The following is a 56,388-nucleotide window of genomic DNA, read 5'->3' as shown; positions in this document are numbered from 1 at the left end:
GCGGAAGCATCGAGCACGTGCTTTCCGGCGGGTTCGGTCAGCGTCACCCCGTGCCGCTCGAGTCGTCGTCGACGCTCTGGTCGAACCAGGTAGGTGACATCCCGACCTGCTTCCGCCAGTCGAACCCCGACAGCTATTCCTGTTGCGCCGGCTCCCACGATCAAGATCTTCATCCGACTATCGTCGCGTGGACGGTATGCCACCTGACGCATAGAAGGCCGGAATCGAAACCTCGAAGACGAAGAGTCTCGACGAGGCACCGCAGAACTGAAAAACACGGATTCCCAGCGAAGCCCAGGGACACCTCACCTGAGGTTCAGAACGCCGTCGCACAGTGATTCCATGACCAGATCACGTGCCTTCGTCGTCCCCCTCGTCCGCACCGCCGCCGTCCTCGCCGGCGTCTCGCTCCTTGCGGGGTGCCAGGCCACCTCGGCAGCCGTGCCCGATCCGTCGTCCTCGGTCTCGACGGCGCGGAAGGGAAGCGCCGACGGCGGCTCGACGGGCGACCGCAGCGACTCGAAGACCGAGCAGAAGAACCTCGCCGCCGTGCTCAAGCTCTACACGGACGCCTTCCCCGACCCCGCCTCCTCGAAGGCGGTGGCCACGACCGACAAGCTGGTCGCGGCCGACGCCGTCGCGCACGGTTCCGGGCAGAAGTCCGGTCCGAGCGGGCTCCTGGCGGAGTTCACCGCCGACCGGACGCGGGTCCCCGGGGCGCAGGCGGTCGTCAAGCACACCGCGGCCGACGGCGACCTCGTCGCCGTGCACTACCAGGTCGCCTCCGACCCGGCCGACGAACGGACGGGCGAGGCCGCCGTCGACCTGTTCCGGGTGCGGGACGGCGCCGTCGTCGAGCGCTGGGCATTCGATCAGCCGATCGCGACCGGGACGCCCGCGAGCGGGAACACCAACACGATGTTCAGCGACCTCTACAGCCCGGCGAAGCCCGCGGTCGCGCCGTCGGAGAAACAGGAGGAGCAGAACCGGACGTTCGCGGTCAGCGCGTACAACACGCTTTTCCGCGACCAGGACGTCTCGATCCTCGACAAAGCGTTCGACCCCGCCTACCTCCAGCACAACCCGGTCGCACCGAACGGAACGGCGGCACTCAAGTCGTTCTTCTCGGGATCCGCGACCTTCCCGCCGCAGGAGTCGGTCATCTCCCTGAGCGACGGCGACCTCGTGTGGACGTTCTCGCAGAGCGTCGGCGCGAAGGCCGACGACCCCGTTCTGGCGGCGGACATCTTCCGCGTCGACGACAAGCTCATCCGCGAGCACTGGGACGTGGTGCCGACCGCCGGGTGAGTGCCTGGGGTCCTCGCTGCGCGCTGACTAGGCTCTGGGGATGACTCAGGACTTCGCAACGCTGAACGCCCACGCCATGGAGGTCGCCGCCGCTTACGACGATCTCAGCACGAAGCGGATCGGACGTCCGTGGACGAACCAGGAGGTCGCCCTCGGCTTCGTCGGCGACGTCGGTGACCTGGCCAAGATCGTGATGACGCTCGACGGGACGCGTCGCATCGACGGCATCGGACTCGAACAGCTCGAGCACGAACTGTGTGATGCCATCTGGTCGTGTCTCGTGCTCGCCGACCGGTTCGGCATCGACATCGGCGAGGCGTTCCCCCGTCAGATGCAGGACTTGGTGCGGCACGTTTCCGAGCTCCGGGCCGACGAAGAGAGCGCTGATTCCGCGACGCCCGCTGGCTAGAATCGCGGCATGAGCGACGACAGCACGGCCAGCACCGACGACGGCGAGTCATTCGGCGTCGAGCCCGGCACCTACCGGCATTTCAAGGGTGCACGGTACGAGGTCATCGGCGTCGGGCGCCACAGCGAGACCGAGGAGCCGTACGTCTTCTACCGGACGACCACGACCCCGCCGACGTCGTGGGTGCGACCGCTCGCGATGTTCGTCGAGCCCGTCTCGCGCGACGGCTACGAGGGACCGCGCTTCGCCCGCGTCGAGGACGACGCCGACTGACCGGTCATCATCGGGTGTGGACGGTCCCGATCATGCGGCCGATGCGCCGGGTTCGGGCGTCAGGATCATGCCGCCTGGCGTGTAGGAGGACTCGAGCAGGGCGCGCACCCACGCCTGGTTCACCGAGGGCTCCGGCTGCGCGAACCGGAACTGCAGCGGGACGTCGCTCGTGATCCAGAGACTCACCCGCCCGCCGCCGTCCACAGCCCCCTTCGTCCATTCGACGAAGAAGGACTCCCGACGACGCAGCTTGTTCCCGATCGCCGCCCTGAGGTGGGCGAGCACGCGGTCGTCGAAGTCGTAGTGACTTCCGGCACCGTAGATGAGAACGCCCATGCAGTGATTGTGCCGCATCGGCCCCGCCGCACCGCTCGGCGACGCCCCGCCGCTCCACGTAAACTCGTGGGATGCCGAGTCCGACCCCCGCACCCGCACCCTTCGCCCTTCGCCCGGCGCTCATCCCGGGCATCATGGGTGCGGTCGCGCTCATGCTCGGGCTCGCACTGCTCGAACTCGACGCCTTCACGATCGTGCTGTTCGTGGTGAGCATCCTCGCGCTCATCATGGCCGTGTTCGCCTGGCAGGCCAAGCAGCCGCTCTGGATGATCCCGACGCTGCTCGTCGCGATCGTGTGGAACCCGGTCCTCCCGCTCCCGTTCAGCGGCATCCCCTGGATCATCGCGCAGTTCCTCGGCGCGGTCGTGCTCGTCTCCGTCGGCATCCTGCTCGAGAACAAGCACGCCGCCCCGCCCGCCTGATCGGAAATGTTTCGGGAACGCCTGCGGGTCGTCCCGGCTCTGGCAAGCTTGCGCTCATGACGCTTGAACGCAACTGGGCCGGTACACACACCTTCGCAGCGCCGCGGATCGTGAACGCCACGTCGATCGACGAGGTCCGCGCACTCGTCGCGGAGGCCGCCAGGACGGGCACGCGTGTCCGCGCCCTCGGCACCCGACACTCGTTCACCGACCTCGCCGACTCCGACGGCACGCTCATCACCGTGCTCGACATCCCCGCCGACCCGGTGTTCGACGAGGCCGCCGGCTCGGTGACGATCGGAGCCGGGACGCGCTACGGGATCGCCGCCGCGTGGCTCGCCGAACAGGGCCTCGCATTCCACAACATGGGCTCGCTCCCGCACATCTCCATCGGCGGCGCGATCGCGACCGGCACCCATGGATCCGGCAACGACAACGGCATCCTGTCCTCAGCCGTCAGCGGTCTCGAGTACGTCGACGCCACGGGCGAACTCGTCCACGTCCGTCGCGGGGACCCCGGCTTCGACGGGCTTGTCGTCGGGCTCGGCGCGTACGGCATCGTGGTGCGCGTGACGGTCGACGTGCAGCCCGCCTACCGCGTGCGTCAGGACGTCTACCGCGACGTCCCATGGGACGCCGTCCTCGCCGACTTCGAGGGCGTCACCGGTGGCGCCTACAGCGTCAGCATCTTCACGAACTGGCTCGGCGACACCGTCGAGCAGATCTGGTGGAAGACCCGCCTGGTCGCCGGTGACGACGAGCTGCCGGTCGTCCCGGAGTCGTGGCTCGGGGTGCAGCGGGACTCCCTGACCGCCGGCAACCTCGTCGAGACGGACCCCGACAACCTCACGCTGCAGGGCGGTGTCCCCGGCGACTGGTGGGAACGGCTGCCGCACTTCCGGCTCGAGTCGACGCCGAGCAACGGCGACGAGATCCAGACCGAGTACTTCATCGACCGCGCCGACGGACCGGCCGCGATCACGGCCCTGCGCGCGCTCGGCGACCGCATCGCCCCGCTGCTGCTCGTGACCGAACTGCGCACGGCGGCGCCCGACAAGCTCTGGCTGAGCGGTGCGTACCACCGGGAGATGCTCGCCGTGCACTTCACCTGGCGCAACCTGCCCGAGGAGGTCCGGTCGGTGCTGCCCGCGATCGAGGACGCGCTCGCTCCCTTCGACGCTCGCCCGCACTGGGGCAAGCTCAACCTCCTGACGGCCGAGCGCATCGCCGAAGTCGTGCCGCGGCTCGCCGACGCACGGGATCTCTTCGAGGAGTTGGACCCGGCCGGCACCTTCTCGAACGCACACCTGGAGCGCATCGGGGTCCGTCTGCCCCGGTAGCGGGTGCCGGTGGCTCGGGTGCCAGCGCGGTGCGCTGGCGCGAGCGCGGAGGAACCGGCGTGGGCGCGGGGCACACGCGTGAGCGCGGGTCTTCGGAGACCCGCGCTCACGCGTCAGACCCGCGGTGACGTCAGCGCACCGCGCTGGCGCAACCCGGGAGGTCAGTCCTCGACTCGGATGCCGAACTGCTCGGCGAACATCGCGGCGAGCTCGCCGACCTGGAACGGGGTCATCGTCGCACCCCGAAGGTGCTCGATGCCCGCGATGCGACGCAGCTCGAGCGTCCGGAGGTCGACGTCGGTGAGCCTCGCCCGCGTGACATCGAGACTGTTGAGCGTGCAGTCGACGAACCGCACCCGGGTGGCCGTCGCATCGGCGAGGTCGAGTTCGTCGATCGTGCAGTCCTCGAACAGGACGTCCTGCAGGACGGCCCCGCGCAGGTTGACGAACCCGAGCTTGCACCCGGTGACCCGCACCGACTGCCAGTTCGCGTCGTAGCAGTCGGCGGAACCGACCCGTGACCCCTCCAGCTCGACGTCGCGCATCCGAATCCGCGGGGCGAGGAGGATGGGCGCGTCCCACCGCTCGAGCCGGGAGTCGAGGAACGACGCCGCCCGGAAGTCGGTCTGGTCGGCTCGAATGCCCGCGAGCAAGGACTCGGAGATCGTGATGCCCGAGAGGTCGCGGTGCGACAGGTCGAGGTCGGCGAACCGCAGGCCTTCGACACTGTCGTGCGCGTCGAGGGCGCGCTCGTCGCCGTCGGTCAATCCGATGAGACGGACGGGGTCGAGCCGTGGTGCTGTCGTTCCAGTGCGTTTCGCCATGCCGTGTTCTCCCGATGCCCGTGCGTGATGGGGTGATCCGGCCAGCCTAGGGGCGGCCGCCGACGGACTTCCGAGCCACCGCTCAGCTCGCTGTGAACCGACCGGGGAGGAACGGCAGGAGCGGAGCGCGGTAGACGAGCGACGTGTCGACGCCGGCGGTCAAGGTGGTCCGCGCTGCGCCGTACCGCCAGACCCGGTTGAACAGGAAGACCTCGAAGGAGACGTCCGTCCCGCCGACCTGCCAGCTCCCCGTGCCCCACTGCGCCGGCTGGCCGCGCCCGTCGAACACGACCGTCGGACGCTGGAAAGCGCCGTACCAGGGACGTCGGAGTGTCACTTCGACGCGATGCTGCGTCGGCGACGGGTCCTGGGTGACTTCGCTGCTCATCGGCCCAGCCTAGGGTGAGCGGCGGCGTTCCCGTGGTGCCGGTGCCGGCGGGACGAGCTTCGCCGCGATGACGTCGGTGTCGGCGATCACGACCGGTCCGCGCTTGGTCTCGACCGTGCAGCCCGTCACCGACCGCTCGACGAGCTCGCCGAGGGCGTCGGTCGCACCCGCCTCGGCGCCTTCGGGCAGTGCGAAGCGCACGACGACCCGCGAACCGAGCGGAGCGTCCCGGAGGAAGCGGACGGCCGCTGGACCGATCATCGCCGGGTCCTCGACCACGACCGCGAGTCGAAGCTCACCAGGAGCTCGGGCGGTAGTCCTTGAGGAAGACGCCGAACAGGTTCTCGCCGGCCTCGCCGCGGACGATCGGGTCGTACACCCGCGCTGCGCCGTCGACGAGGTCGAGCGGGGCGTGGAAGCCCTCCTCCGCCAGTCGCACCTTGGTCGGGTGCGGGCGCTCGTCGGTGATCCAGCCGGTGTCGACACTCGTCATGAGGATGCCGTCGGTCTCGAACATCTCCCGCGCGCTCGTCCGGGTGAGCATGTTCAGCGCGGCCTTCGCCATGTTCGTGTGCGGGTGGCCTGGACCCTTGTACCCGCGACCGAAGACGCCCTCCATCGCGGAGACGTTGACCACGTAGGTGCGCGGGAAGTCGGACGCCGCCATCGACGCACGCAGGCGGCTGATGAGGATGAACGGGGCGGTCGCGTTCGCCAGCTGGACCTCGAGCATCTCGATGGGTTCGACCTGGTCGACGTTCTGCACCCAGCTGTTGCTGTGGTCGACGTCGGGCACGAGTCCGCCTGCGTCGATCGCGGTGCCTGCCGCGAGGCGTTCGAGCGAGGACGACCCGGCCGTCATGGCGGCCTCGGTGAGGGCGTCGGCCTTGGCGGCAGCAGCGGCGAGGATCGGGTGCGCGGACACCGACGCCGCGAGCGACAGCGGGTGTGCGTCGTTCGTGTGGCCGAAGGTGACGAGCTCGGGCAGCGGGCCGTCGGGCAGCGGGGCGAGCTCCGCGTCGACGAGCGGCTGGTAGGCGCCCTTCGTGCGGCGGACCGTTTGCGCTGCGTTGTTGATGAGGATGTCGAGCGGGCCCTGTTCGGCGACGGAATCCGCGAGGGCGATGACCTGGGCCGGGTCGCGGAGGTCGATGCCGACGACGCGAAGCCGGTGCAGCCAGTCGGCGCTGTCGGGGAGCGCGCTGAAACGGCGGACGGCGTCGCGTGGGAACCGCGTCGTGATGGTGGTGTGGGCGCCGTCGCGCAGGAGTCGCAGCGCGATGTACATGCCGATCTTCGCGCGGCCGCCGGTGAGGAGGGCGCGCTTGCCGGTGAGGTCGGTGCGGGCGTCGCGCTTCGCGTGGCTCATCGCCGCGCACTGCGGGCAGAGCTGGTGGTAGAAGGCGTCGACCGTCGTGTACGGCTGCTTGCAGATGTAGCAGTTGCGCGGCACCAGCAGTTCGCCGGCGGTCGGAGCCGTCGTGGTGGTGGCGAGCGGGATGCCTCGCGTCTCGTCGTCGATGCGGTCGGGGGCGCCCGTCGCGGTGGCGGCGATCACGGCGCGGTCGGCGTCGGCGATCCGGGCCCGACGGTCGAGTCGGCGCTCCTTCTTGACCGCCTTGAACATCTTGGCGGTGGCACGGCGCACCTGCAGGTAGTCGGGGTGCTCCTCGTCCATCGTCGCCATGGTCTGGAGGACGCGCAGCGTGACCTCGAGATCGGTGGGATCGATGCCCGCGTCGTCGCCGGGAGCGTGGTTCGCAGGCTCGTCGTGGGGGAGAGAGGTCATTGCTTCATTCTACGAGCCGCCGGACGTGCCTCGGGCGGTGCTGTGGTCAGCGCGGGGCGCTGGACCGACCGCGACCCACAGGCGTGAGCGCGCCCCTCCGGAGGGGCGCGCTCACGTCGGAGACCCGCGCTCGCGTCAGCGCACCGCGCTGGCCCGAGGGAAGGGTGTCCGTCGTGCGTGAGAGCATGGGGCGATGACTCCCGAGCCCGCACCACTGGTCGACGTGGCCGACCTCGTCCGGCTCGTCGGGCGGGTGGCGTTCGACCGCGGCCGGGTCTACGCGAGGGACGGTCGGGTCACCGCTGCCGACTGGGACCCCGACAAGCGTCGGCTCCACGGGATCGTCGAAGGCTCCACCGACGTCCCGTACGCCTGCATCGTCGACCTCGGCGACGACACCGGCGGGTTCGCACGGATCGAAGGCAGCGCGTGCTCCTGCCCGCTCCGCGGTGACTGCAAGCACATCGTCGCCACCCTGCTGCACAGCAACGCGGCCCACCTCCGCGCCGAAGGCCGCTCCGACCGGTGGGTGGCCCCACAACGGCCGCCTTCGGGGAAGGAGGCGTCCTGGCGTTCCGACCGCCGTTGGACCGCGCCCATCAACGACCCCGCGCTCGACGAACCGGCCGAGCACCAGCCGATGTACGCCCTCGACGAGCTCGACGACCTCCCCGCCTCCTGGCGTCCGGAAGCGGAACGGCGAGCAGCGCGATGGACCCCGAGTCCGCAGACGCCGCCGGCGCCGCCCAGCTGGCGGAACCGACTCGACTCCCTCGCCGGCGATGCCGGTCGCGCCACGGCACCGACGGCCATGGGCCTGCAGTTCGAGGTCCGCGAGAGTATCCCGCGCACCGCCGAACGCTGGCGCGGACCGACCTCCCGCACGGCCGACGGCCCGCCCGAGTCCCGGCACCCCCGCCGGATCGCCGTCCGACCCGTCGTCAAGAAGGCCGGCGGCGGCTTCGTGAAGTCGACGATCTCGTGGACCTCGTTCACGCACCAGGGCCACCGGCTGTCGCTCGATCCGGCGCACCAGCAGTGGTTCACGCAGTTCCAGGCGCTCCTGCGCGCCACCCGTCCGCCGGCCGGTGCCTACGCCGGCGCCGGTGACTCCGACTGGCTCGTCCTCGACGACTTCGGCAGCCCCGTCCTCTGGCATCTGTTCGACGAGGCGGCCCAGCTCGGGATCGAACTCGTCGGCACGCGCAAGGGCACGGTCACCCTCGGCACCACAGCCGCCATCCGGCTGGACGCCGCGCACGACGACGAGGGCGTGGTCCTCCGATCCGTCGTGACGATCGACGGCACCGACGTCGAGGCGGCCACGAGCGGAGCCCTGGGCGACCACGGCCTCTACCACTACACGCTCGAACCCCAGCAGGCGATCGTGCTCGCACCACTCGCCGAACCGCTGACGGAAGAAGCCCGCGGACTCCTCGGACCGGGCGACCCCGTCGTCGTCCCCGAGGCCGAGGTGCCGGAGTTCCTCGAGCACTACGTCCCACGACTCCGCCGCAGCATCTCGCTGAGTTCGACGGACGGCACCGTGGCCCTGCCCGAGATCGTGCCACCGGTGCTCGTGCTCGCCGCCTCGTTCGAACCGAAGCAGACCCTGCGCCTCGCGTGGTTCTGGCAGTACGCCCCGGCGCAGCGCGTGCCGATCGGTGGCGGCACCCCGGCGCTCGCCGCAGGACGATCGCTCGTGTCGACGGTGCCGCACGGCGTGCCGACCGACACCGCCACCGGAGCTGCCGCTGCGGAGGTCCTCCGCGACGAACGCTCGGAGCGGGCCATCCTCGACCGGGTCGGTGCCGCCATCGCCGCTGCAGCGGAGCCGGAACGCCGTGCACTCGCCGCGGGCTCGTTCGACGAGCTCACGACTCCGGGCATCTGGCCGCCCAGGCCGCAGGTCCTGACGGAGTTCGACGCGGCACTCGTCACCGAGCGCACCCTCCCCGTCCTCGAATCGCTCGACGACGTCCTCGTCGAGGTGTCCGGTGACCGCCCCGAGTACCGGGAGCTCACGGGCACGCCCCACATCTCGGTCACCACGGTGGAGACGGAGCAGCGCGACTGGTTCGACCTCGGGATCGTCATCCACATCGGCGAGTACAGCGTCCCCTTCGAGCCCCTCTTCAAGGCCCTCTCGAAGGGGCGCACGAAGCTGCTCAGGGTCGACCACACCTACCTCTCGCTCGAGCACCCCGCCTTCGACCGCCTGCGCGAGCTGCTCACCGAGGCGGCCGCGCTCAAGGAGTGGGAGACGAAGCCGAACATCAGTCGCTACCAGGCGAGCCTCTGGGCCGACTTCGAAGACCTCGCCGACGAGACCGAGCAGGCCGTCTCCTGGCGCGAGGCTGCAGCCGGACTCAACGCGATCGAAGCGGTCCCCGACACCGCGCTGCCGTCGGGACTCCACGCCGACCTCCGGCCCTACCAGGTCGAGGGCTTCCGCTGGCTCGCGTTCCTCTGGCAGCACGGACTCGGTGGCATCCTGGCCGACGACATGGGCCTCGGCAAGACGCTGCAGACGCTCGCCCTCGTCGCCCACGCGCGCGAGACCACCGGGACCACGGCACCACCGTTCCTCGTGGTCGCCCCGACGTCGGTGGTCTCCAACTGGGTCGCCGAGGCCACGCGCTTCGTGCCAGACCTCGTCGTCCGCAGCATCGCGACCACGCAGGCGAAGGGCAGCGCGTCGATCGCGGACCTCGCGGCGGGCGCCGACATCGTGGTCACGAGCTATGCGCTCTTCCGGCTCGACGCACCGGCGTACCAGGCGGTCGAGTGGTCGGGGCTCATCCTCGACGAGGCGCAGTTCGTGAAGAACCACCGCGCCAAGCTGCACGAGTGCGCGGTCGATCTCCGGGCACCGTTCAAGCTCGCGATCACCGGCACGCCCATCGAGAACACCCTCATGGAGCTGTGGTCGCTGCTGTCGATCGTCGCGCCGGGGCTGTTCGCCTCGGCGCCGCGCTTCACCGAGCACTACGTCAAGCCGATCGGCAAGGGTCTCGACTCGAGTCGGCTGCAGACCCTGCGCCGACGCATCCGTCCGCTGCTCATGCGGCGCACCAAGGAGATGGTCGCGCCCGAACTGCCGCCGAAGCAGGAACAGGTGCTGCGCATCGAGCTCGCGCCGGCCCACCGCAAGCTCTACGACCTCGTCCTCCAGCGCGAACGGCAGAAGCTCCTCGGACTCGTCGACGACCTCGACCGCAACCGGTTCATCGTGTTCCGCTCACTCACCCTGCTGCGCATGCTGAGCCTCGACGCGAGTCTCATCGATGCCGAGGAGCACGCGGGCATCCCCTCCAGCAAGCTCGACGCACTCCTCGAGCAGCTCGACGACGTCGTCGCCGAGGGCCACCGGGCGCTCATCTTCAGCCAGTTCACGAGCTTCCTCGGCACCGCCGCGCGTCGGCTGGAGGAGCAGGGCATCGCGTACGAGTACCTCGACGGGTCCACCCGTCGTCGGGGTGAGGTCATCGACCGATTCCGCACCGGTGACGCGCCCGTCTTCCTCATCAGCCTGAAGGCCGGCGGGTTCGGCCTCAACCTCACCGAGGCGGACTACGTCTTCCTGCTCGACCCGTGGTGGAACCCGGCCGCGGAGGCGCAGGCCATCGACCGCACGCACCGCATCGGCCAGACGGAGAACGTCATGGTCTACCGGCTCGTCGCCGCCGACACGATCGAGGAGAAGGTGATGGCGCTCCAGGCGAAGAAGTCGGAGCTCTTCGCCGCGGTCCTCGACGACGACGCGGTGTTCAGTCAGGCGCTCACCGCGGAGGACATCCGGGGCCTGCTCGAATAGCTTCCCGGCACCCACGACAGCCGTCGGGGTGGGGCCGGCCGAGCGACCGATAGCCTGATCGCTATGGAACTCGGGGTGTATGCGGTCGTCGGCATCGCGGTGATCGTCGCCGTCGCGGCCTTCTCCCGCAAGCTCGGCGTCGCCGCACCGATCATCCTCGTGATCGTCGGTGTCGGGCTCTCGTACCTCCCGGGCGTCCCGGAGATCGAGGTCGAGCCGGAACTCGTGCTCGACGTCGTCCTGCCGCCCATCCTCTACGCCGCGGCGATCAGCGTCCCGATCATGGACTTCCGCCGCAACCTCGCCACCATCACGAGTCTGTCGGTCGTGCTCGTCATCGTCACCGCGTTCGGTGCCGGGTTCCTCCTCTTCAGCCTGCTACCCGACCTCAACCTCGCCGCCGCCATCGCCCTCGGCGCGATCATCAGCCCGCCCGACGCGGTCGCGGCCACCTCCATCGGACGCCGTCTCGGCCTCCCGCCCCGCCTCCTGACCGTGCTCGAGGGCGAGGGGCTCGTGAACGACGCGACCGCGCTCGTGCTCCTCCGATCGGCGAGCGCTGCGGCGGCCGGCGGCATGCTCACTCCGTGGGCGACGGTCGGCGACTTCGTCTACGCGGTCGTCCTGGCGATCATCGTCGGCTTCATCGCCGGGTACGTCACCGTCTGGCTGCGGTCGAAGCTCAACGACTCCGTCCTCGACACCGCGATCTCCATCGCCGTCCCGTTCGTGGCGTTCATGCCGACCGAGGCGCTCGGTGGGTCCGGCGTGCTGGCCGTCGTCATCGCCGGCCTGTACACGGGCCACGCGAGTTCGGCCGCGTTCTCGGCGCAGGCGCGGATCAGCGACCGCATCAACTGGCGGACCATCCAGTTCCTGCTCGAGAACGCCGTGTTCCTCCTCATCGGACTCGAAATCCGCACCCTCATCGGTGCCGTCGACGCTGAGATCCTGTCCGTCGAGGAGTCCATCGGGATCGGTCTCGTCGCGACGGCCGCGCTCATCGCACTGCGGTTCCTGTGGGTGGGGCCGCTGGTGCTCGGGCTCCGTGCACGAGAACGCTGGGCTGAGCGGCAGACCCTGCAACGGTGGCTGTCGATGGGGTACTCGGAACGGTTCCCGAGACAGAACCGCCGATGGCACCGGCGGCGGGAGCGCGCCTACGAGCGGCAGCGCGCCGACCTCGAACAGTTGCGGCTGGAGCAGATCGACTGGCGAGGTGGCGTCATCCTCAGCTGGTCGGGCATGCGCGGCGTCGTGACGCTCGCCGCCGCACAGTCACTGCCACAGAGCACCCCGTACCGCGAACAGCTCGTCCTCATCGCCTTCACGGTCGCCGTCGTGACGCTCGTCGTCCAGGGCGGCACGCTGCCGTGGCTCATCAGGCTGCTCAAGGTGCAGGGGATCGATGAGTCCGAGGACCGCCGACAGCTCGCGACCCTCCTCGACGAGATCAGCTACGCGGGCATCAGCGTGCTGGAGGATCCGGCGTCGGCGGTCGGCATCGAGGAGGAGATCGACCCCGATCTGCTCGAACGTGTCAGACAGTCGACGTTCCTGCGGGCGGAAGCCGCCTGGGAACGCTCGCGCGAGTCGGTCTCGCCCAGTGAGACGCACGCCGAGACGCCGCACCGGCTCTACCGCCAGCTGCGCCTCGCCGTCGTGCAGGCCGAGCGCGAGCGGCTCCTCGACGCCCGGGCGCGCGGTGCGTACCCGTCGCGCATCCTCGCCGAGGCGCAGACGATGCTCGACATCGAGGAGACGCGCCTGCGTCCGCCTCGTGCCGACCACTGATCGAGTGGGACCCGCCGGTTCACAACTCAGGAGCGGCTCGGCGCGTCGGCCATCCGCATGGGCGGGATGACGAGGCACGCCGGGGGCGTCCTGAGTTGTGAACGGTGGGCGCGCGGTTGGCCGATGTCCACAACTCAGGAGCGGTCCGGCGCGTCGGCCATCCGCATGGGTGGGACGACGCGGCGCGCCGGGGGGCGTCCTGAGTTGTGGACCGGGTGCCGTCAGCTGTGCGGGCCGGGGTTGGTGATGTTCGCGACGCGCTCCGCCTCGCGCTCGGCCGCAGCGTCGCGTTCGGTCTCCGAACCGGGGTTCGTGATGTCGGCCTCGCCGCTCGCCGCGGGGTCGTCCGCGTCGACGCTCGGGCCGGGGTTCGTCGTGGACGCCACGCGCTCGGCCGCCGCGTCGTCGAAGGCCTCGTCGTGTGGGCCCGGGTTGTTGATGTCGGCGTTCTGGTCACTCATGGGGTGCTCCTTCCGAGATCCGCCTGGGCGGTCTCCGTCTCGCGCATCGTCGCGCTGATCCGCTCTCACGGTAGGTCCGTGGGCGGGTGGCTGCAAGGGGTGGCGCCGGCCGATCAGTCGCGAGCGGCGAAGGCGTCGACCCCGGTGAGTTCGGCGGAGAGCGCCCAGAGTCGGGCCGCCTCCTCAGGATCGGTCGCGTGGTCGGCGACACCGGAGGCCGGGGAGACCGCTGTCTCGGCCGGGCCGGCGATGTCGCAGTCCTCGCAGAACACCCCGCCGAGGCCGTCGAGCGACGGCGAGGTCGCGGCCCACACCTCGGTTGCGGCACCCTGCTCGGGCGACTTGAACCCCGAGACGAGGAGGTTGCCGTCGGCGTCGACCCAGCCGAGGGCCATCATCTCCTCGCGAGGCAGGTGCCGCTGGAGCGGCGTGAGGATGCCACCGGGGTGGACGGAGAACGCACGGACGCCCTCTTCGGCACCGAGCGTGTCGAGCTGGAGGGCGAAGAGCGCGTTGGCGGTCTTCGCCTGCCCGTAGGCCTCCCACTTGTCGTACCCGTGCTCGAACTGGACGTCGTCCCAGCGGATCCCCGAGCGCTTGTGGCCGCTGGAGGACAACGCGACGACCCGCGAGGAACCGCCCTTGACGATGGCGGGCCAGAGGCGGTTGACGAGGGCGAAGTGGCCGAGGTGGTTCGTCGCGAACTGGAGTTCCCAGCCGGGACCGACACGCGTCTCGGGAGCCGCCATGACACCGGCGTTCGTGATGACCAGGTCGATGCCCCGACCCGTGGCGAGGAAGCGGTCGGCGAACGCCTCGACGCTCGCGAGGTCGGCCAGGTCGAGTTCGTCGACCTCCACGCCGTCGATGCCGGCGAGCTCCTCGCGAGCGGTCTCCGGTCGCCGTGCGGGCACGATGACGTGGGCACCCGCGCCGACCAGGGCACGGACGGCCTCGCGGCCGATACCGGAGTAGCCGCCGGTGACGATGGCGAGCTTGCCGGTGAGGTCGATGCCCTCGAGCACCTCCGCCGCGGTGCTCGAGTGGCCGAAGCCGGAACCGATGGGGTGCTGCGGGGTGCGCGTGCGATTGATCATGCCCTCACGCTACGACTCCGGGGAGGGCGGCGGAACCGGAAGGACCTGGGAAGATGTGCAGCCCTCGTCAGCCCGTGGTCGTCGTCGCCCGCACCACCTGGTCTCAGCGGGTGGACAGCACGCGCACGGATGGAAGCGGGTGGCCGTGGAGCAGCGCGCGGACCTCCTGGAGGCGGCGACGCACGCCCCACATCGTGACCTTCTTGAGCGACTCGGAGACGATGCCGCCGCTCATCTTCGACTCGCCCGACACCCGCTCGGTGAAGACGATGGGCGTCTCCACGACCCGGAGCCCGCGCTGCAGCGCCCGCCAGAGGAGGTCGACCTGGAAGCAGTACCCCTGCGACGCGACGTCGGCGAGGTCGATGCGGCGCAGTGCCTCGCTGCGGAACGCGCGGAACCCGCCGGTCGCGTCGGCGACACCGATCCCCAGGGCGAGTCGCGTGTAGAGGTTGCCGCCGCGACTCAGCGCGAGCCGGTGCGCGGGCCAGTTCTCGACGACGCCACCCGGGACCCAGCGCGAGCCGAGCGCGAGGTCGTGATCGTCGAGGAGTGCGATCAGGCGGGGCAGGTCCTCGGGGTGGTGGGAGCCGTCCGCGTCCATCTCGACGATGACCTCGTAGCCGCGCGCGAGCGCCCAGGCGAAGCCCGCGAGGTACGCCCCGCCAAGCCCGTCCTTCACGGCCCGGTGGAACACGTGCACCTGCGGGTGCTGCGCGGCGAGCTGCTCGGCGAGGAACCCGGTGCCGTCGGGGGAGGAGTCGTCCACGACGAGGATGTCGACCCCGGCGACGGCGAGCGTGCGGTTCACGATCGGCTGCAGGTTGTCGAGTTCGTTGTAGGTGGGGATGACGACGAGTGAGCGGTTCACGTCGGTTCCTTTCGGGTCGTTGGGAGTGGTTCGGAGCGGGGCGGCCCCTCGACAGGAGCGAGGGGTGGGGAGCGGCGAGGAGCAGCGCTACGGGGTCGTGCCGACGAGCGAGGCGAAGACCACGTAGTTGTTCGCGTAGGTGTTCGCGGCGTCGTCGAAGGGGCCGTTGCAGGTGATGAGCCGGAGCTGCGCGTCGGGTGTCGGTCCGTAGACCTCCTCGGTGGGGAAGGTCTTCTTCTCGACGTCGATGGCGCGGTCCACGGCGTAGGTGGCGGTCGAGCCGTCGGACATCGTGACCGTCACCTGGTCGCCCGCCACGAGCTGCTTGAGGTGGACGAACACCGCCTCGCGGAGGGTCGTGTCGAGGTGACCGGCGATGACCGCGGGCCCCACCTGGCCGGGCAGGACGCCGGCGCGGTACCACCCGGCGTCCTCCCACTCGACGGGCGGCAGGAGAACACCGGACGCATCGCGCTCGAGCGGTTCGACCGCCGCGTCGACCCCGATCGACGGGATCTGCACCCGGGCCACACTCAGCGCGCTGACATCGGCGGCCGGCGCCTGGGCGACCGGGTCCTGCTTCGCACCGGCGGCGCCACGGTCGGTCGCCTCCGAGGAGGTGATGGGCCCGTCGGCGGCGTTCGGCGAGGTCGGCGTCTGCCCGGCGTGCGTCGTGGCGCAGCCTGAGAGGGTGAGTGCCGTGAGGAGTGCTCCGGCGGCGGCGAGCGTGCCGATCCGGCGGCTGTGTGCGCGGATCATGAGGTGGCTCCTTCGGTGAGCGGCGGGCACCCGTCCAGCTCACCGGTCGTGAGCATCATGGGCGCGAGGGCTGCCCAGGCGGCGCCGAAGTAGCTCGGCACCTCCTGCGCGAGTTCGTCGGCGGCTCGGAGGTCGTCCGCCGACTCCGGCAGGTTGCCCACGGCGGCGCGCGCGGCTGCTCGGGCCTGGAGGGCGAGCGGGTGCACATCCGAGGTCAGGGGTGATCCGCCGAGATCGGTCTCCGCCCGCAGCTCCTTCGACCGCGCGAGGGTCGAAGCGAGGCGGGCGGCCATCGCCCGGTCGGCGGTGTCGCAGGACTCGGCGTAGCGGATCGGGAGTCGGGCCGCGTCGTAGCCGTAGCGGACGCTCTGCCCGGTCCCTGCCGCGCCGGGCATGGCGTCGACGGTGCCGTCGGCGTGCACCTGGGCCCAGTCGGGCGGGAGCGGGCTCTCGTCGAGCAGGGTGGTCGTGACCGCTGCGGAACCCGCCTGCAGTTCGGCCCACCGCGGGTCACCCGTCGCCGCACCCAGTACCGAGAAGGCGACGGGAGAGGCATAGGACGGGTTGTACGCGTAGGGCTCGGTCGCTGCGGCCCAGACGCCGGGCAGCAGGATCCGGCCCGCGGCGGTCTCGGCGGTCATGCGGTCCGCGATCACACCGGCAAGCGTGACGCCGGCCTCGGTGAACCGCGGCTCGTCGAAGCGGGTACCGGCGATGACGAGCGCGCGGGCGGCGTCGAGGTCCGCATCGCTGGCGGGTTCTTCGTCGACGACCTCGCCATCGCGCCACTGCCAGGCGAGCAGCCCGTCGGGGCGCTGCAGGTGCTGCTCGGTCCAATCCCAGATCTCGGTGAAGGACTGCTCGTCCCCGACCCCGGCCGCGACGAGCAGTCCGTAGGCCTGCCCTTCGCTGACCGTGTCGTCACCCTGGTCCCGGCGCACGACGCGGCCGTCGTCGACCCAGTCGGCGAGGAACGCGTCTGCGGCCTCGGTGGTGGTCCGTTCCGTGACCGTCGAGGTCGGGCCAGGCTGACCGTCGGTGTCGGCGGAGCCGGGTGACGCCGCGGTCGGGCCCTGGAGGAGGTTCGCCGGGAACCCGGTAGCCAGGGAGGCGATCACGGCGGTCGCGGTGACCGCGGCGACCGCGGTCGCGGCGATACCGATCGTCTTCTTGGCGCTCATGGTCAGCTCGCCGCCGTCCCGAGGTCGCGCACGAGGCGGGCGAGCTTCGCGTCGAGGTCGTCGAGGACGCCCCGCAGCGTCGACGACTCCTTGGCGAGTCCACCGCCACCGGTCTCCACCGGACCCTCGGGAGCGTCGCCGGCCGCTGAGCTGTCGAGGACGGGCATGAGCGTGACGCCACCTGCGGCGTTGTCGAGCACGAAGAGCGTGCTCACGGTGCCCGGCGCGAGGTTCACGGAGGCTTCGGCCGCCTGCTTGCCGCCGGTCAGTTCGAGATCCCACGGGCCGGCGGGGACGCTCGCGTAGTCGGTCGCCGTCCCGGTGGTGGCGCCCTTCGCGATGGGCATGCCGGTCGAGGTGCTGACGTCGACGCTCTTCACATCGGTCGACGCCTGGATCAGCCGGATGCGCGCCGCACCCTCGGTCGGACCGGTGAGGTCGTCCTCGAACACCTTCGTCTGCAGGTCCTTGTTGGGACCGTAGGCCGCGACGGTGGCCGCTTCCCCCGCCGTGATGGTCACGTTGGTGCTGATGACCGGCTTCGTGCTGTCGGGAGCCCCGGCGGGCACCATCGACACCACGTAGGTGCCGGCGGCCAGGTCGGTGTAAGGGGAGACCTGGCCGTAGGCGACGTCGTCGAGTTCGAACACGGTCGCGCCGCCGGAGAGTGCCGACAGCTTCACGTCGACGGTCTTGGTGTCGGCCGAGAGGTGGCCGACGCGGATCCAGCCGGAGCCTGCGGCATCGGTGGTGGCGGCGCTCGCGGCGGTGGTGCCGAAGCCGATGAGTGCTGCCGTCGCGACGGCGGCGAGGCCGCTGAGGGCGAGTCGCCTCGTGGTGGTGGTTCGCATGGTGGAACTCCTGTTCTTCGGGTGGTTCGGGGGTTCGGGTAGCCCGGGCCTCCGGCTCGAGCCGGTGCTCGGGAAGGTGGTCAGCGGACGACGTCGGGTTCGACGACCGAGTAGGTGACCCGCACGCCGGCTGCCGTCTGCTCGACGCGGTCGGCTGCGTAGTCGCCCTGGATCGAGCGGATGGAGTCGGCCAGACGGCTGTCGCCCGCCTCGGTGCCGGTGCGGAGCACCATCGTCCGGCGCACGTCGCCCGTCTCGCCGTCGAGCACCGGGGTGCTTTCGAGCCGGACCGGCGTCGTAGCGAGCACCTGTCCGAGGGCGAGCAGGGCGCGGGAGTCGAGCTGGCCGTCGCTGAGGGTCTGTGCGGCCTCCGCCGAGACGCTGAGCGAGGGGTTCAGCAGGAGCTGCGCACCGAGCGCCGCCCGAGCCGCCGTGCGTCCGGCAGCCTGCTCGGCGGCCGCGTCGAGACCGTCGGCGTCGATGCGGCGGACCTCGACGGCTTGCGTCCCGGAGCCGAAGGTCGCGACGAGCTCGGAGTTGTCGATCGCACCCTTGACCTCGGGGAAGGTGGTCGGGAAGGTCCGCATCGAGTCGGTCGTGACGATGTAGTCGGCGTCGCGCCAGCCGTTGGGCGACTGAGCCTGGACGGCGGAGTCGGTGTCCATCTTGTAGTACCAGATGACGTTGTCGCGGTCGAAGCCGCTCTCGACGAGGTCGACCCACATCGCGTCGTCGACGATCACGCGGGACTCCTTCGGCACATTGGTCTGGACCCACTGCTGGGCCTGCCGGACCGGCTTGTCGAGGTCGGCGAGGAGGAAGCCGCGGAGCTGGGTCGCCGTGTTCGGGACGGCGACGACGGCTGCCGCGAGCACGGCGGCGACCCAGACCGCTCCGGCCGCACGTCCGCCGAGGAGACGACGGCGCGGCGCACCGGCCTCGACGGTCGAGCGGCGACGGAACTGTCGGATGGCCGCGCCGGTCACACCCATGATGAGGATCGTCATGAACGGCAGCAGCATGATGACGTAGGGCACCGGCAGGTACCCGCCCGGGCGCAGCATGAAGAGGCCGAGGAAGACGGTCATCGCGGCGATGACACGCAGCCGCGAGATGAAGAGTCCGGCGACGGCGGCCACCGCGCCGGTGACGAGGAGTGCCGCGTCCAACTGCCACCACATGCCGAGGGTCTTCGCCGACAGGCTCTCCGGGTCGAACAGCGACCCGCTCGCGACACGGGATCCGAGTTGGAAGAAGACGCCGCCGAGGAGGCTCACCCGGTCAGGGCCGGGGATGAGTTCGCCCTTGATGGCGGCGAAGAGTACGTAGGTGAAGCCGATGACGACGACGATGGTCGCGGCGACCGGCAGCGTGTACCGGCGGGTCTCCTTCCGAGCCGCGCGCCACATGGTCCAGGCGAGGAAGGGCAGGGCGAGCAGGAAGGTCTCCTTGCTCAGCACGGCGATGCCGAACGCGGCGGCGGAACCTGCGAAGCCGACGAGCTGGTGCTTGCGGCTCGTCGCGAGAATGAAGGCACCGAGGAGCCAGGGCACCGCGACGTTGTCGAGGTAGACGGTGCGGTGGAACTGGACCGCGAGCGGCGAGATCGCGAACACGAGTGCGGCGACGGCGGCCATGGCCCGGCTGAGGTGCAGGCGGCGGGCGAGGACCCACACGAGCACGACGGCGATGAGCGTCGCGACCAGCATGGCCTCACGTGCCGCGACCACGGCGATGTCGTAGCGGTCGAACGCGCCGGTCAGCCCCGTGTAAGCCGCGATCTGCAGCCAGCCGAGCGGCGGGTGGTCGTACCAGTAGGTGTAGTGGGCGAGTTCGCCGAGCTTCAGGACACTCCACGCCTGGGCGGTGTAGGTGCCCTCGTCGTCGATGCGCTGCGGGGAGCCGCCCAGGTTCATCGCCTGCACGACGGCGGCGATGGCGAGCACGGGCAGGAGGAAGGCCAGGGTGCGACCGTGGCGCGAGAGCCAGCGGCGCACGACGCCGGGGCCTCGCTTCGTCGGTGGCCCTGAGGCGAGCCAGCCGAGGCGGTCGCTCTCCAGGTGGAGCTCTGGTCGGCCGGGGGCGGCCGGTCGTTCGAGGATGCCGGTCATCGGGTTGCTCCGTTCTGGAGGACGAGCTCGGGTGCGCGGTCGGGCAGGTCGACGGAGGCGGGAGCGGCCTCGGTGGCCTCGGCGACCTCCTCGCTGCGGTGGGCACCGGTGTGCTCCGTCTTCTCCCAGGAGTGGTCGCCCTTCCACTCGCGGAAGACGGAACGGACGGCGGCCAGGCCGAGGAAGATCTGGTACGGGAAGGTGCCGAGGATCAGCCGGGCGTAGTCGCGGAGGCGGACCTTCTGGCCGTAGAGGCGCCCGAACTCACCGAGCCCGGAGGCCTCCACCGCGAGGGTGACGATCGTCGGCGCGAGCGGGATGAAGGTGAGGAGCGCGATCGGCGCGGGGACCTTTGCGAACAGCACCAGGAGGACCGAGACGGGGATGAGGAGGCCGGTCGCCGCCTGGAGGAACGGCATCGACAGCAGGTAGCGGGCGAACATGCGCTGACGGAACGTCGGCAGCTTGCGCCACTCGCCCTTCTTCAGGACCTGCAGGAACCCCTGGTTCCAGCGCGTGCGCTGCTTGTAGAGCGACTGCAGGGTGCCTGGCGTCTCCTCGCGGGTGACGACCTCCGGGCTGTAGGCCACGACGACCGTCGCACCGGCGCTCGAGAGTCGGACGCCGAGCTCGCAGTCCTCGGCGAGGCAGCCGTCGTCCCAGCCCTCCGACCAGTCGAGCCAGGTCTTCTTCACGAACACCGTGTTGCCGCCGAGCGGGATGAAGCGGGAGTCCGCATGGAAGTGCAGGCGCGACCGGAACCAGAAGTAGTACTCGAGCACGTTCCGGAGCGACCACCAGCTCGACTGGAAGTTCATGAGCTGCACGCCGCCCTGGACGACGTCGGCGCCGCTCTCGGTGAAGCGGGAGTCGACGAGCGTGAGCAGGCGTGGATGCACCTCGTCCTCGGCGTCGAACACGCCCACGACGTCGCCGCGGGCGATCTGCAGCGCCCGGTTGAGGGCCTTCGGTTTGTTCTTCGGCACGCTGTCGTCGACGACGACCTTGATCAGATCGGGGTGCCGTGCGGCGGCCTCGCGGACGACGCGCTCGGTCCCCGGGTCGTCGTGGCCCACGATCGCGATGATCTCGAAGTCGGGGTGGTCCTGTTCGGCGAGGCGGTCGAGGGTCTGACCCATGACCTCCTCTTCGTGCCGACCGGGGACGAGCAGGGTGAAGGAGTGCTTGGCGGGCAGCGGGACCGCGGCGAACCCGGTGTTCTTCAGGTGGCCGGTCGACCGCCAGGCGTGGAGCATCCAGTAGAGCGTGGTGACGGCGATGATCGTCAGCGCGGCGGCGAACAGCAGCATGGTGCCGTAGCCGAGCCACTCACCGATGCTCCAGGAGCCGGGGTCGGCCGCGGACGCCGGGTCCACCAGGGTGCCGCGGTTCGGCAGCGGTTCCGTGGGTGCCGCGGGCTGCGGGGTCAGCAGGGGAGCGGGCTCGTCCGCGGCGGCGAACGGGCGGGCGGGGATGAGCGCGAGCGCTCCGAGCAGCGGTGCGAGTGCGGGTGCCATCAGGACAGGCCTCCAGAGGTCGGCAGTGCGTGGGTCGGTGCGGATCGACGAGGGGTCGTGGTGCGCGGTGCGGCGGCGGGTGCCGGTGTGGCCGGGCTCGAGACGGGCGCTTCCTGCGGCGTCGTGCTCCGACGGCGATCGGTCGCCGACTCGGCAGGCCGGAAGACGACGAACCGGTAGGCGAGGAAGCGGAAGACCATGCCGAGGACGAGACCGACACCGTTGCCCGCGATGTTGTCGGCGAGGGGTGTGGTGTAGCCGAGGACGTAGTGCGAGACGAAGAGACACCCGGCGGCGATCCCGAGGCCGAGGACATTCATGAGCGCGAAGAGCGCGCCTTCCTTCCACACCGCGCGGCGGTGCTCGGTCCGGAACGTCAGCGCCCGGTTGCCGAGCCACGCGACGATCGTGGCGACGGCGACGGAGATCACCTTCGCGCCGATCGGCTTGTCGTCGAGCACGGTGAACCGGAGGAGGTTGTACACGCCGACGTCCACGACGAACGCGGTGCCACCGACGAGGCCGAAGGTGACCAGCTGGGAGACGAGCTTGGGGAGACGCAACGGCTGGCGTGCACGGCGGGGACGCGTTCCCGGAGCGATGGATCGTTCGGGGACGGACGGTTGGCTCGGGTGCACGACGGAAGATTCGGGCTTCACGGTCATGCACGCCGTTCGGGGGCGGCGCGAACAGCGGTTTGGTCGATTCCGCCGCCGCCCAGTGCTTTACCAGGTTCACGAAACAACCCCGAAATTCCTTGATTTTCCGGGGAAGTTGGCGTACTCGCGAGGCCGTGGGGGACAACACGGCGGCCCCCTGAACTGGGCCGCCGCCCGCTCGTCAACCGGCACGACGGCGATCCCTCGGTCGCCTACGATGGGGGCAACGCCCGGTGTGCTCGGGCGTCGTGTCGCCCTGATTCCCGGGTACGCGAGGACGACCGGCACAAGAGGAGACATCTGGTGGGAAAGCTGATCTACGGGAGTTCGTCGCGAGAGCTCGAACTCGACGACCGGATGCTCGCGCACGTGAAGTCGATCGCGGTCATGAAGCTGCGGCGCAACGAGTCCTTCACGATCTCCTGGCCGCGCTCGCTCGAGACCGGTGGCGGACGCGTGACGATCTGGGTGCACCCGTCGATCTCGCTGCAGTTCGAGTTCGACCAGGAGCAGCGTCCCGAGCTCAACCGCAGCTGGCTCGAGTCGATGATGCAGGACGCCAACAAGACCGGCGACCTCGCGATCGGCCGTGAGGTCCCCGACATCGACGAGCGGGCGCGCCCGACCAACGTCAGCGAGCCCCGCCCCCGGAAGTCGTCCGCGTGAGCGATCGGGTGATCGTCCTCACCGGTGCGAGCGACGGCATCGGCGCTGCGGCCGCGAAGGCGTTGACCGACGCGGGCGAGCAGGTCGTGGTGGTCGGGCGCTCACCGGAGAAGACGGCGGCCGTCGCGCAGCGGATCGGGGCCGCCTCGTTCATCTCCGACTTCGCCGAACTGGCGCAGGTGCGGCTCCTCGCCGAACAGCTCCTCGAGCAGTACCCGCGGATCGACGTCCTCGCCAACAACGCCGGCGGCATCTTCGGCGCCGACCGCCGGGTCACGACGGACGGCCATGAGCAGACGTTCCAGATCAACTACCTGGCACCCGCGCTCCTCACCCATCTCCTGCTCGACCGCCTCGTCGAGTCCGAGGCGACGGTGATCAACACCTCGAGCGTCGCCAACCGCCTGTTCGGGAAGCTCGACCTCGACGACCTCGACGCCGAACGCTCCTACTCGCCCACGCGCGCCTACGGCAACGCGAAGCTGGCGCAGATCCTCTTCACGAAGGAACTCGACCGCCGGTACGGCCCGCGCGGCCTGTCCGCGGCGGCGTTCCACCCGGGGGTCATCTCGACGAACTTCTCCAGCTCGCCCGACGGCGCGATGCGGTTCCTCTATGCGAACCCGCTCGGGCGTCGCCTGCTGAACACCCCCGAGGAGGGCGCCGACACGCTCTTCTGGCTCGCCGAGAGTCAGCCGGGACTCGACTGGACCTCGGGCGGCTACTTCGTGAAGCGGAAGCCCGCACGCACGAACAAGCTCGCCGACGACGTCGCTCTCGCCCGCGGGCTCTGGGAACGGACCGAGGAGCTGCTCGCCGAGCACCGCTGAGCGGTCCCGCCGGTTCACCGCAGCGGCTCCCGCGTCACCGGGCCGTGGTGACGGGAGCCTAGGCTGGTGGGATGCGATGGAACGAATGGACGACGGCGCTCGTCGTCGCCGGGGTCCTCGCGCTCGCCGCGCTGCTGATGCTCCTGGTCCTCGGACCGGAGGCGCCGGTCGTGTGGGGACTCGTCTCCGGGGTGCTGCTCGCCCTCGTCGTCGGTGCCATGGCCTTCGTCAAGCGCGAGCGCTGACGGCGGCGATCCTGGGAAGGCCTGGGCGAGTCGGTCTCTGGTGCGCGAGGATGGAGCCATGACGACGAAGCGCATCCTGTTCATCGGCGGCAGTGGCATCATCTCCTCGGCGTCGGTCGCCAGAGCGGTGTCGCTCGGCCATGACGTCACCGTCCTGAACCGCGGCCTGTCCCACGTCCGCCCCCTCCCCGAGGAGGTCGAGCTCCTCCGCGCGGACGTGCGCGACATCGACGCGGTGACCGAGACGCTCGGCTCGCGCGAGTTCGACGTCGTGGCGCAGTTCACCGCGTTCACGCCACCGCAGGTGCAGGCGGACATCGACCGCTTCGCCGGGCGGATCGGCCAGTACGTGTTCATCAGCTCCGCATCCGCGTACCAGAAGCCGCCACAGCGCCTGCCCGTGGTCGAGTCGACGCCGCTCCGGAACCCGTTCTCCCAGTACGCGCGCGACAAGATCTCCTGCGAGGACGTCCTCGTCCACGCCTACCGCGAGCAGGGGTTCCCGGCGACGATCGTGCGCCCGTCGCACACCTACGACCGCACGCTCATCCCGACGATGGGCCGACGCACCGACCTCGATCGCATGCGCGCGGGCAAGCCGGTGGTCGTGCACGGCGACGGGACGACCCTCTGGACCATCACCCACACCCAGGACTTCGCGGTCGGGTTCGTCGGCCTGCTGGGTCGTCGCGACGTGCTCGGGGAGGCCTTCCACATCACGGGCGACCACGCGCCGAGCTGGAACGACATCACCCGGTGGATCGCGGAGGCGGCGGGCGTGGAGGCCGACATCGTGCACGTGCCGTCCGACGTCATCGCGGAGGTCCACCCACCGCTCGGGCCGACGCTGCTCGGCGACAAGGCGTTCCCGATGGTCTTCGACAACACCCGCATCCGCAGTCTCGTCCCGGAGTTCCGGCCCGCGATCCCGTTCTGGGACGGTGCGGCGGAGATGGTCGCCTTCCACGACGCGAACCCGCACTGGCAGCCGGCCGAGCCGGAGCTCGACGCGGCCTTCGACCGGATGGTCGCCGCCGTCGGTCACTGAGCGGCGGTCGGTCCCTGAGCCTGTCGAAGTGCCTCCGCGGCCCTGAGGTCCTTCCGGAGGATCTTGCCCGACGCCGACTTCGGGACGGCGTCGACGAACGCCACGCGCCGGATCTTCTTGTGCGGGGCGACGCGCTCCGTGACCCACGCCATGAGCGCCTCGGCGGTGACGTCCTGGCCCGGCTGCAGGACCACGAACGCCTTCGGCACCTCCTGGCCCTCATCGTCGAGCACCCCGATGACAGCCGCGTCGGCGACCGCCGGGTGGCCGAGTAGCAGCGCCTCGAGTTCCGCCGGGGCCACCTGGTAGCCGTGGTACTTGATGAGCTCCTTCAACCGCTCGATGATGCGCACGGTGCCGTCACCGCGGACGGTCGCGATGTCGCCGGTGTGGAGGAAGCCGTCGGCCTCGAGGGTCTCGCGGGTGGCCTCCTCGTTGCCGAGGTACCCGAGCATGACGTTCGGCCCGGCGCAGAGCAGCTCGCCCGCCGCGCTCTCCTCGTCCGAGCCCTCGGCCGGGTAGTCCACCTCGGCGCCGGTCTCGGGATCGACGATCCGGCACTGCATGTTCGGGAGCGTGGTGCCGACGCTGTCGAGGGACGCCCCCTCGGCCTGGAACGCGATCGCGTGACTGACCGGGCTGAGTTCGGTCATGCCGTAGCCCTGTCGCATCCGACAGCCGAGACGCTCCTCGACCGCCCGCCCGAGCGTCGCGTCCAGGGGCGCGGCACCGGAGAAGATCGTGTGGACGCTCGAGAGGTCGAACTCGTCGACGAGTGGGTGCTTCGCGAGCGCCACCGCGATCGGCGGGGCGATGAACACGTAGCTGCAGCGGAAGTCCTGGATGATCCGGAGGAACTCCGCCAGGTCGAACCTCGGCATGGTCACGAGCGAGGCGCGCCGCGACAGCGCGAGGTTGAGCAGCACCGTCATGCCGTAGATGTGGAAGAACGGCAGGACCGCGAGGATCCGGTCGTCGGCGACCATGCCGAGCTGGGGGATCGACTGCTGCACGTTCGCGACGAGGTTCCGGTGCGAGAGCATCACGCCCTTCGGCCGACCCGTCGTGCCGGAGGAGTAGGGCAGCACCGCCACGTGCGTGGCCGGATCGAACGAGACGTCCGGCGCGGGGAGGCGACGCGTGAGGAGGTCGCTCAGCGACGCGTGCCCCTCCGCGCCGTCGAGGACGACGACGCGGTCGGAGGGGATGCCGCAGGCGCTCGCCGCAGCCCAGGCCTGGGGGAGCAGCGGGGAGACGGTGAACAGCATCGTCGCGCCGGCGTCGCGCAGCTGCGCCTCGATCTCCTCGGCGTTGTAGAGGCCGTTCACCGTCGTCGCCGTCGCGCCCGCGCGCAGGATGCCGTGGAACACGGTCGCGAAGGCGGGCACGTTCGGCGCGTGGAGGGCGACGACGTCGCCGACCCCGATGCCGGCCGCCGCGAGGGCACCGGCCAGGGCGTTGATCTGGCCGATGAGCTGTCGATAGCTCGTCTCGGCGCCGGTCGTGCCGTCGCGGAGGGCGATGCGGTCGAGGTCGCTCGGGGCGATGCCGCCGAACAGGGTGTCGTAGACGCTCAGGTCGGGGATCTCGACGTCGGGATGCGGGCTGGTGAACACGAGTGATCTCCTTCGAACACCGGTGATGGTGGAGTGAGTCTATCCACGCCGGGTGCTCGTTAGGCTGAACCTGTGAACGCGTCCCGCCCCATCCTCGGTCTCCTGCTCGACGTCGACGGCCCCATCGCCAGTCCGATCACCCGGACGATCAACCTCCCGAGCATCGCGCAGGACCTCGCGACGCTCGCGAACGCCGGGGTCCCGATCGCCTTCAACACCGGGCGGAGCGACGCGTTCCTCCGCGAGGTGGTCGTCCCACCGCTCCTGGCCGCCGGGCTCGCGGACGACGTCCGGCTCTACGGCATCTGCGAGAAGGGCGCCGTGTGGTTCGGGTTCTCGGCTGCCGGGGTCGACGAGTTGAGTCTCGATCAGGACGTCGCGATGCCTGAGGGCTACGGCGACACCATTGAGCGCCTCGTCGACGAACGGTACGCCGAGACGGTCTTCTTCGACCACACCAAGCGCGCGATGGTCTCGGTCGAGCAGCACGTCGAGGTGCCGGCAGCGGACTACGCGGTCGTGCGGAAACACTTCGACGACGACGCCCGGGCCGAGCTCGCCCGACGCGGGTTCGGGGTCGAGCACGCCCCCGGCCGCTACCCGGACGACGCCGGCCTCGTGCAGTACCGCATCGACCCGACGATCATCTCCACCGACATCGAGTCGGTCCGGCTCGGCAAGGACCTCGGCGCCGAGCGCGCGCTCGAACTCCTCGAGGCGGATGGCGGTGCGCTCCCGCTCGCCTGGCGCACGGTCGGCGACTCCCGGAGCGACTACGCGATGGCCGACTGGTTGTTCGAGCACGGGTTCGAGGTCGCGCACGTGGACGTCCGTCCCGCCGACGGCGTGCCCGAGAAGCCGTACCCGGTGCTGACCCACCCGACGCTCATCCACGACGAGGCGGGCGCGGCCTTCCTGGCCCGCTGGGTCGCCATGGTGCAGGGGACCGCGACCGACGACGTCGACGTGAGCTGACCATGGCCGGCGAGGAGGGGCGTCCGACGGGCCGTCGTCGACCCGGTCCGACGACGGAGCGCGGGCTCGATCGCGTCGTCAACTTCAGCGACGCCGTCGTCGCCATCGCGATCACGCTGATCATCCTCCCGCTCGTCGACCTCGCGCAGGAGGACGACGGCGGTCCGGTGGCCGTGTTCCTCGGCGACAACTGGACCGGGCTCGCCGCAGCGGCGCTGAGCTTCGTCGTCATCGCCAACTTCTGGCGCGACCACCACCGCCTGTTCGAGCGCACCGCGAAGTACTCGACGCGGCTCGTGACCCTGAACTTCCTCTGGCTCGCCGGGATCGTGTTCCTGCCGCTGCCGACGGTGCTCCTCTTCGACGGGACGGGTGACGACCGCGGCGCCCCGACGCTCTACATCGCGACGATGCTCGTGTCGATGGTCGCGGTGCGACTCCAGCAGGTGGTCGTCGAGCGGGACGGGCTGCTCAGCGACGAAGCGGCAGCCGCGCCGCGCCAACCGTGGGTGCTCGTGTGGTTCCCGATCGGCCTGATGCTGCTCGCCGGTGTGCTGGCCGCGACGGTGCCGGGGCTCGGCGCCCAGGCGCTGTACCTCCTGCTGCTGTCGCTCCCGATCGGGTGGATCGGTGGCCGACGGCACCCGGTCGCCTCCGGCTCCTGAGCCGGCTCAGGTCTGGCAGTGGGGACACCAGTAGGTGTCGCGGAGCGCGGTCGGGTCGGCGCCGAGTTTGCCCCGCTGGATCCGGGTGCCGCAGCGGAGGCAGCGTTGACCGTCGCGTGAGTACACCCAGGTCTTCCGGCCAGGCCGCGTGTCGCCCGTCGTGACCCGGTTGCGGCGGTCGCGGTTGGCGTTGATGAGCCGGTAGCCGAGCCGCACGGCACCCGGCAGGTCGACCTCGGCGGTGGGCCTCGTCGGGAGGACGCCGCGGATGAAGCACAGCTCGTTGACGTACTCGTTGCCGAGTCCCGCGAGGTTGCGCTGGTCGAGCAGCGCGACGTGGATCTCGCGGCCGTCGGCCTCGAGGTTGTGGATGGCGCGCTCCTCGTCCCAATCCGGACCGAGGAGGTCGGGACCGAGCCAGCCGAAGCGCTCCTCGTCCTCGCGGGAGGGGAACACCTCGACGAGGCCGAGTTCGAACCCGACCGTCACCCAGTGCTGCGTCGACACGATCGCGCGGGCCTTCCACGCCGGCCGCCGCCAGTGCTCGCCCGGCTGGTAGACGTGCCACAGCCCCTCCATCTTGAGGTGCGTGTGGAGTGTGTGGTCGCCGATGTGGTGCAGGAGGTGCTTGCCGCGGGGGATGACGTCGTGGACGACGTCGCCCCGGAGGTCGACGGTCGCGAAGGCGGGCACGCGGAGGTCGAAGCCGGTGACGACCTCGCCGGCGAGCGCCTGCCGCAACCGGTGCGCGGCTTGGAAGACCGTGTCACCCTCTGGCATGAACCGCTCCGTCCGTTCCGGCTACGGTGCCACCGGCAGGGTGTCCGGCGCAACCCGTGGCGGAACGGCCGCGCGCCGGTTCACCCACGCCGCAGCCGCAATCCACGCGGCGTCTCGACGAATCCGGCGTCGCGGAGGGCGTATCCCGTCGGGGTGCCGAGCACGAAGGCGCCGTTGACCTGCTCGATGCCGAGCTTCTCGATGCGACCGGCCCGCACCGTCGCCGCCAGGGAACGCGCCCCGGCACGGAGCTGGTCGTCGTCCTCAGAAAACACGAGGGCCGTCTTGCCACCGCGTTCCAGGTAGTAGACCGGTGCTCCATCGACGAGGACGACGAGCGCACCCGCCTTCCGCCCCGGCCGATGCTTCACCCCGGTGACCTCCTGGCCCGGCCACCCGAGGGCGGCGCCGTAGGGGTTCGCCGGGTCGGTCGCGGCGAGGGTGACGGCGTCGAGTGGTGGTTCGTCGTCGGTCCGGATGAACCCGCGCAGGCGGTCGACGGTGCCGGAGGACGCGAACTGCGCCCCGCCGAGACGCTCCACGAAGTACCCGCGGCGGCAGCGGCCGTTCTCCTCGAACTGCTTCAGCACGCGGTAGGCGAGGGCGAAGCCGCCCGTCACGCCCTCTGCGACGACGGAGCCGCGCGTCACGACGCCGTAGCGCTCGAGCAGGGTCTCGCCCGTGGCGACGGCACGGATGGTGGCGTCCTGCTCGGCCAGCGGCAGGATCGACCACCGGCCACCGAGGGTCTGGCTCGCCCGCGTCGACATCGAGGGACGCTGCAGGTTGCGCCCGCGGTACAGCTTCGAGCGCGGGGTCTGCCGTTGCACCCGGTGCGCCGAGTTCCCCGAGCCGGAACCCACCAGGGTGCGGAGCGGTGAGAAGGTGTCGTTGGTGACGAGCCCGGCCCACACGAGTTCCCAGAGGGCGTCGACGAGGAGCTTGTCGTCCGTCGACCCGACCGACTCCGCGAGCTGCCGGAAGAAGTACGCGCCGCCTCCACCGAGCGTCGCGAGCAGTTCGGTCTGCAGGGCGTCGGGGGTGTGCGGCGTCGGAGCGAGGGGCAGCGTGAGTGGCGCTGTGTCGGCGAGGTGGAGCGCGACCCAGCCGTCGTTGCCGGGGATCGAACCGCTGCCCGACCACACGACCTCGCCCGTCGCGGTGAGCTCGTCGAGCATCGCGGGACTGTAGTCGGCGACGCGCGAGGGCAGGATCAGCGACTCCCAGGCTGACGCCGGGATGGGCGCGCCGGCGAGCTGGTCGATGACCGTCGCGACGCCGTCGACGCCGCGGAGCGTCCCGCCGAGGTGCTGCCACACCGGCAGGAACCGGGCGAACGCCTGCTGCTCGACCGGCTCGACCTCGTGCCGCAGGGCCGCGAGCGAACGGATGCGGAGCTTGCGGAGGACGCCGGCGTCGCACCACTCCGTCGCGTCGGTGGGGCCGCGGTCGGCGTCGTCGCCCTCGCCCACCTGCTGCCGGCCGGCGGGGAGGAACTCGCCTTTGACGACGCGGCCGGCGTCGGCCAGCCGGGCGAGCGTGTGCTGGACCACCGCGGTCCCGAGACCGAAGCGCCTGGCCGTCTGCCCGGTCGTGAACGGCCCGTGCGTGCGCGCGTGGCGGGCGAGGAGGTCGCCCAGGGGGTCGGCGACCGGCTCGGTGAACGCGACCGGTACGCCGATGGGCAGCGGGGTGCCGAGGGCGTCGCGGAGTCGGCCTGCGTCCTCGATCGCGGCGAAGCGCTCCTCGCCGGCGATCGGGACGCGGATGACGCGCTTCGAGCGTTCGAGTTCGGCGACGGCGGCCGCCGCGCGAGCCGGATCGGGGGACCAGGCTTGCGGGTCGTCGCCGCGACTCGCCTCGCCGTCGGTGGAGACGGCGACACCGTCGAAGGTCGTCCGGGCCGCGATCTCGTCGATGGTCAGCGGGCCGAGCATCCGCAGTGCGTCGGCGACGCCCTCGACCCCCTTGAGTCGACGCTCGGGGTCGAGACGCTGCAGCTCGAGCGCGGTCTGCTCGATGACGCCCGGGTCGAGGAGTTCGCGGAGTTCGACACGGCCGAGGAGCTCGCCGAGCATGGTGCTGTCGACCGCGAGCGCGGCGGCCCGGCGCTCTGCCAACGGGCTGTCGCCCTCGTACATGAACGCGCCGACATAGCCGAACAGGAGCGAACGGGCGTAGGGCGAGGGCTGATCGGTCGTGGTCTCGACGATGCGGATCGCGCGCGACTGCAGCTCGCGGGCGAGGTGGTCGAGGGCCGGGAGGTCGTAGACGTCCTGCAGGCACTCGCGGAGCGTCTCGAGGATGATCGGGAACGTCGGGTACTGCTTCGCGACCTCGAGGAGCTGCGCCGACCGCTGGCGCTGCTGCCAGAGCGGCGAGCGTTTCTGCGGCGAGTAGTTCGGGAGCAGCAGGGCACGGGCGGCGCACTCACGGAACCGTGAGGCGAACAACGCCGAGCCACCGACCTCCTGCGTGACGAGGGCGTCGAGCTCCTCCGGCTCGAAGACGAAGAGTTCGGCTCCCGGCGGCTCGCTCTCGGTGTCGGGCAGGCGCACGATGATGCCGTCGTCGCTCGCCACCGCCGAGCCGTCGACCCCGAGGCGCTCCTGCACCCGGGCGCCGACCGCGAGCGCCCAGGGAGCGTGCACACGGAGTCCGTAGGGGGAGTGGAGGATGACCCGCCAGTCGCCGAGTTCATCGCGCGAGCGTTCGACGACGAGGGTCGTGTCGTTGGGGACGACGCCCGTCGCCTCGCGCTGCTCGCGGACGTAGGCGACGAGGTTGTTGATGGCCCGCTCGTCGAGGCCTGCTGCCTCGAGACGTGGGGTGGAGCCCGTGCCGGTGGTGTCGAGCTCGCGCACGAAGGCGCCGATGGCGCGACCGAGCTCGGCCGGGCGTCCGATGCCGTCGCCCTTCCAGAACGGCAGTCGCCCCGGCTGGCCGAACGCCGGGGTCACGAGCACGCGGTCGTGGGTGATCTCCTGGATGCGCCAGCTCGTGGCGCCGAGGGCGAAGACGTCGCCGACGCGGGACTCGTAGACCATCTCCTCGTCGAGCTCGCCGACGCGCGCACCGGCGCCCGACTCGCCGACCATGAACACGCCGAAGAGCCCGCGGTCGGGGATGGTGCCGCCGCTCGTGACGGCCAGGCGCTGGGCTCCCGGCCGGCCGGTCAGGACCCCGGCGTCGCGATCCCAGACGATCCGCGGCCGCAGTTCGGCGAAGGCGTCGGAGGGGTAGCGCCCGGCCAGGAGGTCGAGCGTCGCCTCGAAGGCCGAGCGGGGCAGGGAGGCGAACGGGGCACTGCGCTTGACCGTCTCGAACCAGTCCTCCACACCGAGTTCGTCGAGCGCGACCGCCGCGACCGTCTGCTGCGCGAGGATGTCGAGCGGGTTCGAGGGGACCTCGATCGCCTCGATGAGCCCGGCCTCCATCCGCTCGGTCGCGACCGTGGTGCTGATGAGGTCGGCTCGGTGCTTCGGGAACAGGACCCCTCGGGAGACCTCGCCCACCTGGTGGCCGGCGCGGCCGACCCGCTGCAGGCCGCTCGCGACGCTCGGCGGGGACTCCACCTGGATGACGAGGTCTACCTCGCCCATGTCGATGCCGAGCTCGAGGCTCGAGGTCGCGACCACGCAGCGCAGGCGTCCGGACTTGAGGTCCTCCTCGATGCCCGCGCGCTGCTCCTTGGAGACGGATCCGTGGTGAGCGCGTGCGAGGAGCGGGATGTCGTCGTCGCTCTCCTCGGTGGCCGGCCGGGCGGCTGCTGCCGCGACGCTCGTCGATCCGCGGGTCTGGCCGCTCTGGGCCATGAGCTGCGCCGGTGGACGCCCGGCACCGGGCGTCGTGAGGGTGGCGTCGCTGAGTCGGGCCTCGTTGATCTCGTTGAGCCGGGCCGTGAGCCGCTCCGCCAGTCGACGGGAGTTGGCGAACACGATGGTGGAGCGGTGCGCGAGCACGCGGTCGACGATCGCCTCCTCGACGTGCGGCCAGATGCTGCCGACGCGGTCTTCGCCGCCGCCGTCGCTGTTCGGGGTGTACCCGGTGAACCCGCCACCGCTGCCGTCGTCGTCGGCCTCGCCGGGTGTCCGCATGCCGGCGTCGGGGTCGGTCATGTCGTCGACCGGGACGACCACGTGCAGGTCGAAGGTCTTCGCGGCCGGCGGGGCCACGATCTCGACCGGTGCGCGGCCTCCGAGGAACCGCGCGACCTCCTCGGCGGGGCGCACCGTGGCGGAGAGCCCGATGCGCTGCACGGGCTTCTCGAGCATGGCGTCGAGCCGCTCGAGCGACACCGCGAGGTGCGCGCCGCGCTTCGTCGAGGCGACGGCGTGGATCTCGTCGATGATGACGGTGTCGACCGTGCGGAGGGTCTCCCGCGCCGCGCTCGTGAGCATGAGGAAGAGCGACTCGGGGGTGGTGATGAGGATGTCCGGTGGCTCTTTGGCCATCGCCCGGCGGTCGGCGGACGGGGTGTCGCCCGAGCGGACGCCGACACTGATGGTGGGTGGCTCGGTGCCGAGGCGGCGCGCCGCCTGGGCGATGCCGACGAGCGGGGTGCGGAGGTTGCGCTCGACGTCGACGCCGAGGGCCTTCAGCGGCGAGATGTAGAGGACACGGGTGCCGCGGGAGCGCTCGCGCTGGGCGGCGGCGGCCTCCGCTTCGTCGGCCTCGAGTCCGGTGAGCGGGACGCCGCTGCGTGGCCGCACGGCATGCTCGGCGATGGCCTCGGACAGCAGGCGGTCGATCGACCAGAGGAATGCGGACAGGGTCTTGCCCGAACCGGTCGGCGCGACGACGAGGGCGTTGGCGCCACGGGAGATCGCGTCCCAGGCGCCCGCCTGCGCCGGCGTGGGCGCGACGAACGCCCCCTCGAACCAGTCGCGCGTCGCGGGGGAGAAGCGCTCGAGCACCTCGGTCATGGGTTCCATCATCCTGCACCCCACCGACACCGCGACCGGCGTCGCGCGCGGTCGCGTGGCCCCGTATGATCCCGCCGCGCGTCGGGCGCGGTGTCCGGTCGAACCGCCGCCCACCTGGATCGCCGCTCGGCTCCATACGGTATGAAGGAGCTATGAGCGTTCGCACCCCTGATCCCAACCCGGAACCCGATCTCCCCGGCAATTCCAATCCGGGCTGGCTGTCGGACGTCGAACTCGAGGAGATCCGCCGCCGGCTCCCGCTGCTGTACGTCGAGGCCGTGCCGGTCCGCGTCGACGGCTTCGGCGTCGTCACCGAGGTGGGCGTCCTGCTCCGGGCCACCGCGCTCGGCGAGATGACGCGCACGCTCGTCTCCGGTCGCGTCATGTACGGCGAGACGATCCGCGACGCGCTCTTCCGTCACCTGGAGAAGGACCTCGGTCCGATGGCGTTCCCGCTGCTCCCCGCGTCGCCCGTGCCGTTCCAGGTGGCCGAGTACTTCCCGTTGCCGGGATTGTCGCCGTACTCCGACGACCGGCAGCACGCCGTCGCGCTGGCGTACGTCGTCCCGGTGACCGGCACCTGCGAACCCCGCCAGGACGCGCTCGAACTCACGTGGATGACACCCGAGGCGGCGTCCTCCGACGCGATCGCCGCCGAGATGGAGGGCGGCCGCGGCACGCTCCTCCGCGCGGCCCTCGCCTCCGTCGGCCGCCTGCGCTAGCCCTTCGGCAGGGTCAGGGACCGGGGGAGCGGCTCAGGGATCGGGGGACCGGCGCGCGTCAGCGGGTGTAGCGGACCTCGTCGATCATCTCGCCGAGGAACGGCTCGGTCTTGGCCCCACCGTCGAGGACGAACCCGTTGCGCTGGTAGAAGCGGTGCGCACGCGGGTTGTCCGCGGCGACCCACAGGAACGAGGGCTGGCCGTCGGGGATGGCGGCGTCGAACAGCTGCTGACCGATCCCGGTGCCGTGCCACGCGTCCAGCAGGTAGATGAAGTAGAGCTCGCGTTCGCGGGGTGCGTCCTCCTCGCGGGCCGGACCCGAACCGGAGAACCCGACGATCTCGCCGTCGACGAGGGCCGCGAAGTGCGTGTACTCGGGGCCCTGTGCGGCCCAGTGGGTCCAGAGCTCGGCCATGCGACGCGGCGACAGCTTCGCGAGCGTCGCAGCGCTGATGAGGTGGTCGTAGGTCTCGTGCCAGGAGGTGGCGTGGACGCGTCCCAGCGACTCGGCATCGACGTCGCGGACGGGGCGGACGACTGCGTTGACGTTCATGGTGGAACCGTATCCCGAGCGCCCCCGTCTCGCGAAATCGAGCGGGTCCGCGAACGGCGAAGCGCCGCCCACCCTGCGGTGGACGGCGCTTCGTTCGAGCGGTTCGCTGCTAGTTGCCGCTGGACGCGCGACGGTTGGTCCGGGGGCGCGAGGACTCGGCGGGAGCGCCCGAGTTCGCGGCGTAGCCGGTGCTGTAGTGCGTGCGGCTGCCACCGGTGGCGGCACCGGCGCCCGCACGGGCACCGCCCGAGCGACCGGCGCCGGAGCGCTGTCCGCCCTGACCACCGTTGCCGCCGGCGGGACGACCGCCACGACGACCGCCGCCGCCCTGGCCGCCCTCGCGAGGAGCGCTGTCGCGGCTCGCGCCGGCACGGGCGCCGTCGCGGTCGCGGTGACCGTTGCCGAGGCCGTTGCCGTCGCGGGCGGCGCGCTTGCGCTGCGCGTTGGCACCCTGCGAGCGACCGCCGCCGCCCTGCTGCTGCACGGCCGCACGCGGCGCGGGCTTCACGTAGGCGGCGACGTCGCCGATGAGCTCGAGGACCGCCGGGGAGGTCGCGGTGACCGCCTGCGGGGTGACGTTGATCTCGGCCTTGCGGAGGAGCTTCTTGAGGTCGTCCATCTGGCCGGGGATCGCGAGGGTGACGACGTCACCGGCGCTGCCCGCACGAGCCGTGCGGCCCGAGCGGTGCAGGTACGCCTTGTGCTCGGTCGGCGGGTCGACGTGGATGACGAGCTCGACGTCGTCGACGTGCACGCCGCGGGCGGCGACGTCGGTGGCGACGAGGACCTTGGCGGTCCCGGCGCTGAAGGCCGCGAGGTTGCGGTCGCGGGCCACCTGCGAGAGGTTGCCGTGCAGGTCGACCGCGGGGATGCCGGAGTCGGTGAGCTGCTTCGCGAGCTTCTTGGCGTGGTGCTTCGTGCGCATGAAGAGGATGCGACGGCCGCTACCCGAGGCGAGGGCCTGGATGAGGTCCTTCTTCGACTCGACCGAGGGGGTCGTGAAGACGTGGTGGGTCATCGCGGCGACGGGCGAGTTCGCCTCGTCGACGGAGTGGAGCACCTCGTTCTGCAGGAACTTGCGGACGAGCTTGTCCACGCCGTTGTCGAGCGTCGCGGAGAACAGCAGACGCTGCCCGCCGCGAGGCGTCTTGTCGAGGATGCGCGTGACGACCGGCAGGAAGCCGAGGTCGGCCATGTGGTCGGCCTCGTCGAGGACGGTGATCTCCACGGCGTCGAGGTTCACGAAGCCCTGCTTCATGAGGTCCTCGAGGCGGCCGGGGCAGGCGATGACGATGTCGACGCCGGCGCGGAGCGCCTCTTCCTGACGCTTCTGCGAGACGCCGCCGAAGATCGTGGTGGTCTTCAGCGAGTAGGCGTCGGCCAGCGGCTGCATGACCGCGGCGATCTGGGTGGCGAGCTCGCGCGTCGGTGCGAGGACGAGTCCGAGCGGGCGACCCGGGCGGCGCTTGCCACCGGCGAGGGCGCCGCCGAGGCGGGCGACCATCGGGATGCTGAAGGCGAGGGTCTTGCCGGAGCCGGTCTTGCCGCGGCCGAGGACGTCGCGTCCACCGAGGGTGTCGGGGAGCGTGTCGATCTGGATGGGGAACGCGCTCGTCTTGCCGTCCTTCGCGAGGGAGGCTACGAGTGGTGCCGGGACGCCGAGGGCGTCGAACGTGATGGTTGCTTCGGTCATGGGTGTGTGTCTCTTTCAGGCACGGCCACGAGCTTCGATGACGGCTGCCGGCGCACACGTGTGCGGTAGCGGGCACTGCCGGGGTGACCACGCACGTGATGACTCACGTGGGTGGTACGGCGTGCTTCCGTCGGCGTCGTCGCTGGTGGGAGGTGGCGAAGGCGCAGGTCGCGCATCCGTTCGCCGTATGAAGTGTCATCGACCCTGGCATGCACCGCTGGGTGCCGTGCAGGGGAGAGAGGGAGCGTTCTACGACGCAAGCGAGTACCGCACCGGATGGCGCGATCGCACGCAAGTTCCTCCAGCGTAGCGCATCGGGCGAGGAGTCTGCTGGGAGTGGCGCGTTACGGCTGTGTTTCCATCTCCTGGAATCGGTCGTCGGCGCTTGACAGTCCGCTGGAGCGGGTGAGTAATGTGTCACCCACCACAAACCCGGATCCGTGTACTGTGTCACACGGTACAGAAAGGCCTGTCGCCCATGAGCTTCGACGAAGACGCCCGAACAGCGAGCACCGCGGTGCACGCGGGAGGCCGGTACGCCGCCGTCGCACCCATCGCGGGAGTCCGCATCCCGCTGGGCGCTCGACAGGTCGCGCTGGGGGACGGCGAACTCGGTGCGTGGCAGCGTCGGAACCGGGTCGCCACCGTCCCGCACTCGATCGAGCAGCTCCGCCTCGCCGGCAACCTCGACAACCTCGCCCGGATCGCCGACCCCGGCGACGGCACGTCGCGCTTCCGCGGGCGCTACCCGTTCCTCGACACGGACGTCTTCAAGACCCTCGAAGGCCTCGCCTACCTGCTCGCCGAGGACGAGCTCGTCGGGGCGGCACCCGGCGATGTCCGCGACTTCTACGAGGAGGCCGTCGGCGTCATCGAAGCCGCGCAGCGCGAGGACGGGTACCTCAACTCCTACTTCCAGGCTCCGGAGATCGAGAAGGAACCCTGGGAGGACCTCGCCTGGGGCCACGAGCTGTACAACCTCGGGCACCTCATCCAGGCGGCGATCGCCGCGAAGCGTCGTCTCGGCGACGACCGTCTGCTGCACGTCGCCCGGGCCTTCGCCGACCTCGCCGTCGAACGGTTCGGACCGGACGGCGACCCGCAGGTGTGCGGGCACCCCGAGGTCGAGATGGCCCTGGTGGAGCTCTTCCGCGAGACCGGCGAGCGGTCCTACCTCGAGCTCGCGAGCGCGTTCATCGACCGACGCGGCCACGGCACGGTCGAGCTCCGGGTCTTCCCCGCCGAGTACTTCCAGGACTCGGCCCCATTGCGCGACCTCGACTCCGTGACCGGACACGCCGTCCGCATGGCGTACCTGGCCGCAGGAGCGACCGACGTCGCCCTCGAACGCGGCGACCAGGAGCTGCTCGCGTCGCTGCAGCGGCTCTGGGACGACATGGTGGAGACGAAGCTCTACCTCACGGGCGGCCTCGGGAGTCGACACTCCGACGAGGCGATCGGCGACCGCTACGAGTTGCCGTCCGAACGCTCCTACAGCGAGACGTGCGCCGCGATCGCCGTCATGCAGTGGGGCTGGCGCCTGTACCTCGCGACCGGGTCGGCGGCCGTCCTCGACACCGTCGAGACCGTCCTCTACAACGCGTACGCCGCCGGCCTCTCCGCGGACGGCATGGCCTTCTTCTACGACAACCCGCTGCAGCGTCGCCCCGACCACCTGCAGCGGTCGGGGGCGGAGGCGGACGGCGAACTCCTCAGGCGGAGCTGGTTCGGATGCCCGTGCTGCCCGCCGAACATCGTGCGTTGGACCGCGGAACTGCAGGATCACCTCGCGACGTCGACCCCCGCTGGTGTCGAAATCGCCCACCTCACCGCGGCGTCGATCACGACCGAGCGGCTCTCCGTCACCGTCGACACCGCGTATCCGTGGGACGGAGCGGTCACCGTGACGGTGGACACCGCCGCCGACGACGAGGTCGAGCTCGCGATCCGCATCCCCGCGTGGGTCGTGGGCGGCTCCATCCGCGTGGGCGGATCGACCACGCCGCTCGAACCCGTCGACGGGTGGATCCGTGTCCGGCGCTGGTGGCGTGCGGGCGACACCGTGGAGCTCGATCTCCCGATGCCCGTCCGGGCGCACGGCGCGCACCCCTCCGTCGACGCCCTCCGTGGCTCGATCGCCTTCGTCCGCGGACCGATCGTCTCCTGCGCCGAGCAGCAGGACACGACGGCGGACCTCGACCTCCTGCGGTTCTCCGGAGCCGACGCGGATCGCACGGTGGTCGAGCGCCGTCGGATCCTCGACCGGGAGGGGATCGACGCCGTCGCACTCCTCGTCCCGGCGGTCGTCGACGCCCCCGCTCCGGCCGTGCTCTACCCGGTCCTCTCCGGTGCGCCCGACGCCGAGCCGGCCGCGGCACCGCTCGCCGACACCGAGACGACGGCCTCGCTGACACAGACCACCGCGACTCTCATCCCCTACGCCCTCTGGGGCAACCGCGAACCGGGCGCCATGCGCGTCTGGTTCCGCGCCCGCTGACCTCCTCCCGTCCCCCGACCCCGCTCCACCCTCTCCACCCGCGGGCGACCCGCCCGATCGACACGAAAGCAGAGCGTCATGAAGCAACGATTCTCCATCCCCGCCCTCGCGGCGGCGGCCGTCCTCCTCCTCGCGGGGTGTACCTCCGCGGGTTCGGGCTCGGGAGGTGACGGCCCGTCCAGCACCCCGGTGAAGGGCGGCACCGTCGACGTCCTCCTGAACGCGGACTTCTCGCACCTCGACCCGGTCCAGGGCTTCGACGGCGGCGTGAACAACTTCTACCGCCTCATCTACCGCACGTTGACGACGCAGTCCACGGGCGAGGGCGCCAAGGGCACCGAGATGGTCCCCGACCTCGCGACCGACCTCGGCACGGTGAGCGACGACGGACTCCAGTGGACGTTCACGCTCAAGGACGACCTCAAGTTCGAGGACGGCACGCCGATCACGAGCAAGGACGTGAAGTTCGGCGTCGAGCGATCCTTCGACCCGGCCATCGCCGTCGGATCGCCCTACGCCCGCCTCACGATCGCCGGCACGGACTCGTACGAGGGCCCGTACATCACGGGTGACCTGCCGTCCATCCAGACGCCGGACGACCAGACCATCGTCTTCACGCTCAAGGAGCCGTTCGCCGACTTCGCGAGCGTCGTCGGGCAGAACAGCTTCACGCCCTTCCCCGCCGACACCGAGCGGGTGACGACGACGAGCCTCGACAAGATGCCGATCGCCTCCGGCCCCTACAAGGTCGACAGCTACGAGCGCGGTTCGCAGCTGAAGCTCGTCCGCAACGACTCGTGGGACCCGAAGACGGACGACGTCCGCAAGGCCTACCCGGACGGCTTCGACTTCACCTTCGGCCTCGACGCCTCGACCATCGACGAGCGCATGATCGCCGGCCAGGGTGACGACGCGAACGCGATCGCCGGGTCCGTCCAGGCGGCCTCCATCTCCCGGATCCAGACGCCGGCACTCAAGGCACGGACCATCGCCGGTCTCCAGGGCTGCACCACGTACATGGGCCTGAACACGACCAAGCCGAACATGGACAACCCGCTGGTCCGCCAGGCCATCGCGTACGCCATCGACCGCGAGTCGGTGAAGGACGCCTCGGGCGGATCGCAGCTCGCGGACATCGCGACCACCATGCTGCCGCCCACCGTCGCCGGCCACACCGAGTTCGACCTCTACCCGAGCAAGGACAACGCAGGCGACCCGGAGAAGGCCAAGGAACTCCTCGCCGAGGCGGGCCTGCCCGACGGCTTCTCCTTCACGCTCGACATCCGCAGCCAGCCCAAGATGCAGGCGCAGGCCGAGGCGGTGCAGCAGGCGCTCGCGAAGGCAGGCATCACGGTGAACTTCAACCTCATCGACACCTCGACCTACTACGAGGTCATCGGCACGACGTCGCAGCAGAACGACGCCGCCATCACCGGCTGGTGCCCGGACTGGGCCTCCGGCTCGACCTTCCTGCCGCCGCTCTTCGACGGCTCGCAGATCTTCCCGAAGGGCAACTCGAACATCGCGCAGCTGAACGACCCCGCCGTCAACGAGCGCATCGCCGAGATCCGCGCGATGACCGACACCGACGAGGCCAACGCCGCCTGGGGCGCGCTCGACGAGCAGATCCAGAAGCTCGTGCCGACGGTGCCGCTGCTGTTCGAGAAGACGGTCATGGTCGTCGGAGCCAACGTCGCCGGTGCGTACTCGCACGCCGGGTACTCCGGTGGCATCGACTACGTGTCCGTCGGCCTGTCCTCGGCCGGCAAGTAGTCGGAAAGCCGGTAGCCGCAGATGTCGTCGTCCGTTCCCAGTGAGCTGACCACCGTCGCCGAGGAGGTGGGTGCGCCGGTCGGTGCGCCCACCCCCGCGCGGCGGGTGATCGCCACCCTCCGCTCCAGCCCGCCGGTGCTGCTCAGCGTCGCGTTCATCGTGCTCGTCGTGCTGCTCGCGATCCTCGCCCCGCTGATCACCGCCATCAGCGGCTGGGGTCCGTACACCTTCGACAAGTCGGCGGTGGACTCCGACCTCGGCGGCGTGCCGATCGGCAACCTCGGCGGGATCTCCGCCGAGCACTGGTTCGGGGTCGAACCCGGGAACGGACGCGACATCTTCGCGCGCATCGCCTTCGGTGCGCAGGTGTCGCTGTCGATCGCCGTCTCGGCGACGATCGTCACGACCGTGCTCGGCGTCGTGCTCGGCATGCTCGCCGGCTTCTACGGCGGGTGGGTCGACCAGGTCGTCTCCCGCGTCATGGACTTCCTCATGGCGTTCCCGTCGCTCATCTTCATGATCGCGCTCCTGTCGGCCCTGCCCGCCGGCAACCGACCGGTCCTGCTCGTCGTGGTGCTGAGCCTCTTCGGCTGGCCGTACACCGCCCGGGTGGTGCGCGGTCAGGCGATGTCGCTGCGGACGAGCGAGTTCGTCGAATCGGCGCGCGCGTCGGGCGCCGGGGGCATCCGCATCGTCTTCCGCGAGATCCTGCCGAACCTCCGCGGCACCATCATCGTCCTGGCCACCCTCGCCGTCCCCGGTTACATCGGCACGGAGGCTGGCCTCTCCTTCCTCGGCGTCGGTGTCACCCCGCCCACGCCGAGCTGGGGTCAGATGATCGCGACCGCGGTCGGCTGGTACGCGGTCGACCCGATGTACTTCCTGATCCCCGGCACCTTCCTGTTCCTCACGGTGCTGTCCTTCACCGTGCTCGGCGACCGCCTGCGCAAGGCCCTCGACTCGGGAGACGCCGCCTCATGACCCTCTACCTCCTGCGCCGCATCGCGTCGGCGATCGGCATCCTGCTGCTCATCAGCCTCTTCACCTACGTCATCTTCTTCCTGCTGTCGCCCGACCCGGCGGTGCAGATCTGCGGCAAGACCTGCACCCCCGACCGCATCGACCAGATCCGGGCGCAGCTCGGGCTCGACCAGCCGTTCTGGCAGCAGTACCTCGAGTTCATCCGGGGGATCGTCATGGGCCGGAGCTACGGGGAGGGCGCCTCCGCGGTCTCCTGCGCGGCGCCGTGCCTCGGCTTCAGCTTCCAGACCAACGAGTCCGTCATGGACATGATCACCGCGCGCTTCCCCGTGACCGCGACGGTCGCGATCGGTGCGGCGGTCCTCTGGCTGCTCGTCGGCGTCAGCGGCGGCCTGCTCAGCGCCGTCAAGCAGGGGACCGGCTGGGACCGTGGGGCGATGATGGTCGCGCTCGCCGGCATCAGCCTGCCGAACTACTTCCTCGCGCTCCTCCTGCAGTACGTCCTCGTGGTGCAACTGCAGATCCTGCCGTTCCCGCAGGCCGTGCCGTTCGCCGAGGACCCGGTCCGGTGGTTCCAGAACTACCTCATGCCGTGGATCGTGCTCGCCCTCGGCTACGCGTCGATGTACGCGAGGCTCGTCCGGGCGAACGTCATCGACACCCTCGGTGAGAACTTCATGCGGACCGCCCGGGCGAAGGGCCTGCCCGCGCCGCTCATCCTGCGCCGCCACGCGTTGCGCCCGGCGCTCACCCCCGTCGTCACGCTCTTCGGCATGGACTTCGCGGGCCTCCTCGGTGGCGCCCTCATCACCGAGACGGTGTTCGGACTGAACGGCGTCGGCAAGCTCGCCGCCGACTCGATCGCGAAGAACGACCAGCCCGTCATCATGGGCGTCACCCTCCTGGCCGCGTTCTTCGTGGTCATCGGCAACGTCGTGGTCGACGTCGTGTACACGTTCCTCGACCCGAGAGTGAGAGTGAAGAGCGCATGAGCCCCACCGTCACCAGGACCATCTCCCTGCCCGTCCCCGGGGCGGCGCTGCTCGAGGTCGACGACCTCACGGTCACCTTCCCGACCACCTCCGGCGACGTCGACGTGGTGCGGAAGGCGTCGTTCGCGGTCCAGCACGGCCAGACCCTCGGCATCGTGGGCGAGTCCGGCTCCGGCAAGTCGATGACCTCGCTCGCGATCATGGGACTGCTTCCGAACGGCGGGCGCACGACCGGCAGCGTCCGGCTGAGCGGACACGAGCTCGTCGGTCGCAGCGACCGCGAGATGCGTCGCGTCCGCGGCGACCGGATCGCGATGGTCTTCCAGGACCCGCTCTCCTCGCTCAACCCGTACTACACCGTCGGGCTGCAGATCGAGGAGGCGTACCGCGCCCATCGTGGCGGTTCCCGGAAGGCAGCCAGGGCCGTCACGATCGAGGCTCTCGAACGGGTCCGCATCGCCGACGCCTCCCGACGCGTCGACCACTACCCGCACCAGTTCTCGGGCGGCATGCGGCAGCGCATCATGATCGCGATGGCGCTCTGCCTGGAACCCGACCTGCTCATCGCGGACGAACCGACGACGGCGCTCGACGTCACCGTCCAGGCGCAGATCCTCGACCTCCTCTCCGAACTGCAACGGGAGACCGGCACCGGCATGATCTTCATCACCCACGACCTCGCCGTGGTCAGTCAGGTCGCCGACGACGTGCTCGTCATGCGCGGCGGCGACCCCGTCGAGATGGGCACCGCCGAGCAGATCTTCTCCCGGCCGCAGGCGCCGTACACCCGCGCACTGCTCGACGCCCTTCCGCGGATCGACGACCCGTTCACCGAGCGCCCGACGGCACCCGCCACGACCGGAGAGGGACAGGCATGAACGACGCACCAGTGCTCCTGCAGGCCACCGGGCTCACGAAGGACTTCACGACCAAGGGTGACGGGGCGTTCCGCGCCCGCACCACCCAGTTCCGCGCCGTCGACGACGTCGGGTTCACCGTCCGCTCGGGCGAGACGCTCGGCATCGTCGGGGAGTCGGGCAGCGGCAAGTCGACGACCGCGCGGATGATCGCGAAGCTCATCGAACCCACCGCCGGCACGATCACCTTCGACGGCGAGGACGTCACCACCGCGCGTGGGCCGGCGCTCGCCGCGTTCCGGACGAAGGTGCAGGTCGTCTTCCAGGACCCGTTCTCCTCCCTGAACCCCCGGCACACCGTCGAGCGCATCGTGTCGGCCCCGCTCGACTACCAGGGCATCACCCCGAAGCAGGGCAAGCGCGCCCTCGTGCGCGACCTGCTCGACCGCGTCGGCCTGAACCCCGACCACCTCCAGCGATACCCGCGGCAGTTCTCCGGCGGCCAGGCCCAGCGCATCGGGATCGCCCGGGCGCTCGCCGTCTCCCCGAAGCTCGTGATCTGCGACGAGGCGGTGTCGGCGCTCGACGTGTCGGTGCAGGCACGCATCATCGACCTGTTGCGCGACCTGCAGGCCGAGCGCGGCCTGAGCTACCTGTTCATCGCGCACGACCTCGCCGTCGTGCGGCAGATCGCCCACGACGTCGCCGTCATGCACCGGGGCAAGGTGGTCGAGCAGGGTGACCGCGAGGCGATCTTCGACCACCCGCAGGACGAGTACACGAAGACCCTGCTCGCCGCCGTGCCCACGATCGACCCGAGCTGGGAGGCCGCGCGTGCCACCATGCTCGAACAGGAGCGGACGCACGGATCGGCCGCCGGAAGGACAGAGGCATGACCCACCGCACCACCACCTCCCTGCTGCCGGGGATCCACGTGACCGACCACACGGTCGACGTCCCGCTCGACTGGCGACGGCCCGACGACGGCCGCACGATCAGCGTGTTCGCCCGCGAACTCGTCGACCCCCTGCGTCGCGACGAGCAGCTCCCGGTCCTCGTGTTCCTCCAGGGCGGACCGGGCGGCAAAGGCCCGCGTCCGGTGTCCAGGGACGGCTGGGTCGCCGAGGCCCTCCGCACCTTCCGCCTCGTGCTGCTCGACCAGCGCGGCACCGGCCGGAGCACCAGGATCGACGGGCGGTCCATCGCGGCCGTCGGTGACGCTGCCGCACAGGCCGAGTACCTGGAACGCTTCCGGGCCGACTCGATCGTCGACGACGCCGAGTACCTGCGCCGCACCGTCTTCGGTGGCCGTCGCTGGTCGACGCTCGGTCAGAGCTACGGCGGGTTCCTCACCCTCACCTACCTCTCGCGAGCCCCGGAGGGACTGGCCGCCTGTTACGTCACGGGCGGTCTCGCGGGCATCCACCCGTCGGCGGCGGAGGTCTACCGCCGCACCTATCCGCGCACCGAGCGCAAGAACCGGGTCTTCGCCGAGCGGTACCCCCAGGACGTCGAGACCGTCTCGCGGATCGCCGACCGGCTCGCCGCGGAGGAGGTGCTCCTGCCGGACGGCGACCGACTCACCGTGCGGCGCTTCCAGAACCTCGGGATCGACTTCGGGATGAAGCCCGGCTACGAGCGCCTCCACTGGCTGCTCGACGAGGCGTTCGACAGCGGCCACCGCCTGAGCGACACCTTCCTGGCGCAGGTCTGGGGGAGGACGTCCTACGTCGACAACCCCCTCTTCATCGCCCTGCAGGAGAGCATCTACGGTGCCGCCGGCTCGGGGGCGACCGCGTGGGCGGCTCAGGCCGAGCGCGATGCACGGCCGGCGTTCGCCGAGACGGCCAGGCCGCTGCTGTTCACGGGCGAGATGGTGTACCCCTGGATGTTCGAGGAGATCCGATCGCTCCGACCCTTCCAGGGTGCGGTGGAGCGACTGGCGGCCAAGACCGACTGGGATCCGCTGTACGACCCCGCGGTCCTGCAGACGAGCACGGTGCCGCTCGCCGCGGCCGTGTACTACGACGACATGTACGTGGACGCGCAGCTGCAGTTGGAGACGGTCGACGCCGTCGGCGGGGCGACCGCCTGGGTCACGAACGAGTACGAGCACGACGGGATCCAGGACGCCGCCGTGGTGCGCCGCCTGTTCTCGATGGTGGACGAGCGCGGCGGCCGTCGCGCGGATGAGGAGCAGGCATGACCGACACGCAGCAGCAGGCACCCGAGCAGACGGCGGGCCTCGCGCCGGCCACCACGGAGGCACCCGCCACGTCCATGCCGCGCCCGGCGAACCCGGACCCGAAGCTGCCCCGCCTGGCCGAGGTTCCGGCGTTCCGCGAGTTCCTCGGCACCGGCTGGGGCACTCCTGACCGCACGCCGCCGGTCGAGCCCGGGATCGCCGCGGCCGCAGCCGAGCACCGTCGTCGGCTGGGGGAGGCCTTCGTCGGGCGGACGCTCGTCGTCGCCGCCGGTCGCGCGCCCGTCCGGGCCAACGACTCGAACTACGACTTCCGCCCCGACAGCGACTTCTTCTGGCTCACCGGCTGCTCCGCCGAGGACGCGGTCCTCGTGCTGCGACCGAGCGGTGCCGGTCACGACGCCACGTTGTACGTCCCGGCACCGGCACACCCGGGCGAGACCGGCTTCTTCGCCGACGCCAACCACGGCGAGCTCTGGGTCGGCTCCGCGCCGGGGCCGGCCGACTGGTCGGCGGTCCTCGACCTCCGCGTGGAGGTTCTCGCCGCGCTGCCCGACGCGCTCCGAGGCGTCGAACGACCGCTCCTCGCGGGGACCCTGACCTCGCGGCATCGCGCGCTCGAGCCGCTGACGGTCGCGCCGGAACTCGGCCGCGTGCTCTCGGAACTGCGCATGATCAAGGACGCGTGGGAGATCGCGGAACTGCGGCGAGCGGTCGACGCGACCGTCGGCGGCTTCTCCGCCGTGATCCGGGAGCTGCCGACGGCCGTCGCCGGCGGCGGTGAGCGCTGGCTGCAGGGGACCTTCGACCGACACGCCCGCACCACGGGGAACGGCCCCGGCTACTCGACCATCGTCGGGAGCGGCGCGCACGCACCCACGCTCCACTGGGTGCGGTGCGACGGCCCGGTCCGCCCCGAGGACGCGATCCTGCTCGACATGGGCGTGGAGACGCGTGCGTTCTACACGGCGGACGTCACCCGCACCTTCCCCGTCTCGGGCACCTTCAGCCCGGAGCAGCGGCGCGTCCACGACCTCGTCGAGGCGTCCCACCGCGCCGGGATGGCCGCCGTCCGTACGGGCCGTGACTTCACCGACTTCCACCACGCCGCCATGGAGGTCATCGCGCAGGGACTGCACGACTGGGACCTCCTGCCGGTGTCCGTCGACGAGGCGCTCAGCCCGATGGGGCAACAGCACCGGCGGTACCTCGTGTGCGGCATCGGTCACCACCTCGGCCTCGACGTGCACGACTGCGCGAAGTCCTCCTACGAGGCCTACCAGGGTGGCTCGATGGCCCCCGGCATGGTCCTCACGGTCGAGCCGGGGCTGTACTTCCACGCCTTCGACGAGACGGTTCCACCGGAACTGCGCGGTATCGGCGTCCGGCTCGAGGACGACCTCCTCGTGACGGCCGACGGCGCCGAGGTGCTGTCGGATGCGCTGCCCATCGACGCGTCGGGGATCGAAGCGTGGATGCGCGCCCAGTAACCTGAGCGGACCGTGGTGGGAGACGAAGGATGGGAGTCGCGATGAGCATGTCGGCGATCCGACCGGCCGAGCAGCGCCTGAGCCTGCGGGCGCAGGTGGAGCGGGCGGTGTCCGCGGCGATCATCTCGGGCGAGCTCGCGCCGGGGACGATGATCTCGGTACCGACGTTGGCGGTGCAGTTCAACGTCTCGGCGACCCCCGTCCGCGAAGCGATGCTCGACCTCGAGAAGCGCGACTTCGTTGAGGCGGTCCGGAACAAGGGGTTCCGCGTCACGGTCGTCAGCGAGGCCTCGCTCCGCAACACGGCGCAGATCCGCCAGCTGCTCGAGCCACCCGCGATGGCGGACCTGGCGGAGGTCTTCGACCACGGGTCGCTGCCCGAGCTGCGGCAGCAGGCGGACGACATCGTGGCCGGTGCCCGCGACGGCGACCTGACCCGGTATCTCGAAGCCGACCAGGCGTTCCACCTCGCGCTCACGGCGAAGCTCGGCAACCCGCTGCTCGTCGAGCTCGTCGCCGACCTCCGCGGACGCACCCGGCTCGTGGGGTTGGCAGCCATGCTCGACTCGCAGCAGCTCGACCGCTCGGCCGTGGAGCACCACGAGCTCCTCGACGCCCTCGAGCGGGGTGACGGGGTCGCGGCTCGCGAGCTCATGCACCGACACATCGGGCACACCACCGGCTGGTGGGCCGGCAAGCCCGAATCCGACGCCGAGTAGCCCTGGGCGTGCGTGCGCGGACCTCGACCAGGATCCGCGATCGTACACGCTTGCCTGTTCAGTGAATGTGTGACACATTACTGAAAGCCCTTCCCTGTACCGACCGAGAGGACCGCCCATGACCCGCATCGTCATCGTCGGCGCCGGCATCGTCGGTGCGGCCTGCGCGCGGATCCTCGCCCGCCGCGGCGCCGAGGTCGTCGTACTCGACCGTTCGGCGGCCGCCGGCGGTACGAGCGGCTCGGGGGAGGGGAACCTCCTCGTCTCCGACAAGGGGCCCGGCCCCGAACTCGACCTCGCCCGGTACGCCTCACGCCTCTGGCCCGTCGTCACCGCCGAGCTCGCGGCCGAACTGGGACCGACCTTCCCGAGCATCGAGTTCGAGCGCAAGGGCGGCATCGTTGTCGCTACCACCGAGGCCGGCGCGCAGCCCCTGCTCGACTTCGCCGCCGCCCAGCGCGCCGCCGGCGTCGACGCCAGACCCCTCACCGAGGACGAGCTGCTCGCGGCGGAGCCGTCGATCACCCGCTCGTCCACGGCGGCCGTCCACTATCCCGAGGACGCACAGGTCCAGCCCGTCATCGCCACGGAGGCCCTGCTCGCCTCGGCCCGGCGTGCAGGCGCGATCGTGCGCACCGGCGTCACCGTGACGGGCGGCGTCCGGAGTGCGACCGGTCGCCTCACGGGTGTCCGTACCTCCGTGGGCGACGTCTCGGGCGACGCGGTCCTCGTCTGCGCCGGACCGTGGTCGGCCGAACTCGGCGACCTGCTCGGCGCACCCGTCCCGGTCCGTCCCCGTCGCGGCATGGTGCTCGTCACCACCCGCATGCCGCACCGCGTGCACCACAAGGTCTACGACGGCGACTACTTCGGGGCCACGCAGTCGAGCGACGCCTCGCTCCAGACCTCGAGCGTCGTCGAGTCGACCGCCGCGGGCACCGTCCTCATCGGATCGAGCCGGCAGCAGATCGGGTTCGACGCGCGCCTCGACGTCGACGTGCTCCGCGAGGTCGCGGCGAAGTCGCTGCGCCTCTTCCCGCTCCTCCGCGACGCGTCGGTCATGCGGAGCTACGGCGGCTTCCGACCGTACATGCCCGACCACCTCCCGGTCATCGGCCCCGACCACCGCGTGGACGGCCTGTGGCACGCGACCGGCCACGAGGGCGCCGGCATCGGACTGGCCCTCGCGACCGCTGAACTCATCGCCGCCCGCCTGCTCGGTGGATCCACCGACCTCGACGACGCCCCGTTCCAACTCGACCGCCCGGGCCTCGCCCCGCACTTGCGCGTCGACCGACCGGCGGAGGTGGTCTGATGGTCTCGAGACGACTGCCCGCGACGGACGACCGCATCGTGCCCGGCACGGAAGACGCGCTGCGCATCGACCTCGACGGGACGCCCGTCGACGGACTCCGCGGCCAGACGATCGCCGGCGTCCTGTTGGGCTCCGGCGTCCTCGCCTGGCGCCGCACCAGCGGCTCCGGGAAGCCACGGGGCGTCTTCTGCGGCATCGGGGTCTGCTTCGACTGCATCGTCACGGTGAACGGCCAACGGGACGTCCGTGCCTGCCAGCGTCGCGCCGCGGACGGCGACCGCATCGAGACACAGCACGACGCCCTCCCGGAACCCACGACGGAGAACGACCCGTTCGGGGACCGGACATGAGCGCCCGGCAGCGTGAGGTCGTCGTCGTCGGTGCAGGTCCCGCCGGCCTCCAGGCCGCGCTCGCCGCCCGGGCCCTCGGCGCCGCCGTCACGCTGCTCGACGCCTCGGACGAGCTCGGCGGTCAGTACTGGCGGCACCTGCCGGCCAGCCGGCCGTCGGCGGCCGAGGCCTCGCTGCATCACGGGTTCGAGCGCTTCGTCGCCATGCGCGCGGCGCTCGACGCCGACGACGGCTGCACGGTGATCACCGAGGCGCAGGTGTGGGCGATCGACGTCGACCGCGCCGCCGCCGATCACGGGTCGGACGTCACCTCCGGGGCGACCGGCCTGCGTCTGCACGTCCTGGTCGGACCGCCGGACGGCGCCGACCGCACGCCGCTCACCCTCCGGCCGGACGCGCTCGTCCTCGCGACCGGTGCGCACGACCGCACGCTGCCGTTCCCCGGCTGGGACCTCCCCGGCGTCTTCTCGGCCGGTGCCGCCCAGGCCCTCGCGAAGGGCGAGCGGGTCACCGTCGGTCAGCGGGTGGTCGTGGCCGGCGCCGGACCGTTCCTGTTGCCGGTGGCCGCTTCCTTGACCGCGACCGGATCACGCGTCCTCGGTGTCTACGAGGCCACGACCGTCGGCGGACTCGCCAGGGGCTGGCTCCCCAAGCCCTGGCAACTGCTCGGCGTGACCGGGAAGGCCGGTGAGCTGCTCGGCTACGTCGGCGGCCACCTCCGCCACCGGATCCCGTACCGCGTCGGTCACGCCGTGGTCGCCGCGCACGGCACCGACCGGGTCGAGCGCGTGACCATCGCCGCCGTCGACGCCGACTGGTCGCCGATCCCCGGGACCGAGCGCACGGTCGAAGCGGACGCCGTGTGCGTCAGCCACGGGTTCACCCCACGGCTCGAACTGCCCGTCGCGGTCGGCTGCGCGCTCACCGAAGCCCGGTTCGTCCAGGTCGACGCCGAGCAGCGCACGAGCGTCCCGACCGTCTTCGCGGCCGGGGAGATCACCGGGATCGGGGGCGTCGACGCCGCGCTCGCCGAGGGCGCGATCGCGGGACACGCTGCGGCCGGCGGACTCCCCGGTGCCTCCGGGATCCGTGCCGCCGTGAGCCGGCGCGACACGTTCCTCGCCTTCGCCGACCGGCTCGAACGCGCCCACGGCATCCGGGCCGGCTGGAGCGACTGGCTCGACGACGACACCACCATCTGCCGCTGCGAGGAGGTCGACTACGGCTCGTTGCGCACGACGGCGACCGCCACCTGCGCGACCGGCCTGCGCTCGCTCAAACTCAGCACGCGTGCCGGGCTCGGGATCTGCCAGGGCCGCGTGTGCGGTCGCACCGTCGAGGAGCTCCTCCACCGCGTCGCCTCCGAATCCGGCGGTGACGGCCTCATCGACGGTGTCTCGAGCGACCGCCGGCCCATCGCCTCCCCGCTGCGCATCGGCGAACTCGCCGCGCAGGCACCGGGACACCCTCCCCACGAACCGCCGTCGACCCCGACGGCCGAACACCCAGGATGACCGACCGGTCTCCGCACCACTCCCTCGGAAAGGAACCACCCATGGCCAAGCAGTTCGACCTCGGCGGCGTCATCGTCGCGACCACCCTCGCGTTCAAGGAGGACGCCTCGGCGCCCGCAGGCCTCGCCGTCGACTACGACCGCTTCGCCGAGCACTGCAACTGGCTCATCGAGAACGGCTGCCGCGGCGTCGGCCCGAACGGCTCGCTCGGTGAGTACTCGTCGCTGACGGACGCCGAGCGTCGCAAGGTCATCCAGGTCGCGGTCGACACCGTCGGCGACCGCGGCCTCGTCGTCGCCGGTGTGCACGGGGTCGGCTGGCACCAGGCCCAGCAGTGGGCCGAGTACGCGAAGGAGGACGGTGCGGACGGCGTCCTGCTCCTGCCGCCCACCATCTACCGGGCGAACGACGACGAGGTCATCGAGCACTACAGCCGCGTGGACGAGGTCGGCCTGCCGATCATGGCCTACAACAACCCCATCGACACCAAGGTCGACCTCACGCCCGACCTGCTCGTCGAGCTCGCCAAGCTCGAGCACGTCGTCGCCGTGAAGGAGTTCTCGGCCGACATCCGTCGTGTGCTCGAGATCCAGGACAAGACCGACCTCGACGTCATCGCGGGGGCGGACGACCTCCTCTTCGAGTCCCTCGTCGCCGGCGCGGTCGGCTGGTTCGCCGGCTACCCGAACGCCTTCCCGCGCGAGGCCGTCGAGCTGTACACGCTCGTCACCTCGGGACGTGTCGACGAGGCCCGCACCCTCTACCGTGAGCTCGTCCCCGTCTTCGGGTGGGACTCCAAGACGGAGTTCGTCCAAGCCATCAAGCTGTCGATCGACATCGCCGGCGAGAGCTACGGTGGTCCGACGCGTCCGCCGCGCGGTCCGCTGAACGCCCTCCAGACGGAGCAGGTCACGGCGCAGACGCGTCGCGCGCTCGACTACCTCGCGGCACGCTGAGCCTGGCGGCCGACGCGACACCCCGACCCCGACCACCCGTCCTGAGAGGCACACCATGAAGTCCTCCCGCATGATCAGTGCGGTCGACTCGCACACCGAGGGCATGCCGACCCGCGTCGTCACCGGCGGGGTCGGCGTGATCCCCGGCGCGACCATGAACGAGAAGCGCCTCCACTTCATGGAGCACCTCGACGACCTGCGGCTCTTCCTCATGAACGAGCCGCGCGGTCACGCGGCGATGAGCGGGGCGATCCTGCAGCCGTCCACGCGTGCGGACTGCGACTGGGGCGTCGTGTACATCGAGGTGTCCGGCTGCCTGCCGATGTGCGGGCACGGCACCATCGGGGTCGCGACGGTCCTCGTGGAGACCGGCATGGTGGAGGTCGTCGAGCCGGTCACGACGATCCGGCTCGACACCCCCGCCGGACTCGTGATCGCGCGGGTCGACGTCAGCGACAGGCACGCCGACCGCGTGACGATCGAGAACGTCCCGAGCTACGTCGACCGCCTCGACGCCACGATCGAGGTGCCGGGCCTCGGCACCGTGCCGTACAGCCTCGCGTTCGGCGGCAACTTCTACGCGATGGTCGACCTCGACGACGTGGGCCTGCCCTTCGACCGCGATCGTCAGCAGGACATCCTCGACGCGGGCCTGCGGATCATGGCGGCGATCAACGAGCAGGCGCCGCCCGTGCACCCCGAGATCGCCGGGCTCGACCACTGCCACCACGTCGAGTTCATCGCGCCGGGATCCGACGCCGCGCTGTCCCGGCATGCGATGGCCATCTTCCCGGGGTGGTTCGACCGCTCGCCCTGTGGCACCGGCACCTCGGCGCGCATGGCCGAGCTCTGGGCCCGCGGTGAGCTGCCGCTCGACCAGGACTTCGTCAACGAGTCCTTCATCGGCAGCCGGTTCACCGGCCGACTGATCGCCGAGACGACGGTGGCGGGCCGGCCGGCCGTCATCCCGACCATCTCCGGTCGGGCCTGGGTCACCGGTATCGGCTCCTACCTCCTCGACCCCGCCGATCCGTTCCCGACCGGCTTCCAGTTCTGAACCACACCACGATCCCGGAGGATCACATGACGACCACGCCAGCCCCCGACGCCACCATCGCTGAGACCACCCCCGAGCAGCTCGAGGAGGTCCTCCGGGGAGCCGCCGCGGCGGCACCCGCGTGGGCCGCGACGCCGGCGGACGCCCGTGCGCGAGCGCTCGTCGCCGTCGCCGACGCCCTGCAGGCCCACGCGGACGAGCTCGTCCCCGTCGGCATGCAGGAGACGGGTCTCGCCGAGGCCCGGCTCCGCGGCGAGCTCCTCCGCACCGCCGTGCAGCTGCGGCTCTTCGCGGAGACGATCGTCGACGGCTCCTACCTCGACGTCCGGATCGACGAGGCCGACCCGGACTTCGCGCTCGGCGCGCGCCCGGAACTCCGCCGCGTCCTCGTGCCGCTCGGCCCGGTCCTGAACTTCGCGGCGAGCAACTTCCCGTTCGCCTTCTCCGTCGCCGGTGGTGACACCGCGTCGATCCTCGCGGCCGGATGCCCGGTGATCCTCAAGGTGCACGACGGCCACCCGCGGCTCTCGCTCGCGACGGCGGCCGTCGTCGAGGCCGCGCTCCGGGCGTCCGGGGCTCCTGACGGCGTCTTCCAGACGATCATCGGCCAGGAGGCCGGCGTGGTCGCCCTGCAGGACGAGCGCGTCCGGGCCGGCTCCTTCACGGGCTCCCTGCGGGCCGGCCGGATCCTCGCGGACCTCGCGACGGCGCGCCCCGTCCCGATCCCGTTCTTCGGCGAGCTCGGCAGCGTCAACCCCGTGTTCGTGACGCAGACCGCCCTCGACGAGTCCGCAACGGCCATCGCGACGGGATTCGTCACGAGTGTCGCGGGCTCGGCGGGTCAGCTGTGCACGAAGCCCGGCTTCGTCTACCTGCCGGACGGCGCGGGGCTCGACGAGTCGATCCGTGAGGCCGCTGCGGCGGTTCCCGAGCACCGACTCCTGAACGACCGCATCACGGCCGGGTACCAGGCGAGGCGCGACACGATCCTCGGCACCGACGGTGTGCGGGTCATCGCCGAGGGTTCGCTGCGGGTCGACGAGGACGGCGACGGCTGGGCGACCCCCACGATCGTCGCGGTCTCACTCGACGCGCTGCGGGCCGGTCGGGACGCCCTGCTCGACGAGGCCTTCGGTCCGTTGTCGATCCTCGTCGAGGTCCCGGCCGGTGCGGCGTTCGCACCGCTCGTGCCGGAGTTCTGCGAGGGCAACCTGACGGCTACCCTGCACGCCGGTGCCGACGAGACGAGCGACGACCTCGTGGAGCTCGTCCAGCAGCTCTCGGCGCACGCCGGCCGGGTGCTGTTCGGCGGTTGGCCCACCGGCGTCGCCGTCACGCCGGCCATGCAGCACGGCGGACCATGGCCGGCGACGACGAACGACTCGAGCACCTCGGTGGGGACGGCCGCGATCATCCGTTTCCTGCGGCCGGTCGCGTTCCAGAACATGCCGGACCGGTTCCTTCCGGAGGTGCTGCGATCGTCGGCCACCGGTGTCCCGCGCACGGTCGCGCCCGCGGGCGAGTCGACGCACTGGGGCGAGGCGGCTCAGCGCTGACGAACGGCTGGCCGGCCGCCGGCGGGTGCAGCGTCAGATGGCGCCCTCGACCGTCGCGCCGACCTCGTCGTCCTCCTCGTCGCCGGGGAGCGGCGGGTCGTAGGCCCAGCTCGGCGCGAGGGCCTTGATGCGGGCACCGCGCCACTGCCACGTCGCCCACAGCGGGTACCAGTAGAGCGGGGCGATCGCGCCGGTGATCACGAGTCGGTCGCGGTACAGGGTCTTCGTCGGGTCGTGCTTGTCGCGGGCGACCGCCATCTGGTGGTCCCAGCCGGCGAGCTTGCTGAGCGGCCCGCTGACCGGGTCGCCCTGGTCGTGGAGGATGCGGGTGCCGTCGCGGCGCTCGATGAACTCGAGGTCGATGATCTGGTCGCCGACCGGGATCGCACCGGCGGCCTTCACACGGACGCGGTGCGCTCCCGGCTCCCAGATGGTGGGGAACCCGTCGGCGTCGAGCGCCTCGAGTCCCATGACGGGGCTGTAGAGCTCCCGCAGGACGGCCGGGGAGCGGAGTGCCCGCCAGGCGACGTCGACATCACAGTCCAGGACGAGTTTCAGCATCACGCGCATGCCTCAGTGTCGCATGTGCGGCTCGGCGGCTGCAGGGGGTGCGCCGGTAGGGAAGACTGTGCCTATGGCGATCCGGTACTGGCTGGGCGTGATCCAGCGGGATCACGTCGTCCTCGGCGTCCGTCACGGCTTCGTGCAGATCAACCACGGGCAGCGCGGCGGTCTCGACCAGATGCGCGAGTCCGACGGGTTCGTGTACTACTCGCCGCGGGTCAGCACTCCGGACGGCGAGCCGCTCAAGGCGTTCACCGCGATCGGGCGGGTCTCCGACGACACCGTCTACCAGGCGGCCGTGCCGCGACCGGACGGTGCCGATTGGCGGCCCTGGCGGCGGAGTGTCGACTGGTACCCGGACGCGGTCGAGGCGCCCATCCGTCCGATGCTCGCGCTCCTCGACTTCACGAGCTTCACCCGGAACTGGGGTGTCCAGCTCCGCCGGGGGTTCCTCGAGCTCAGTCGTCACGACTTCGAGCTCATCCGCAACGAGATGCGTCCGCCCCACCCCGACGACCGTCGTTTCCCCACCGCCTCCCGCTGACCCCTGCCCTTGCGCCAGCGCGGTGCGCTGACGTCACCGCGGGTCTGGCGCGTGAGCGCGCCCCTCCGGAGGCCCGCGCTCACGCGCCAGACCCG

51 protein-coding genes (1 of these 51 only partly in view) are annotated in these 56,388 nt (G+C 71.0%); 30 read left to right on the top strand and 21 right to left on the bottom strand.

Annotated features, from left to right (window positions below):
• Positions 1–260: the beginning of a ketopantoate reductase family protein gene (locus ITJ62_RS00255; protein WP_370581770.1), read on the bottom strand. Its footprint begins 745 nt before the window's first position; the window shows 260 of its 1,005 coding nt (coding positions 1–260); it begins with the start codon at positions 258–260; its stop codon lies beyond the left edge, outside the window.
• Positions 261–342: 82 nt separating this feature from the next.
• Between ITJ62_RS00255 and ITJ62_RS00250 the strand changes: the two genes are divergently transcribed.
• From ITJ62_RS00250 to ITJ62_RS00240, 3 genes are read left to right on the top strand one after another with little or no spacing between them, the layout of a single operon-like run.
• Positions 343–1,308 (top strand): nuclear transport factor 2 family protein, encoded by a 966-nt coding sequence (locus ITJ62_RS00250; protein ID WP_191940573.1) that lies wholly within the window; start codon positions 343–345, stop codon positions 1,306–1,308.
• Positions 1,309–1,348: 40 nt separating this feature from the next.
• Positions 1,349–1,717 carry a nucleotide pyrophosphohydrolase gene (locus tag ITJ62_RS00245; protein WP_228497747.1) on the top strand — a complete coding sequence of 123 codons (369 nt, stop codon included), beginning with the start codon at positions 1,349–1,351 and terminating at the stop codon, positions 1,715–1,717.
• A gap of 9 nt (positions 1,718–1,726) precedes the next feature.
• Positions 1,727–1,990, top strand: a complete 264-nt coding sequence (locus ITJ62_RS00240; RefSeq protein WP_086474529.1) for a DUF1653 domain-containing protein — start codon at positions 1,727–1,729, stop codon at positions 1,988–1,990.
• Between the two features lie 30 nt (positions 1,991–2,020).
• On the opposite strand, the gene ITJ62_RS00235 is transcribed toward ITJ62_RS00240, so the two are convergent.
• Positions 2,021–2,326 (bottom strand): hypothetical protein, encoded by a 306-nt coding sequence (locus ITJ62_RS00235; RefSeq protein WP_194599235.1) that lies wholly within the window; start codon positions 2,324–2,326, stop codon positions 2,021–2,023.
• Between the two features lie 71 nt (positions 2,327–2,397).
• Between ITJ62_RS00235 and ITJ62_RS00230 the strand changes: the two genes are divergently transcribed.
• Both ITJ62_RS00230 and ITJ62_RS00225 read left to right on the top strand, forming a co-directional pair.
• Positions 2,398–2,748, top strand: coding sequence for a DUF6804 family protein (locus ITJ62_RS00230; protein WP_124768760.1), 351 nt, complete (start codon positions 2,398–2,400; stop codon positions 2,746–2,748).
• 56 nt (positions 2,749–2,804) lie between these two features.
• Entirely contained in the window at positions 2,805–4,088 is a 1,284-nt protein-coding gene (locus tag ITJ62_RS00225) for an FAD-binding protein (RefSeq protein WP_194599234.1), read from the top strand.
• Positions 4,089–4,249: 161 nt separating this feature from the next.
• On the opposite strand, the gene ITJ62_RS00220 is transcribed toward ITJ62_RS00225, so the two are convergent.
• The 4 genes from ITJ62_RS00220 to ITJ62_RS00205 all read right to left on the bottom strand — a co-directional run bounded on the left by ITJ62_RS00220 (position 4,250) and on the right by ITJ62_RS00205 (position 7,089).
• Positions 4,250–4,912 carry a pentapeptide repeat-containing protein gene (locus ITJ62_RS00220; RefSeq protein WP_194599233.1) on the bottom strand — a complete coding sequence of 221 codons (663 nt, stop codon included), beginning with the start codon at positions 4,910–4,912 and terminating at the stop codon, positions 4,250–4,252.
• Positions 4,913–4,994: 82 nt separating this feature from the next.
• Positions 4,995–5,300 (bottom strand): hypothetical protein, encoded by a 306-nt coding sequence (locus ITJ62_RS00215; protein ID WP_137242215.1) that lies wholly within the window; start codon positions 5,298–5,300, stop codon positions 4,995–4,997.
• Positions 5,301–5,309: 9 nt separating this feature from the next.
• Entirely contained in the window at positions 5,310–5,561 is a 252-nt protein-coding gene (locus ITJ62_RS00210; protein WP_194599232.1) for a ferrous iron transport protein A, read from the bottom strand.
• A 34-nt stretch (positions 5,562–5,595) separates the two neighbouring features.
• Positions 5,596–7,089, bottom strand: a complete 1,494-nt coding sequence (locus tag ITJ62_RS00205; RefSeq protein ID WP_064294305.1) for an SDR family NAD(P)-dependent oxidoreductase — start codon at positions 7,087–7,089, stop codon at positions 5,596–5,598.
• A gap of 193 nt (positions 7,090–7,282) precedes the next feature.
• Between ITJ62_RS00205 and ITJ62_RS00200 the strand changes: the two genes are divergently transcribed.
• On the top strand, positions 7,283–10,906 hold the full coding sequence (locus ITJ62_RS00200) for a DEAD/DEAH box helicase (RefSeq protein ID WP_194599231.1): 3,624 nt from the start codon (positions 7,283–7,285) through the stop codon (positions 10,904–10,906).
• A 63-nt stretch (positions 10,907–10,969) separates the two neighbouring features.
• Positions 10,970–12,700, top strand: coding sequence for a sodium:proton antiporter (locus ITJ62_RS00195; RefSeq protein WP_194599230.1), 1,731 nt, complete (start codon positions 10,970–10,972; stop codon positions 12,698–12,700).
• Positions 12,701–12,921: 221 nt separating this feature from the next.
• On the opposite strand, the gene ITJ62_RS00190 is transcribed toward ITJ62_RS00195, so the two are convergent.
• The 9 genes from ITJ62_RS00190 to ITJ62_RS00150 form a co-directional block, all read right to left on the bottom strand.
• Positions 12,922–13,161, bottom strand: a complete 240-nt coding sequence (locus tag ITJ62_RS00190; RefSeq protein ID WP_194599229.1) for a hypothetical protein — start codon at positions 13,159–13,161, stop codon at positions 12,922–12,924.
• 113 nt (positions 13,162–13,274) lie between these two features.
• On the bottom strand, positions 13,275–14,258 hold the full coding sequence (locus tag ITJ62_RS00185) for an SDR family NAD(P)-dependent oxidoreductase (protein ID WP_194599228.1): 984 nt from the start codon (positions 14,256–14,258) through the stop codon (positions 13,275–13,277).
• A 103-nt stretch (positions 14,259–14,361) separates the two neighbouring features.
• A complete protein-coding gene (locus tag ITJ62_RS00180; protein WP_085510190.1) occupies positions 14,362–15,129 on the bottom strand; it encodes a polyprenol monophosphomannose synthase in 768 nt (255 codons plus the stop codon).
• Positions 15,130–15,216: 87 nt separating this feature from the next.
• Positions 15,217–15,888 (bottom strand): class F sortase, encoded by a 672-nt coding sequence (locus tag ITJ62_RS00175; RefSeq protein WP_194599227.1) that lies wholly within the window; start codon positions 15,886–15,888, stop codon positions 15,217–15,219.
• Positions 15,885–17,069 (bottom strand): glycosyl hydrolase family 8, encoded by a 1,185-nt coding sequence (locus ITJ62_RS00170; RefSeq protein WP_194599226.1) that lies wholly within the window; start codon positions 17,067–17,069, stop codon positions 15,885–15,887. The genes ITJ62_RS00175 and ITJ62_RS00170 overlap by 4 nt, the downstream gene beginning before the upstream one ends.
• Before the next feature lie 2 nt (positions 17,070–17,071).
• On the bottom strand, positions 17,072–17,920 hold the full coding sequence (locus ITJ62_RS00165) for a DUF4397 domain-containing protein (RefSeq protein ID WP_194599225.1): 849 nt from the start codon (positions 17,918–17,920) through the stop codon (positions 17,072–17,074).
• Positions 17,921–18,000: 80 nt separating this feature from the next.
• The gene (locus tag ITJ62_RS00160; protein ID WP_194599224.1) at positions 18,001–20,031 is read right to left on the bottom strand and encodes a glycosyltransferase family 39 protein; all 2,031 of its coding nucleotides are present in this window, start codon (positions 20,029–20,031) and stop codon (positions 18,001–18,003) included.
• Positions 20,028–21,548 (bottom strand): glycosyltransferase family 2 protein, encoded by a 1,521-nt coding sequence (locus ITJ62_RS00155; RefSeq protein WP_228497745.1) that lies wholly within the window; start codon positions 21,546–21,548, stop codon positions 20,028–20,030. Before ITJ62_RS00155 ends, ITJ62_RS00160 begins: the two co-directional genes overlap by 4 nt.
• Positions 21,548–22,213: a GtrA family protein gene (locus tag ITJ62_RS00150; RefSeq protein ID WP_194599223.1), complete on the bottom strand. Its 666-nt coding sequence runs from the start codon at positions 22,211–22,213 to the stop codon at positions 21,548–21,550. The genes ITJ62_RS00155 and ITJ62_RS00150 overlap by 1 nt, the downstream gene beginning before the upstream one ends.
• A 297-nt stretch (positions 22,214–22,510) precedes the next feature.
• Between ITJ62_RS00150 and ITJ62_RS00145 the strand changes: the two genes are divergently transcribed.
• The 4 genes from ITJ62_RS00145 (at position 22,511) to ITJ62_RS00130 (ending at position 24,996) form a co-directional block, all read left to right on the top strand.
• Positions 22,511–22,873 carry a hypothetical protein gene (locus ITJ62_RS00145; RefSeq protein WP_064294294.1) on the top strand — a complete coding sequence of 121 codons (363 nt, stop codon included), beginning with the start codon at positions 22,511–22,513 and terminating at the stop codon, positions 22,871–22,873.
• A complete protein-coding gene (locus tag ITJ62_RS00140) occupies positions 22,870–23,703 on the top strand; it encodes an SDR family NAD(P)-dependent oxidoreductase (protein ID WP_194599222.1) in 834 nt (277 codons plus the stop codon). The genes ITJ62_RS00145 and ITJ62_RS00140 overlap by 4 nt, the downstream gene beginning before the upstream one ends.
• A 71-nt stretch (positions 23,704–23,774) precedes the next feature.
• Entirely contained in the window at positions 23,775–23,948 is a 174-nt protein-coding gene (locus ITJ62_RS00135) for a hypothetical protein (protein WP_161578549.1), read from the top strand.
• Between the two features lie 58 nt (positions 23,949–24,006).
• Positions 24,007–24,996 (top strand): SDR family oxidoreductase, encoded by a 990-nt coding sequence (locus tag ITJ62_RS00130; protein ID WP_194599221.1) that lies wholly within the window; start codon positions 24,007–24,009, stop codon positions 24,994–24,996.
• On the opposite strand, the gene ITJ62_RS00125 is transcribed toward ITJ62_RS00130, so the two are convergent.
• A complete protein-coding gene (locus ITJ62_RS00125) occupies positions 24,990–26,612 on the bottom strand; it encodes an AMP-binding protein (protein WP_370581769.1) in 1,623 nt (540 codons plus the stop codon). The genes ITJ62_RS00130 and ITJ62_RS00125 overlap by 7 nt on opposite strands.
• Before the next feature lie 72 nt (positions 26,613–26,684).
• Here ITJ62_RS00125 and ITJ62_RS00120 point away from each other — a divergent pair, with 72 nt between their 5' ends.
• Positions 26,685–27,587, top strand: coding sequence for a hypothetical protein (locus tag ITJ62_RS00120; protein ID WP_194599220.1), 903 nt, complete (start codon positions 26,685–26,687; stop codon positions 27,585–27,587).
• A 2-nt stretch (positions 27,588–27,589) separates the two neighbouring features.
• A complete protein-coding gene (locus ITJ62_RS00115; protein ID WP_194599219.1) occupies positions 27,590–28,252 on the top strand; it encodes a TMEM175 family protein in 663 nt (220 codons plus the stop codon).
• 6 nt (positions 28,253–28,258) lie between these two features.
• Here ITJ62_RS00115 and ITJ62_RS00110 read toward each other — a convergent pair whose 3' ends face one another.
• Together ITJ62_RS00110 and ITJ62_RS00105 are read right to left on the bottom strand one after the other, a co-directional pair.
• Positions 28,259–29,032 carry a DNA-formamidopyrimidine glycosylase family protein gene (locus ITJ62_RS00110; protein ID WP_138946489.1) on the bottom strand — a complete coding sequence of 258 codons (774 nt, stop codon included), beginning with the start codon at positions 29,030–29,032 and terminating at the stop codon, positions 28,259–28,261.
• An 80-nt stretch (positions 29,033–29,112) separates the two neighbouring features.
• Positions 29,113–33,957 carry an ATP-dependent helicase gene (locus ITJ62_RS00105; protein WP_194599218.1) on the bottom strand — a complete coding sequence of 1,615 codons (4,845 nt, stop codon included), beginning with the start codon at positions 33,955–33,957 and terminating at the stop codon, positions 29,113–29,115.
• Positions 33,958–34,109: 152 nt separating this feature from the next.
• Between ITJ62_RS00105 and ITJ62_RS00100 the strand changes: the two genes are divergently transcribed.
• Positions 34,110–34,679 (top strand): NUDIX hydrolase family protein, encoded by a 570-nt coding sequence (locus ITJ62_RS00100; protein ID WP_064294286.1) that lies wholly within the window; start codon positions 34,110–34,112, stop codon positions 34,677–34,679.
• A gap of 58 nt (positions 34,680–34,737) precedes the next feature.
• Here the strand turns inward: ITJ62_RS00100 and ITJ62_RS00095 are convergent, their stop codons facing one another.
• Both ITJ62_RS00095 and ITJ62_RS00090 read right to left on the bottom strand, forming a co-directional pair.
• Entirely contained in the window at positions 34,738–35,232 is a 495-nt protein-coding gene (locus tag ITJ62_RS00095; RefSeq protein WP_085511004.1) for a GNAT family N-acetyltransferase, read from the bottom strand.
• 109 nt (positions 35,233–35,341) lie between these two features.
• Positions 35,342–36,925: a DEAD/DEAH box helicase gene (locus ITJ62_RS00090; protein WP_194599217.1), complete on the bottom strand. Its 1,584-nt coding sequence runs from the start codon at positions 36,923–36,925 to the stop codon at positions 35,342–35,344.
• A 478-nt stretch (positions 36,926–37,403) separates the two neighbouring features.
• Here ITJ62_RS00090 and ITJ62_RS00085 point away from each other — a divergent pair, with 478 nt between their 5' ends.
• The 15 genes from ITJ62_RS00085 to ITJ62_RS00015 all read left to right on the top strand — a co-directional run bounded on the left by ITJ62_RS00085 (position 37,404) and on the right by ITJ62_RS00015 (position 55,185).
• Positions 37,404–39,422, top strand: a complete 2,019-nt coding sequence (locus ITJ62_RS00085) for a glycoside hydrolase family 127 protein (RefSeq protein WP_194599216.1) — start codon at positions 37,404–37,406, stop codon at positions 39,420–39,422.
• A gap of 78 nt (positions 39,423–39,500) precedes the next feature.
• Positions 39,501–41,195, top strand: coding sequence for an ABC transporter substrate-binding protein (locus ITJ62_RS00080; protein ID WP_079705216.1), 1,695 nt, complete (start codon positions 39,501–39,503; stop codon positions 41,193–41,195).
• A 45-nt stretch (positions 41,196–41,240) separates the two neighbouring features.
• On the top strand, positions 41,241–42,176 hold the full coding sequence (locus tag ITJ62_RS00075) for an ABC transporter permease (RefSeq protein ID WP_064294392.1): 936 nt from the start codon (positions 41,241–41,243) through the stop codon (positions 42,174–42,176).
• On the top strand, positions 42,173–43,168 hold the full coding sequence (locus ITJ62_RS00070) for an ABC transporter permease (protein WP_079705218.1): 996 nt from the start codon (positions 42,173–42,175) through the stop codon (positions 43,166–43,168). Before ITJ62_RS00075 ends, ITJ62_RS00070 begins: the two co-directional genes overlap by 4 nt.
• Positions 43,165–44,046, top strand: a complete 882-nt coding sequence (locus ITJ62_RS00065; RefSeq protein WP_194599215.1) for an ABC transporter ATP-binding protein — start codon at positions 43,165–43,167, stop codon at positions 44,044–44,046. The genes ITJ62_RS00070 and ITJ62_RS00065 overlap by 4 nt, the downstream gene beginning before the upstream one ends.
• Positions 44,043–44,921 (top strand): ABC transporter ATP-binding protein, encoded by an 879-nt coding sequence (locus ITJ62_RS00060; RefSeq protein ID WP_194599214.1) that lies wholly within the window; start codon positions 44,043–44,045, stop codon positions 44,919–44,921. The genes ITJ62_RS00065 and ITJ62_RS00060 overlap by 4 nt, the downstream gene beginning before the upstream one ends.
• Entirely contained in the window at positions 44,918–46,231 is a 1,314-nt protein-coding gene (locus tag ITJ62_RS00055) for an alpha/beta fold hydrolase (RefSeq protein WP_194599213.1), read from the top strand. Before ITJ62_RS00060 ends, ITJ62_RS00055 begins: the two co-directional genes overlap by 4 nt.
• Complete coding sequence (locus ITJ62_RS00050; protein ID WP_370581768.1) at positions 46,228–47,718, top strand: aminopeptidase P family protein; 1,491 nt, start codon at positions 46,228–46,230, stop codon at positions 47,716–47,718. Before ITJ62_RS00055 ends, ITJ62_RS00050 begins: the two co-directional genes overlap by 4 nt.
• A 41-nt stretch (positions 47,719–47,759) precedes the next feature.
• Positions 47,760–48,437 (top strand): GntR family transcriptional regulator, encoded by a 678-nt coding sequence (locus tag ITJ62_RS00045; protein ID WP_191940596.1) that lies wholly within the window; start codon positions 47,760–47,762, stop codon positions 48,435–48,437.
• Positions 48,438–48,555: 118 nt separating this feature from the next.
• A complete protein-coding gene (locus ITJ62_RS00040) occupies positions 48,556–49,752 on the top strand; it encodes an FAD-binding oxidoreductase (protein ID WP_194599212.1) in 1,197 nt (398 codons plus the stop codon).
• Positions 49,752–50,102, top strand: a complete 351-nt coding sequence (locus ITJ62_RS00035; protein ID WP_194599211.1) for a (2Fe-2S)-binding protein — start codon at positions 49,752–49,754, stop codon at positions 50,100–50,102. Before ITJ62_RS00040 ends, ITJ62_RS00035 begins: the two co-directional genes overlap by 1 nt.
• Positions 50,099–51,616, top strand: a complete 1,518-nt coding sequence (locus tag ITJ62_RS00030) for an FAD-dependent oxidoreductase (protein WP_194599210.1) — start codon at positions 50,099–50,101, stop codon at positions 51,614–51,616. Before ITJ62_RS00035 ends, ITJ62_RS00030 begins: the two co-directional genes overlap by 4 nt.
• Positions 51,617–51,657: 41 nt before the next feature.
• A complete protein-coding gene (locus ITJ62_RS00025; protein ID WP_194599209.1) occupies positions 51,658–52,572 on the top strand; it encodes a dihydrodipicolinate synthase family protein in 915 nt (304 codons plus the stop codon).
• Between the two features lie 55 nt (positions 52,573–52,627).
• Positions 52,628–53,629 carry a proline racemase family protein gene (locus ITJ62_RS00020; protein ID WP_194599208.1) on the top strand — a complete coding sequence of 334 codons (1,002 nt, stop codon included), beginning with the start codon at positions 52,628–52,630 and terminating at the stop codon, positions 53,627–53,629.
• 26 nt (positions 53,630–53,655) lie between these two features.
• Positions 53,656–55,185 carry an aldehyde dehydrogenase (NADP(+)) gene (locus ITJ62_RS00015; protein ID WP_194599207.1) on the top strand — a complete coding sequence of 510 codons (1,530 nt, stop codon included), beginning with the start codon at positions 53,656–53,658 and terminating at the stop codon, positions 55,183–55,185.
• Between the two features lie 33 nt (positions 55,186–55,218).
• Here the strand turns inward: ITJ62_RS00015 and ITJ62_RS00010 are convergent, their stop codons facing one another.
• Positions 55,219–55,755: a hypothetical protein gene (locus tag ITJ62_RS00010; RefSeq protein ID WP_079705227.1), complete on the bottom strand. Its 537-nt coding sequence runs from the start codon at positions 55,753–55,755 to the stop codon at positions 55,219–55,221.
• Positions 55,756–55,819: 64 nt separating this feature from the next.
• Between ITJ62_RS00010 and ITJ62_RS00005 the strand changes: the two genes are divergently transcribed.
• Entirely contained in the window at positions 55,820–56,293 is a 474-nt protein-coding gene (locus tag ITJ62_RS00005) for an EVE domain-containing protein (RefSeq protein ID WP_079705228.1), read from the top strand.
• The last annotated feature ends 95 nt before the right edge of the window (positions 56,294–56,388 follow it).

Source organism: Plantibacter sp. VKM Ac-2876 (assembly GCF_015350715.1).
GTDB classification, from domain to species: Bacteria; Actinomycetota; Actinomycetes; order Actinomycetales; family Microbacteriaceae; genus Plantibacter; species Plantibacter auratus.
The sequence above is the reverse complement of the archived record's forward strand: the minus strand, read 5'-3'. Positions and strand labels throughout refer to the sequence as shown.

Coding starts and splice junctions, on each gene's coding strand:
- ITJ62_RS00210 (WP_194599232.1), bottom strand. CDS start 5,561: ATGATCGGTCCAGCGGCCGTCCGCTTCCTCCGGGACGCTCCGCTCGGT.
- ITJ62_RS00115 (WP_194599219.1), top strand. CDS start 27,590: ATGGCCGGCGAGGAGGGGCGTCCGACGGGCCGTCGTCGACCCGGTCCG.
- ITJ62_RS00175 (WP_194599227.1), bottom strand. CDS start 15,888: ATGATCCGCGCACACAGCCGCCGGATCGGCACGCTCGCCGCCGCCGGA.
- ITJ62_RS00200 (WP_194599231.1), top strand. CDS start 7,283: ATGACTCCCGAGCCCGCACCACTGGTCGACGTGGCCGACCTCGTCCGG.
- ITJ62_RS00150 (WP_194599223.1), bottom strand. CDS start 22,213: ATGACCGTGAAGCCCGAATCTTCCGTCGTGCACCCGAGCCAACCGTCC.
- ITJ62_RS00215 (WP_137242215.1), bottom strand. CDS start 5,300: ATGAGCAGCGAAGTCACCCAGGACCCGTCGCCGACGCAGCATCGCGTC.
- ITJ62_RS00015 (WP_194599207.1), top strand. CDS start 53,656: ATGACGACCACGCCAGCCCCCGACGCCACCATCGCTGAGACCACCCCC.
- ITJ62_RS00220 (WP_194599233.1), bottom strand. CDS start 4,912: ATGGCGAAACGCACTGGAACGACAGCACCACGGCTCGACCCCGTCCGT.
- ITJ62_RS00040 (WP_194599212.1), top strand. CDS start 48,556: ATGACCCGCATCGTCATCGTCGGCGCCGGCATCGTCGGTGCGGCCTGC.
- ITJ62_RS00020 (WP_194599208.1), top strand. CDS start 52,628: ATGAAGTCCTCCCGCATGATCAGTGCGGTCGACTCGCACACCGAGGGC.
- ITJ62_RS00055 (WP_194599213.1), top strand. CDS start 44,918: ATGACCCACCGCACCACCACCTCCCTGCTGCCGGGGATCCACGTGACC.
- ITJ62_RS00005 (WP_079705228.1), top strand. CDS start 55,820: ATGGCGATCCGGTACTGGCTGGGCGTGATCCAGCGGGATCACGTCGTC.
- ITJ62_RS00025 (WP_194599209.1), top strand. CDS start 51,658: ATGGCCAAGCAGTTCGACCTCGGCGGCGTCATCGTCGCGACCACCCTC.
- ITJ62_RS00095 (WP_085511004.1), bottom strand. CDS start 35,232: ATGAACGTCAACGCAGTCGTCCGCCCCGTCCGCGACGTCGATGCCGAG.
- ITJ62_RS00170 (WP_194599226.1), bottom strand. CDS start 17,069: ATGAGCGCCAAGAAGACGATCGGTATCGCCGCGACCGCGGTCGCCGCG.
- ITJ62_RS00185 (WP_194599228.1), bottom strand. CDS start 14,258: ATGATCAATCGCACGCGCACCCCGCAGCACCCCATCGGTTCCGGCTTC.
- ITJ62_RS00050 (WP_370581768.1), top strand. CDS start 46,228: ATGACCGACACGCAGCAGCAGGCACCCGAGCAGACGGCGGGCCTCGCG.
- ITJ62_RS00165 (WP_194599225.1), bottom strand. CDS start 17,920: ATGCGAACCACCACCACGAGGCGACTCGCCCTCAGCGGCCTCGCCGCC.
- ITJ62_RS00105 (WP_194599218.1), bottom strand. CDS start 33,957: ATGACCGAGGTGCTCGAGCGCTTCTCCCCCGCGACGCGCGACTGGTTC.
- ITJ62_RS00135 (WP_161578549.1), top strand. CDS start 23,775: ATGCGATGGAACGAATGGACGACGGCGCTCGTCGTCGCCGGGGTCCTC.
- ITJ62_RS00195 (WP_194599230.1), top strand. CDS start 10,970: ATGGAACTCGGGGTGTATGCGGTCGTCGGCATCGCGGTGATCGTCGCC.
- ITJ62_RS00010 (WP_079705227.1), bottom strand. CDS start 55,755: ATGCGCGTGATGCTGAAACTCGTCCTGGACTGTGATGTCGACGTCGCC.
- ITJ62_RS00080 (WP_079705216.1), top strand. CDS start 39,501: ATGAAGCAACGATTCTCCATCCCCGCCCTCGCGGCGGCGGCCGTCCTC.
- ITJ62_RS00205 (WP_064294305.1), bottom strand. CDS start 7,089: ATGACCTCTCTCCCCCACGACGAGCCTGCGAACCACGCTCCCGGCGAC.
- ITJ62_RS00245 (WP_228497747.1), top strand. CDS start 1,349: ATGACTCAGGACTTCGCAACGCTGAACGCCCACGCCATGGAGGTCGCC.
- ITJ62_RS00035 (WP_194599211.1), top strand. CDS start 49,752: ATGGTCTCGAGACGACTGCCCGCGACGGACGACCGCATCGTGCCCGGC.
- ITJ62_RS00070 (WP_079705218.1), top strand. CDS start 42,173: ATGACCCTCTACCTCCTGCGCCGCATCGCGTCGGCGATCGGCATCCTG.
- ITJ62_RS00030 (WP_194599210.1), top strand. CDS start 50,099: ATGAGCGCCCGGCAGCGTGAGGTCGTCGTCGTCGGTGCAGGTCCCGCC.
- ITJ62_RS00045 (WP_191940596.1), top strand. CDS start 47,760: ATGAGCATGTCGGCGATCCGACCGGCCGAGCAGCGCCTGAGCCTGCGG.
- ITJ62_RS00100 (WP_064294286.1), top strand. CDS start 34,110: ATGAGCGTTCGCACCCCTGATCCCAACCCGGAACCCGATCTCCCCGGC.
- ITJ62_RS00090 (WP_194599217.1), bottom strand. CDS start 36,925: ATGACCGAAGCAACCATCACGTTCGACGCCCTCGGCGTCCCGGCACCA.
- ITJ62_RS00160 (WP_194599224.1), bottom strand. CDS start 20,031: ATGACCGGCATCCTCGAACGACCGGCCGCCCCCGGCCGACCAGAGCTC.
- ITJ62_RS00065 (WP_194599215.1), top strand. CDS start 43,165: ATGAGCCCCACCGTCACCAGGACCATCTCCCTGCCCGTCCCCGGGGCG.
- ITJ62_RS00110 (WP_138946489.1), bottom strand. CDS start 29,032: ATGCCAGAGGGTGACACGGTCTTCCAAGCCGCGCACCGGTTGCGGCAG.
- ITJ62_RS00085 (WP_194599216.1), top strand. CDS start 37,404: ATGAGCTTCGACGAAGACGCCCGAACAGCGAGCACCGCGGTGCACGCG.
- ITJ62_RS00225 (WP_194599234.1), top strand. CDS start 2,805: ATGACGCTTGAACGCAACTGGGCCGGTACACACACCTTCGCAGCGCCG.
- ITJ62_RS00240 (WP_086474529.1), top strand. CDS start 1,727: ATGAGCGACGACAGCACGGCCAGCACCGACGACGGCGAGTCATTCGGC.
- ITJ62_RS00190 (WP_194599229.1), bottom strand. CDS start 13,161: ATGAGTGACCAGAACGCCGACATCAACAACCCGGGCCCACACGACGAG.
- ITJ62_RS00230 (WP_124768760.1), top strand. CDS start 2,398: ATGCCGAGTCCGACCCCCGCACCCGCACCCTTCGCCCTTCGCCCGGCG.
- ITJ62_RS00060 (WP_194599214.1), top strand. CDS start 44,043: ATGAACGACGCACCAGTGCTCCTGCAGGCCACCGGGCTCACGAAGGAC.
- ITJ62_RS00250 (WP_191940573.1), top strand. CDS start 343: ATGACCAGATCACGTGCCTTCGTCGTCCCCCTCGTCCGCACCGCCGCC.
- ITJ62_RS00235 (WP_194599235.1), bottom strand. CDS start 2,326: ATGGGCGTTCTCATCTACGGTGCCGGAAGTCACTACGACTTCGACGAC.
- ITJ62_RS00130 (WP_194599221.1), top strand. CDS start 24,007: ATGACGACGAAGCGCATCCTGTTCATCGGCGGCAGTGGCATCATCTCC.
- ITJ62_RS00155 (WP_228497745.1), bottom strand. CDS start 21,548: ATGGCACCCGCACTCGCACCGCTGCTCGGAGCGCTCGCGCTCATCCCC.